The organism is Burkholderia sp. BCC1208 (assembly GCF_902833095.1).
Taxonomy (GTDB): Bacteria; Pseudomonadota; Gammaproteobacteria; order Burkholderiales; family Burkholderiaceae; genus Burkholderia.
The window spans coordinates 341,524-399,194 of record NZ_CADFDY010000001.1; the positions used below are offsets into that span (position 1 = coordinate 341,524).

A 57,671-nucleotide genomic window follows, 5' to 3' on the forward strand; every position below is an offset into this window, starting at 1 on the left:
CGCGCCGCAGGCAATCGGCCATCGTCGCGCCGCGCGCGCGTTCGACGACTTCGAGCGACACGGCCATCGACAGCGGCGACAACTGCTCGCGCATCGCGTGGGTCGCCTTCTCGACCCACCCGTCGACCGCCGCGCAATCCTGCTCGGCGTCGAGCGACGCGAGGATCGCGTTGAGGTCGGGGCGCGCAAAATGCCGGTCGATCCCGGCGCGCGCGTCGGCGAGCGCCGACGTGTCGGGCGTCGGCACGACCTTGTGCGCGGCAGCCGCCTCGGTCACGCAGGCGACGGCGTGCGCACCGCTGTCGATGCGCACGCCGTGCAGCGTGTCGAGCAGCACCGGCAGCGCGGCATCGGGCAGATAGACGTCGGCGAGTTGCGCGTACAGCGCGCCGGCCGCATCGAGCGTCGCGCCGGTCACCGCGAGATAGCGGCCGATCGCGCCGGGCGTACGCGCGAGGAACCAGCTCATTCCGACATCCGGGAACAGGCCGATGCGCGTTTCGGGCATCGCCATCTTCGTCGAGTCGGTCACGACGCGCAGGCCGCCCGTATGCCGCGCCGCCTGTGAAATCCCCATGCCGCCGCCCATCACGACGCCGTGCATCAGCGCGATGTACGGCTTCGGATACGTGAAGATCGCATGGTTGAGCGTGTATTCCTCGATGAAGAACGTGTCGACCGCATCGCGGTCGCCGCGCTGCCACGCGTCGTGGAAGAAGCGCACGTCGCCGCCCGCGCAGAATGCGCGCGGATGCGGGCTGTGCACGACGACCGCGACGACGTCGGGATCGTCGCGCCATGCGTCGAGCGCCTGCTGCATCAGCCGGATCATGCCGACCGACAGCGCGTTCAACGCCTTCGGCCGGTTCAGTTCGAGAAACCCGATGCGGTTCGCGACATACGCACGCACGTCGGGCTGGGCGGATTCGGCGGAAACGGCGGCGGAAGTGGAATCGGTCATGAAGGTCATCCGTCAAACGGCAGTCGCACGCTCAGTGCGCCTGCATCTTCGAGAACAGGTTCAGCACCACGACGCCCGCGATGATCAGCCCCAGGCCGATCACCGCCGGCACGTCCGGCACCTGGCGATAGAGCAGCATCGCGACGAGCGTGATCAGCACGATGCCGGCGCCCGACCAGACCGCATAGATGATGCCGACGGGCATCGTGCGCAACGTGAGCGACAGGCAGTAGAACGCGACGCCGTAACCGGCGACGACGAGCACCGACGGCCAGAAGCGCGTGAAACCGTCCGCCGCGCGCAGCGCCGACGTGCCGATCACTTCCGCGACGATCGCGATCGCGAGCCAGGCGTAACCGGGCAGTTGCATCGCTCAGCTCCTTGCGAGGGCCAGTACCGCATAGTCGTGACCGAGCTCGGCACACAGCGCCTCGACGACGAACTCGTGGTCCATGCGCTGCGGCAGCCCGGACGCGGTGATCGAGCCGATCACGCCGGCGCCGGCGACGGTCAGCGGAAACGAACCGCCGTGCGACGCATACTCGGCGACCGCCAATCCATGCTTGTCCGCGAGCGTCGCGCCGGCCTGCTGCATGCGCAGGCCGATCGCGTACGAGCTGCGGCGAAAATGCGCGACGACGTTGCGCTTGCGGCGCACCCAGTCGGCGTTGTCGGGCGTCGCGCCGGCAAGCGCCGCGTAAAACAGCGGCTGGCCGAACGTGACGATGTCGATCGCGATCGCATGACCGCGTGACGTCGCGAGCGCATGCATCCGGTTGCCGAGCGCCCACGCGCGGGCGGGATCGAAATGGGGAAACACGAGCGCCTGTTCCTGCGCGCCGATCGATTGCAGATCGTGAGCGATGTCCATGAATCCGTCGATGCAGTAGTGAGAGTCGCAACGGCGCCGATGCGATCGCGCAAGGCGCCGTTGCCGAAGAAACGAAACAAACCGTTCGATTCTAGCGCACCCACCCACCGTACCGGCCCCACAAGACACGACACGCGATTGTCAGAAAGTGCTTGCACGCGCTCGGGTAACTCCTTATAATTCATTTCTTCGACGGACGCGGGGTGGAGCAGTCTGGCAGCTCGTCGGGCTCATAACCCGAAGGTCGTAGGTTCAAATCCTACCCCCGCAACCAACCGTCCAGAATTTCGCAAAAAGCCCGGCTTAACGCCGGGCTTTTTGTTTTTGCGCGTCCGGGCGCCGCCCCCTCTTCGCGCACGCGGCCGCCATTTCGGACGACACGCCGCCGCATGCGCGGGCGTTCGAGAATGCCGCGGCCCGGTGATACACTCGCATCACCTCGTCCCTTCCATTCGACATGAAATTCTGCTCCGTCTGCGGTTACGAAGTCCTCGCGCGCATTCCTCCGGGCGACAACCGCGAGCGCTTCGTCTGCGATCACTGCGGCACGATCCACTATCAGAATCCGCGCAACGTCGTCGGCACGGTGCCGGTCTGGGGCGACCAGATCCTGCTGTGCCGCCGCGCGATCGAACCGCGCTACGGATTCTGGACGCTGCCGGCGGGCTTCATGGAAATGGGCGAAACGACCGCGGAAGCCGCCGCGCGCGAAACGCTCGAGGAAGCCGGCGCGCGCGTCGAGGTGCAGAACCTGTTCACGCTGCTCAACGTGCCGCACGTGCACCAGGTCCACCTGTTCTACCTGGCGCGGCTCACCGATCCGGGCTTCGAAGCCGGCGAGGAAAGCCTCGAAGTGAAACTGTTCGACGAAGCCGACATTCCGTGGGACGAGATCGCGTTCCCGACCGTCAGCCAGACGCTGCGCTTCTTCTTCGCCGATCGCGCCGCCGGCGACTACGGCGTGCACACCGGCGATATCTTCCGCTCGCTGCGCAACGGCTGAGCCCCGCACCCATGGTTCCCTGGCTCGGCCCGGACGATCCGTTTCCGTCCATCGAACGCGCGCTCGGCCCCGCGACCGGCGCACCCGGGCTGCTCGCCGCGAGCGCCGACCTGCTGCCGTCGCGCCTCATCGACGCCTACCTGCGCGGCATCTTCCCGTGGTACTCGGACGGCCAGCCGGTGCTGTGGTGGAGCCCCGACCCGCGCATGATCCTCGTGCCGACCGAATTCAAGGTAGCGCCGTCGCTGCGCAAAACGCTCAAGCGCGTGCTGCGCGAGCCGGAATGGGAGGTGCGCGTCGATCACGACTTTCCCGGCGTGATGCGCGCCTGCGCGCAGGCGCCTCGCCGCGGACAGCGCGGCACCTGGATCACCGCCGAGATCATCGACGCCTATACGTCGCTCTACCGCAGCGGCAACGCGCACAGCATCGAGACATGGCACGAGGGGCGCCGCGTCGGCGGCCTCTATGGCGTCTCGTTCGGCCGGATGTTTTTCGGCGAGTCGATGTATGCGGACGTGACCGATGCGTCGAAAATCGCGCTGGCCGCGCTCATCGCGCACCTTCGCGAGCAGGGGCTGGAAATGATAGACTGCCAGCAGAATACGTCGCATCTAGCGTCGCTCGGCGGCCGCGAGATCGCACGCAAGGCCTTTGTCGCTCACGTGCGCCGCGCGGTAGCCGAACCGCCGATTCCGTGGCAGTTCGACAAGCGCGTGCTCGCCGCGCTGACGGGCCCCGCCGAAACGGCGGCGCCCTCCGGGACCGAGCGCTAGCGCGGCACTCCTTCCCTGCATCGAGAGCTGCCCATGACTCACCCGACTGAGCTGCCGCTTTCACCGCTTTCGGCGTTGCAATTCTATGCAACGGCGCCCTATCCGTGCAGCTATCTGGACGGCCGCATCGCGCGCTCGCAAGTCGCGACGCCGAGCCACCTGATCAATTCCGACATCTACACCGAACTCGTGAAGGCCGGCTTCCGCCGCTCGGGCGTCTTCACGTACCGCCCGTACTGCGACGGCTGCCGCGCGTGCGTGCCGGTGCGCGTGCCGGTCGGCGAATTCGTGCCGACGCGCACGCAGCGCAGGATGTGGAAGCGGCACCGCGCGCTGGTCGCGACGGTTTCGCCGCTGCACTACGACGAAGAGCACTACGCGCTCTACATGCGCTACCAGTCCGCGCGCCACGCGGGCGGCGGCATGGATCGCGACAGCCGCGACCAGTACGAGCAGTTCCTGCTGCAAAGCCGGATCAACTCGCGCCTCGTCGAATTCCGCGACCTCGACGCACCAGGCGGCGAACCCGGCAAGCTGCGAATGGTCAGCATGATCGACATCCTCGGCGACGGGCTGTCGTCGGTTTACACGTTCTTCGAGCCCGACGACCGGCACACGAGCTACGGTACCTACAACATCCTGTGGCAGATCGAACAGGCGAAGAGTCTCGGGCTGCCCTACGTGTACCTCGGCTACTGGATCCGCGAGAGCCCGAAGATGGCCTACAAGGCGAACTTCCATCCGCTCGAAGGGCTGATCGACGGCCGCTGGAAGGCGCTCGATCCGGAACGGATCGACCTGCCGCCCGTCGACGCGGCGCTGGCGCGCGCGCCGTTGCCGGGGGGGCATTCCGGCACGAACTGACGCACGTCGCGGCGGCTACGAAGCGAAGCACGCCCGTGCCGCGCAACTCCCGGTAAAATAGCGGGTTGTCATTCATTTCGGCCGTCCGCCCCATTCCCGTGTTCAGTTCCCTCTACCCGCTGGCCCGCGCATCCCTGTTCAAAATGGATGCGGAAGACGCTCACCACCTTACGCTGCGCGCGCTCGGCGCGGCCGGCCGCACGGGCCTCGCCTGCGCGCTGTCGGCCCGCGTGCCCGACGCGCCGCGCACCGTGATGGGGCTCACGTTCCGCAATCCGGTCGGCCTCGCGGCCGGCCTCGACAAGGATGGCGCGGCCATCGACGGCCTCGCGGCGCTCGGCTTCGGCTTCATCGAGGTCGGCACGGTCACGCCGCGCCCGCAGCCCGGCAATCCGCGCCCGCGGATGTTCCGGCTGCCGCAGGCCGAAGCGCTGATCAACCGGATGGGCTTCAACAACCATGGCGTCGACCAGTTCGTGAAGAACGTCCAGGCCGCCCGCTATCGCGGCATCCTCGGCCTGAACATCGGCAAGAATGCCGACACGCCGATCGAGCGCGCGGCCGAGGATTACCTGTACTGCCTCGAGCGCGTGTACCCGTTCGCGAGCTACGTGACGATCAACATCTCGTCGCCGAACACGAAGAACCTGCGCCAGTTGCAGGGCGCCGGCGAGCTCGACGCGCTGCTCGCGGCGCTGAAGGACAAGCAGCAGCGCCTCGCCGACCTGCACGGCAAGCTCGTGCCGCTCGCGCTGAAGATCGCGCCCGATCTCGACGACGAACAGGTCAAGGAAATCGGCGACACGCTGCTGCGCCACAAGATCGAAGCGGTCATCGCCACCAATACGACGCTGTCGCGCGCGGCCGTCCAGGGCCTGCCGCACGCGGACGAAGCCGGCGGCCTCTCGGGCCGCCCCGTGTTCGACGCGTCGAACGAAGTGATCCGCAAGCTGCACGCGCAAGTCGGCAACGACGTGCCGATCATCGGCGTCGGCGGCATTTTCTCGGGCGACGACGCTCGTGCGAAGCTGGCGGCCGGCGCGGCGCTCGTCCAGCTCTACACCGGCTTCATCTATCGCGGCCCGGCACTCGTGTCGGAGTGCGTGAAGGCAATTGCCCGCGAACGCAGCGCGTAATATAGCCATAAGCAAACTATATTTAGATATCGATAGTATTTTTGCTATCCTCGACTTCACTATCAGATCATCGACCCGGACAGGGCAAGGACACACACGATGAAATTTTCGCTGCTGAAGAAGCTGCTGGTTGCCGGCGTGATCGGCACGTCGTTCGCTGCGGCGACCGCGCATGCGGCCGACCTCCTCGACCAGGTCAAACAACGCGGCACGCTGCGGGTCGGCCTCGAAGGCACGTTCCCGCCGTTCAACTCGAAAAGCCCGTCGGGCGAGCTCGTCGGCTTCGACGTCGACATCGCGAAGGCCGTCGCGGCGAAGCTCGGCGTGAAGGCCGAATTCGTGACGACCGAATGGAGCGGCATCATCGCGGGCCTGCAAGCCGGCAAGTTCGACGTGATCGCCAACCAGGTCGGCATCACCGACAAGCGCAAGGAGACGCTCGACTTCTCGCCGGCGTACACGTACTCGTCCGCGCAGCTGATCCAGCGCAAGGACGACACGCGCCAGTTCAAGTCGCTGGAAGACCTGAAGGGCAAGAAGCTCGGCGTCGCGCTCGGCACGAACTACATGGACATGGCGAAATCGGTGCCGGGCATCGACGTGAAGACGTACCCGGGCGCGCCCGAGTACCTGCGCGATCTGGCGGCGGGCCGCCTCGACGCGGCGCTGAACGACCGCCTGATGCTCGCGTACCTGACGAAGAATTCCCAGCTGCCGTTGCGCCCGGGCGCGAACGTCGGCTCGGCGAACCCGTCGGGCATCCCGTTCAAGAAGGGCAACCCGAAGTTCCAGAAGGCGATCGACGACGCGATGGCGCAACTCGAGGCCGACGGCACGTTCACGAAGATCTCCGACAAGTGGTTCGGCATCGACGTGACGAAACCGATCAAGTAAGCACGCCTGCATTTCCCGCCTGACGGCGGGCCGGAAGGGCGGCATCCGCAACGATGCCGCCCTTTGTTTTATCGGTCCGGTTTATGATTGCGCTTTCGCGCACGCATTCGCTCGTATTCCATGTCGACAACGTCCTTGCTCGTCCAATCGCTGCCGGTGCTCGCCCAGGGTGCCGTACTGACCGTCAAGTTCGCCGTGCTGTCGATGGTGTTCGGCCTGCTTGGCGCCGTCATGCTCGCGATGATGGGCATCCGGCAAAGCGAAGCGCTCGACGGTTTCGAACGCATCTGGGTCAACGCGCTCGCGTGGCTGGCGCGCGCGTACGTGAGCCTGATGCGCGGCACGCCGCTGCTCGTGCAGATCTTCGTCATCTATTACGGGCTGCCGAGCCTCGGCATCTCGCTCGACCCGACGCCGGCCGGCGTCATCGCGCTGTCCGCGAACGTCGCGGCTTACATGTCCGAAAGCATGCGCGGCGCGATCAACGGGATCGCGCGCGGCCAATGGCTCGCCGCGTACAGCCTCGGGCTGTCGTGGGGACAGACGCTGCGCTACGTGATCGGCCCGCAGGCGCTGCGCATCGCGGTGCCGAGCCTGTCGAACAGCCTGATCAGCCTGATCAAGGACACGTCGCTCGTGTCCGTGATCACCGTGACCGAGCTGTTGCGCAGCGCGCAGGAAGTGATCGCGGCGACCTATCAGCCGCTGCCGCTCTATCTCGCCGCCGCGGCCGTGTACTGGATCCTGTGCCAGATCCTCGAATGGGTGCAGCGCTGGTACGAAAAGCGTCTGTCGCTGCCGTCGCGGCACTGAGCCGCGCGGTCGCACCGGGCCGCGCTCGCGGGCCCGGCGCCGGTCTTCCCGCTTATTCGCCCGCTTATTCGCCCGAATAACGCACGCCGAGCACGGCGCGCGCCGCGTCGATCATCGCGATCATCCGCCGCGAATGGTCGTGCGTCATGATCGGGCTTTCGGTCTCGCCCGCGCGCAGCAGGTCGCAGAAATGCGCGGTCTCGTAGTTCAGCCCGCCGCCGTCGACCAGCGCATCGAGTTCGACGGTGCGCCCGTCCGCGTAGCGGATCGTCGCACGCGCGGGGTTCCACCACTTCTCGTGAATCGTCACGTGGCCGCCCGCCGCGGCGATCAGCGCGTCGCCGCGCCCCATCACGTCGAGGCCGCAAAAGAGCTGCGCGATCCCGCCGTTCGCATGCACGCTGTTCAGGCTCGCGAACAGGTCGACACCCGTCGCACCGACGCGGCCGAGCGTCTGCACGTCGCGCGCCGCGCCGAGCCAGTCGACGGCAAGAAACGCCTCGTAGATGCCGATGTCGAGCAGCGCGCCGCCCGCGCGATCGAGCCGATAGACGGAATGGTCCCCCGGCACCGACGACGATGCGCAGCCCGCCCGTACGAGCCGGATCTCGCCGATCGGATCGTCACGCAGGTGCGCGCGCAACTGACGGTACAGCGGGAAGAACGGCGGCTTCATCGCCTCCATGAAGAGCAGCCCGGCATCGCGCGCCGCGTGCAGCACCGTGTCGAGTTGCGCGGTGTTCAGCGCCGCGGGTTTCTCGCACAGCACGGCCTTGCCGGCAGCCAATGCGGCCAGTGTGTACTGCGCGTGACTGTCATGGAGCGTCGCGATGTAGACCGCGTCGATATCGCTCGCGAGGAGCGCGTCGAGGCGCGCGGCAGGCGCGCCGCCGTATGTCTCGCAGAAGGCGGCCGCTGCATCGGCGCGGCGGGCCCAGACGCCGGCGAGCGTGGCGCCCGGCACGTGCGCGAGGCTTTGCGCGAAGCGGCGCGCAATGCTGCCCGCACCGACGATGCCGAAGCGCACCGGGCGATGGTCGTTGTCGTTCATCCTGATCTTCCGTGTCGGTCGTATGACGGTTGCCGGCACGCTGCCGGCCGGCCGTCATGATAAACGGCCCGGCGGCACACGGATGAACGATACGCGCAGCGTCAGGCACGCACCGGCACCTCGACCGAGAAATCGCGCGATATCTCGTCCGCGCTGAAATCGATCAGCGCGAGCGAGGCCGCTTCGGCTTCGCGCGGGTCGCGCCGTTCGATCGCATCGACGACGCGCGCATGCGCCTTCACCGCGATGTCGTGCGCGCCTTCCTTCTGCACGACGCGCGGATTCACGAGACGCACTGCTCCGCGCACGATCGCCGCCATCTGCTGGAAGAACTGGTTGCCGCTCGCCTGCACGATCCGCGTATGCAGCAACTCGTCCGCCGTGTCGTAGCCGGGGTCGCCCGGCTGCAGCACCTTGAACGCATCGAACGCTTCGCGAATGCCCGCAATGTCGGCCGCCGTCGCACGCACCGCCGCCTGCGCGGTCGCGCGTGGTTCGATCAGCATCCGGAATTCGATGACGTCGCGCATGAACTGCGGATCGGGCTTTGCCCGAAATCGCCAGCTCACGACGTCTTCGTCGATCATCCGCCAGTCGCGCATCGGCCGCACGCGCGTACCGACTTTCGGACGCACGTCGAGCATGTCGCGCGCAAGCAACATCGACAACGCTTCCCGCATCACCGTGCGGCTCACATCGAACTCTTTCGACAGCACGTCCTGTGGCGGCAAGATGCCGCCGTACTTGTCTTCGACGATACCCGCGACAAGCCCATCCATCACTTTGGCGACCAGTGACCGGTCTTTGCCCTGCTCCATGACACCTCCCCGTGCGTCGATTTGCGAACACCTGCTCCGCAGTTCCGCCGGCCCTGGTTACTACTGTTCTTATGATCTATAAGTTGATGAGTTCGACGATATTTCGCTATCTGGTAAACACCTGACAGGGTTATCCCTCTTTTGAACGAGGTGATTTATACGGCTAAAAAAAAGGCCCGGGAAGCGCGCCGCGCCTGCCGGACCCCGGTTTCCACAAGATTTATATATCCAATCCATGACGGCCGATACCGCGCCGTTACGGACTGCTTCTCATTCAGATTCAGCCAGCCGGATAAACGATCGTTTCAACGCCGTTTTCCGTGCCGAGCAAGCACAGATTCGCGCCGCGCTCGGCGAACAGGCCGACCGTCACGACGCCCGGCCATGCGTTCACCTGCGCTTCGAAACCGCGCGGATCGGCGATCTGCAGGCCCTTGACGTCGATGATCTCGTTGCCGTTGTCGGTGATGGTCGGTGCGCCGTCCTTCGTCACGCGCAGCACGGGCACGCCGCCGAGCGCGGTCACGCGCCGGCCGATCGCCGTGCGCGCCATCGGCACGACCTCGATCGGCAGCGGGAACGCGCCGAGCACCGGCACGCGCTTGCTGGCGTCCGCGATGCAGACGAACGTGTCGGCCACCGACGCGACGATCTTCTCGCGCGTCAGCGCGCCGCCGCCGCCCTTGATCATCGCGCCGCTCGCGTCGATCTCGTCGGCGCCGTCGACATACACCTGCAGCGCGTCGATCTCGTTCAGGTCGAACACCTTGATGCCGTGCGATTTCAGGCGTTCGGTCGTGGCAATCGAGCTCGACACGGCGCCGCGATAGCGCGATTTGACGGCGGCGAGCGCGTCGATGAAGCAGTTGGCGGTCGAGCCGGTGCCGACACCGATCACGGCGCCTTCCGGCACGTTCTGGATCACGTAATCGGCGGCGGCCTGGCCGACGAGGCGTTTGAGTTCGTCTTGAGTCATGGCGTGGTAATGCTGCGGGATTGCGGAAAAACCGCCAGTTTACCGGAGTCGGCGGACGGCCCCGCGTTTTTCGGCGAGCGATGCGCCGTGTATTCAGCGCGTATTCAGCGCGTGTCAGCCGCCGGGGCGGAGTCCGACGCTTGCGTGCCGGGGAAGTACTTGTCGAGCAGCGCCTGCGCGATCGCGTCGCTTTCCGCGTCCGGGTTGCCCGCGTAGTCGGACGGCCGGAAATGCATCTGGAACGCCGCGAACACGCGCCGCGTGCGCGCGTCGAGCACGCCGTCGGTCGGCACGTCGTAGCCGTAGCGCGCGAGCTTGAACTGCAGTTCGCGCACGTCGACCGGCGCGTGCGGGTCGCGGCCGCCGAGCCGTGCGGTGACGGTCGCGTCGTCCGGCCATGCGCCGACGCCGGCTTGCGCGAGCGCATGCCACGGGAACAGCGGCCCCGGATCGATCTTGCGTTGCGGCGCGATGTCGCTGTGCCCGACCACGCGCGTCGGCGGAATCCCGTAGCGCCTGACGATATCCTTCGACAGGCGGATCAGCGCGTCGACCTGTTCGGGGGGATACGGCTGCCAGGTGCGATGTTGCGGATCGAGCGGGCCGCGGTTCACGTTCTCGATGCCGATCGACACCGCGTTCAGCTCGGTCGTGCCCTGCCACTCGCTGATGCCCGCATGCCACGCGCGCCGCGCTTCCGGAACGAGCTGGTAGACGACGGGCATCCCGCGCTCGGTGCGCGGCTGCGGCGGGATGACGTAATGCACGCTGACCGAATCGCCGGTCAGCGTGCGCAGCGATTTCGTCTCGTCGCTTTCGGTGTAGTGCATCACGAGAAAGCGGATCCGCGAATCGGCGCCGCGTGCGTGCAGGCTCGTGTCGGCGTAGTAGGTGCCGCGTTCGACGAGCGTCGGCGACGTACAGGCCGCCAGCAGGCCGAGCACGGCGCAGGAGACGCCGACACGGAACAGGGTCATCGGTCGCGGGTTCCGGAGAGCTTGCATCGGGGCGCGCATCGTTCGGGTCATTCGACGCCCGCGCATCGCGCGCGGGACGGGGCCGCCCCGGGGGGCGGCCGCGGGGATCAGCCTTTCACGCGCCGCTGGCGCACGGCTTCGTACAGGCACACGCCGCTGGCGACCGACACGTTCAGGCTTTCCACGCTGCCGGCCATCGGGATGCTCATCACCTCGTCGCAGGTGTCGCGCGTGAGCCGGCGCATGCCTTCGCCTTCCGCGCCCATCACGAGCGCGACCGGGCCGTCGAGCTTCGTTTCGTAGAGCGTCGCCGACGCCTCGTCCGACGTGCCGATGATCCACACGCCGGCTTCCTTCAGCTCGCGCAGCGCGCGCGCAAGGTTCGTCACCGTGATGTACGGCACCGTATCGGCCGCGCCGCTCGCCACCTTGGCCGCGGTCGCGTTCAGGCCCACCGCCCGGTCGCGCGGCGCGATCACCGCGTGCGCGCCGGCCGAATCGGCGACTCGCAGGCACGCGCCGAGGTTGTGCGGATCGGTGACGCCGTCGAGCACGAGCAGCAGCGCGGGCCCGTTGATGCCGTCGAGCAGCTCGGACAGGTTCTGCGCGAGCGGCATGTCCTCGACGCGCGCGACGACGCCCTGGTGGCGCTCGGTATGCGCGAGGCCCCACAGGCGCGTTTCGTCGGCGGCGATCAGCCGCACGCCCGCTTCCTTCGCGGCATGCAGGAACTCCTGCATGCGGCGGTCGCGGCGCGTCTGGTCGTACAGCACCTCCGCCACCGTCGATGCATCGTGCCGCATACGTGCGGTCACCGCATGAAAACCGTAAAGAACCTTCAGACGTGACATGACTGGAACAACCTTCGATCAAACGTGCGGCCGCGCGACGTGCGCAGCCGCGATCCATGGAAAAGGAAAGCGCCGCGTGGCCGGCCGATGACCGGTGACGCGGCGTCTCTCGATACTGCGGGGCGTGCGCTTGCGCCGCCCCGAACGCTCAATACTTCTTGCGGGCGCGGGCCTTCTTCGCGACCGGCTTCGCCGGCGCGCCGCTGCCACCGCCACCGCCCTTCTTCTTCGCGGCGCCGCGCGCGGCGCGCGCTTCCTTCACCGCGACGCTCGGCGCGCTCGCGGCCGTCTTGCGGCGCGGCACGGTTTCCTCCACCGGCGGCAGCGCGCGCACGCGCGGGCCGTTGCCGTTGCCGTTGCGATCGACGCCGGCAGCCGGCGCGGGCGACGGACGCGGCGCCTTCACCGGCGTATCGCGCACGAGGCGGAAATCGATCTTGCGCGCATCGAGATCGACGCGGCTCACCTGCACGCGCACGCGATCCGACAGGCGATAGCGGATGCCCGTGCGTTCGCCGCGCAGCTCGTTCTTGATCTCGTCGTACTGGAAGTAGTCGGAGCCGAGCTCCGTCACGTGTACGAGCCCTTCGATGAACAGCGTGTCGAGCTGCACGAAGATGCCGAACGACGTCACGCCGTTCACCATCCCGCCGTACTCCTCGCCGAGCTTGTCGCGCATGAAGTAGCACTTGAGCCACGCTTCGACGTCGCGCGACGCTTCGTCCGCACGGCGTTCGTTCGCCGAACAGTGCAGGCCGAGCTCTTCCCAGATCGCCGTGTTCGAACGCGAGCGGCCGCGCGCTTCGTCGTCGGCCTGCTGCATCGCGCGGGCGCGCGGCGACAGCGCCGTGTTCAGCTCGAAGCCTTCCGGCGCCTTCGGCGCGTACTTCTTGCCCGACAGGATCGCGTAGATCGCGCGGTGCGTGAGCAGGTCCGGATAGCGGCGGATCGGGCTCGTGAAGTGCGCGTACGCCTCGTAGGCGAGACCGAAGTGGCCGATGTTGTCCGGGCTGTAGACGGCCTGCTGCATCGAGCGCAGCAGCATCGGCTGCAGCATCTGCGCGTCGGGCCGGTCGCGGATCTGCGCCATCAGCGCCGCGTAGTCGCTCGCATGCGGCTTGTCGCCGCCGCCGAGCGACAGACCCATGCCGCGCAGGAATGCGCGCAGGTTCTCGAGCTTCTCCGGCGTCGGCCCCGCGTGCACGCGGTACAGGCCCGGATGCTTGTTGCGCTTCAGGAAATCGGCCGCGCAGACGTTCGCGGCCAGCATGCATTCCTCGATCAGCTTGTGCGCGTCGTTGCGCTGACGCGGCACGATCTGCTCGATCTTGCCCTGCGAGTTGCAGACGATGTAGGTTTCGGTCGTGTCGAAGTCGATCGCCCCGCGCTTTTGCCGCGCGGCGAACAGCGACTTGTAGACACCGTACAGATCCTGCAGGTGCGGCAGCAGATCGGCGCGGCGCGCAGCCTCCGGCCCCTTCGTGTTCGACAGCACGGCCGCGACTTCGGTGTACGTCAGGCGCGCCGCCGAATGGATCACGGCCGGATAGAACTGGTATGCCTTGATCTCGCCGCGCGCGGTGATCACCATGTCGCATGCGAGCACGCAGCGGTCGACCTGCGGATTCAGCGAACAGAGGCCGTTCGACAGCTTCTCCGGCAGCATCGGGATCACGCGGCGCGGGAAGTAGACCGACGTGCTGCGCTCGAGCGCATCGGCATCGAGCCCGCTACCCGGCTGTACGTAGTGCGACACGTCGGCGATCGCGACGATCAGCCGGAAGCCGTCGCCGCGGCCGACCTTGACCGGCTCGCAGTAGACGGCGTCGTCGAAGTCGCGTGCATCCTCGCCGTCGATCGTCACGAGCGGCACGTCGCGCAGGTCGACGCGAAAACGCAGGTCGGCCGGCAGCACCTTGTCGGGCAGCGCGGCGGCGCCGTCGAGCGCCGGCTGGCTGAATTCGTGCGGCACGCCGTACTTGCGCACCGCGATCTCGATTTCCATGCCCGGATCGTCGATATCGCCGAGCACCTCGACGACACGGCCGAGCGGCTGCGAATGACGGCTCGGGAAATCGGTCAGCTCGACGACGACGACCTGCCCGACCTTCGCCTTCTTCACGTTCTGCGTGATCATGATGTCGTGACCGATGCGCTTGTCTTCCGGCGCGACGATCAATGCACCGTTCTCGTTGAGCAAGCGGCCGATCACGCGCTTGTTCGCGCGCTCGGTGACTTCGACGACATGCCCTTCCGGGCGGCCGCGGCGATCGTAGCCGACGATCCGTGCGAGCACGCGGTCGTTGTGCATCACCTTCTGCATTTCGCCGTTCGGCAAAAACAGATCGTCCTGGCCGTCGTCGCGGATCACGAACCCGTAGCCGTCGCGATGCCCTTGCACGCGCCCCGCGACGAAATTCGACGGATGGGTCAACTGGTAGTGGCCGCGCTTGTCGAGGCGGATCTGGCCGTCGCGCTCCATCGCGGCGACGCGCCGGAAGAACCCCTCGCGCTCCTGACGCTTGATCGACAGGGCTTCGGCGATGTCGTTGGCGGCCAGCGATGCGTCGCTCGTCCGCAGCACGCCGAGAATCTCTTCACGGCTCGGAATGGGATACGGATATTTGCTCAAGGGTTTGTCGATGATTGTTCTCGTTGCGTTGACTGATAGTGCACGGCATCAACATAGAGGTGTCCGTCTGACAGTTCTATATTGACGGCGGCGAGTCATTCTATCACCCGCTTGTGTCGCCAAATGGCGGGAATGCCGCGGCCGCGCACGGTGGCGGCTGGTTTGCGGTGTATCGCAAAAAAACGTTGACAGGAATAATTGGGGCGCTATAATTTCGCTTCTTTGCAGCAGGCAGCTACTGCAAAACGTGCCCAGGTGGCGGAATTGGTAGACGCACTAGGTTCAGGTCCTAGCGGTGGCAACATCGTGGAGGTTCGAGTCCTCTCCTGGGCACCACTTGATTTATGAAAAAAGGCCGGCTTTTAGCCGGCCTTTTTTCATTTCAGCGCTTGCCGCGCGCATGTCGTCCGCCCTTATGTCGGGCGCTCCGATCGATAGCAGAATTTATCGGTTATCAATCACCCTCCCCGTTGTTACGTTAGCCGCCTCGCTTTCAACGCATCCAACGAGGAGCCCCCTTCATGACGTCGATGAACCGCCGCGCATTCACGCGCGCGATGCTGGCCGCGGGCCTCGCTGCCGCCGGTGTCCGCGCGCACGCCGAGAACGCGCCGGCCACGCTGCGCATCGGTTACCAGAAGTCGTCGACGCTGATCACGCTGCTCAAGACGCGCGGCACGCTCGAGCAGGCGCTGACGCCGCTCGGCCTGCGCGTGTCATGGCATGAATTCGCGAGCGGATTGCCATTGACCGAAGCGCTCAATGTCGGCGCCGTCGACTTCAGTGCCGACGTGGCCGATACGGTCCCGGTCTTCGCGCAGGCCGCGCACGCGCGTTTCGTGTACGTCGCGCAGGAAGCGCCTTCGCCGAAGGCTCAGGCAATCGTCGTCAAGCAGGACAGCGCGCTGCGCACGCTCGCCGATCTCAAGGGCCGGCGTATCGCCGTCACGAAGGCGGCCGGCAGTCACTACCTGCTGCTTGCCGCGCTCGCGCGCGCGAAGCTCGCGCCCGCCGACGTGGCGATCCATTACCTGACGCCCGCGGACGGCCGCGCCGCATTCGAGCGCGGCAGCGTGGACGCATGGATCACCTGGGACCCCTATGTCGCGTCGGTCGACCGGAATCCCGACGTGCGGATCCTGGCCGACGGCAACGGACTCGCGTCGTACCAGCGCTACTACCTCGCATCGAGCACTTTTGCCGCCGCGCGCCCCGACGTCGTCCAGATCCTGTTCGACCAACTGTCGCTGGCCGGCGCGTGGCTGCGCGACCATCCGCAGGAGGCCGCGAACACGCTCGCGCCGATCTGGGGGCTCGATGCCGCGACGATCGCACGCGCGAATGCGCGACGCAGCTACCTCGTCCGCGCGGTGGCCGCGCAAAACTTCGGCGAACAACAGAAGATCGCCGATACGTTCCTGGCGGCGGGACTGCTGCCCGCTCGCGTCGATACGAGCCAGGCGCAACGCTGGAATTTCACGGCGAAGCACGCGGAGCCGGTGGGCGCGTGACGATCGCGGCGCATAAGGCGCGCGATATTTTTGCTGTTTCGGATGAGATTGTGTTGACAGACTCCGCCAGCACGCTACAATAGCGGTCTTCGCATCGCAGCAAGCGAAACGTGCCCAGGTGGCGGAATTGGTAGACGCACTAGGTTCAGGTCCTAGCGGTGGCAACATCGTGGAGGTTCGAGTCCTCTCCTGGGCACCACTTGATTCATGAAAAAAGGTCGGCTTCTAGCCGGCCTTTTTTCATTTCAAGCCCTCACGAAGCGCCTGCGCCGGTTGCGTGAGAGCCTGAAAAATCAGCGCCTGCGCGCCGGGTTCACGAACACGGACGCACGCACCCGGCGTAGCGCCTCCCGCCGATTACTCGCGTCCCTGGAGCAGATCGGCCATATCGTCGGCATGTTCTTCCTCTACCGCGAGGATTTCCTCGAATAGCCGGCGCGTCGTGACATCCTTCTCGCCGAGATAGCGAACGATTTCGCGATACGTATCGATCGCGATCCGCTCGGCCACCAGGTTCTCGCGAATCATGCTGGTGAGGTCCGTGCCTTCGTTGTACTCGGAATGGGCGCGCGTCTTCAGGCCGTCCGGCGCGAAATCCGGCTCGCCGCCGAGTTGCACGATGCGCTCGGCAATCCGATCGGCGTGCCCCTGCTCTTCGGTCGCGTGCTGGGCAAACTCTTGCGCTACTGCCTCGGAATTGATGCCCTTGGCCATGAAATAGTGCCGCTTGTAGCGCAACGTGCAGACGATCTCCGTCGCCAGCGCATCATTGAGCAGCTTCAGCACCACGGTGCGGTCCGCGCCATAAGTTTGCGTGACCGGGCCATCCGACATGTGCTTGCGCGCGTCTTCGCGAATTTTTGCGATATCCATCACGAACGGATCGCGGGATTCAGGTGTGGCATCTTTGGCTGCGGGTGACTTCGTCATCGAGTTTCTCCTTTATCCGGTGCGGGAATCCGTTGCTCGCTTTCGCACGGCGGTATTCCGTGCTCCATCGTGGTCGAAGCGACGACGCGTCGAACGCCGAGCGTCTGGTCAAACGCGCGCCGACCGGGAATCCCGCCCCCCTATCAGCGCGAGGACCAATCCGGCGAGCGGCCGCATGCCGATCTGCAACGCATCCAGCTCTTTGCCCGCGCCGAGCAGTATGAGTCGTCGTCACGTCGCCTCGAACCCGAATCGATAACGATCGGCGAGCAAAACCGATGCCCGCCTATGAAGCCGATCTCGGGCGCCGCGCCCTGTCGATGCGACGGTCGTGGGCACGTCGCATGCTGCGTCGCGACCTAAGGTCGTATTCTCGACGGGACCGCCATGGCCGTACTGCACTCGCCCGGAACGACCGTCGGCAGAATGATCGGCAGGGTCGTGGCGTGGCTCGTCGTAGTGCTGATCATTCTGGCCTCAGCGGTCGTGCTGTTCATTTTCACGTTCGACTGGAATCGCGCGCGACCCCTCGTCGACAACAAGGTTAGCGCAGCGATAGGCCGCCCGTTCGTCATCCAGGGCGATCTGACGGTGAGATGGCATCGCGCCGCCGGAGAAACGGGTTGGCGCGCGTGGGTGCTGTGGCCGACCTTTGCCGCGCGAAATATCACGATCGCCAATCCCGACTGGGCGAAACGGCCGCACTTCGCCACGCTCGACGAAATCGAGTTCCAGGTGAAGCTGCTTCCGCTGCTCACGCATGACATCGTCATTCCGACGATCAATCTGACGAATCCTTCCGTCGACCTCGAGCGACTCGCCGATGGACGAAACAACTGGACCTTCAAGCTCAAGTCCTCCGCTCGACCATTGGACTGGAAGCTCGATCTGCACGACATTCGACTCAACAAGGGCATCGTCGCGCTCTCCGACCAGCAAAAAGAGATCGTGATGCAGGCCACGGTCGATACGCTCGGCCAACCGATTCCGATCGGCGAAGCGCTCAGGCAGCAAGAACGAAAGTCACGCAGCGCGTCGGCCGAGGCCGTCGGCAAGCGAGGTGCGCAACAACTGAGCGCACAGGCAAAAGCGACTGCATCGGAAGCGTCGGGCGTGCCGGCGCCGGCGACTACGCGCGGAAGCAGCGCGTCGGCTGGCCAGACCGACGCAAGTGGAACCACTGCCTCCGTCGCGCAGCAGAAGAACGAACCGCAATACGGCATCGGCTGGACAGTAACAGGCAGCTACCGCCGTTCCCCCGTGTCGGGCAGCGGCAAGCTTGGCGGCCTGCTTGCCCTGCAGGACGCCTCGCGGCCCATCCCCGTGCAGGCTGACGTCAAGGCAGGCGACCTGCGTATCTCATTGGTCGGCACCGTCACGAACCTCGCGCATCTGGCTGCCGTCGATTTGCGCCTGTGGCTGCAAGGCTCCAGCATGGATCGCCTGTATCAATTGACGGGCATCACGCTTCCCGCGACACCGCCCTATGCAACGGAAGGTCACCTGACAGGCAACATCCAGTCGGGCAGCAGCGTGTTCCGCTATGAAAAATTTACAAGCCGGGTGGGCGGAAGCGACCTGAATGGCACGTTGATCTATACACAGCGTCAGCCGCGTCCGCTGCTCAAAGGCGAGCTGGTTTCGAATCTGCTGCAGTTCAAGGATCTCGCGCCGGTGGTGGGCGCGGACAGTAACGCGAGCAAGGCGAAGCGCGGCGTCGCCGCACGGCAGCCGCCGAACAAGGCCGTGCCTACCGAAGGCTTCAGGACCGAGCGCTGGAAGGCGATCGACGCCGACGTGAAATTCACGGGCCGCCGCATCGTCAGGAACCCGGCACTGCCCGTTACGGATCTGTACACGCACATCGTGATGACCGACGGCGTGCTGTCGCTGGAGCCTCTGAAGTTCGGCGTCGCGGGCGGCTCGATGGCGTCGAACCTCCATCTCGACGGCAGCGCGAGACCGCTCAAGGCCCGCGCTTCGACGCAAATGCGCCATCTCAGGCTGAAGCAATTGCTGCCGACCGTGAAGACGATGCAGAGCGCGCTCGGCGAAGTCAACGGCGACGCGCAGTTGTCCGCGACAGGCAATACGCCGGCGGCGCTCGCGGCCACCTCCAATGGCGAGGTGAAGCTGCTCGTCACCGACGGCACGCTCAGCCGTCTGCTGCTGGAAGCCGCGGGCCTCAACGTGGCCAATGTCGTATACGAAAAGCTCTATGGCGAACGCGTCGTGCATATCAACTGTGCCGCCGCCGATTTCGTCGTCACGGATGGCATTCTCGATTCGCACGCGTTCGCGCTCGATACGGACGACGCGGTGATCAACGTCGACGGCAAGGTGAACATGAAGGACGAAACGATGGATCTCGGCGTGCACCCGCACACGAAGGGTCTGCGTATTTTCACGCTGCGCTCGCCGCTCTACGTCAAGGGCACCTTCAAGAATCCGCATGTCGGTGTGAATCCGACCGCCCTCGCGTTACGCGGCGGCGCGATGGTCGGCCTCGGTCTTCTTAATCCGTTTGCCGCCCTGATTCCGCTGATTGCACCGAGCAATCACAAACCGCTGCCATGCCAGCAACTGATAACGGCAATGCAGTCTCAACAACCCACCGCTCCGCCGCCAGGGCAGCGCAAAAAGGGAAAAGGACTGCATCTGCCGCCGGGCACGCCGAGCGCGGACACAGCCGATTCATCCGCGCCTGCCGCGGCGTCGCCGAAGAAACAGTGATCGTTCGTATTGCTACTGACGTCGGCACCCGGCGCGAGGATCACGCGTCTCCTTCCCAATCATGCCAGTCGACCGAGTGGGATTTCAGATACGCCGACACGGCTTCGCCGACCGTTGGCATAAAGTGCTCTTCGCCGATCCGCTCGAACAGTCCGTACCGTTTCAGGATGTCCTTGACCGGGCCCTTGAGTTCCGCGAAGCATAGCTGCACATGCAAATCGTCGAGTTCGTCGTCGAGCCTCGCCAGCATGTCGGCCGCTGTGACATCGATATCCGTCACGGGCTCGGCCGCAATGGCGAGCCAGTGTGTGCGGGTTGGCGCAGTGCGTGCAGCAGTCATGACGCGCTCGTAAAAGATTTCTGCATTGGCAAAGAACAGCGGTGCATCCCAGCGCAGAAGAACCAGGCCGGGAATGCGCCGCGCGTCGGGATGACGCGCGACATCGTGATAGCCCTTCACGCCGTCGCGCCGGCCGAGCACCGCTGAATAAGGGCGCCACGCCCGCCAGAGAAAGGTCAGCACGGCAAGCCCGAGGGCGATGCCCACGCCGACCACCACGCCCGACAGCACGACTCCGGCAAAGCATGCGAGCGACTGCACGAATTCCGGACGACGCAACCGGTAGAGCCGTCGCATCCCGCTGATTTCGATCAACGAGAGCGATGCAGCCACGACGACGGCCGCGAGTGTAGCGTGCGGCGTATCACGCAGTGCCTGCGGCGCGAAAAGCAGCAACGCCGCAACGATGAGCGCCGCGATCAGGCCGCAGGCCTGACTCTTCGCGCCCGCTGCCTCGACGACCGGCGTGCGCGATCCGCTGGCCGCGACGGAGAACCCATGAAAGAGTCCGGCCGTGACGTTCGCGATACCGAGTGCCACGAATTCGCGATTGCGGTCGACGTCGCCGCCGCTACGGGCACCATAGATCTGCGACAGCATGCTGATGTCGGTAAACGACACCAACGCGACGGCGGCGGCGCTCGCGGATAGCGCAAGCCACTCGTTCGAGGCTAACGCCGGAAAATCCGGCAGCGGCAACCCCTGAGGCAAGGCGCCCACCACACTCACGCGCGCCCGTGCGACCAGATCGAAATGCGCGCTCCCGACCGTCGCCACCGCCACGGCGACCAGAACACCCGGCACTTTCGGCATCCAGCGTTTGAACGCCAGGATCACGGCCAGCGACAGCACACCGATCGTCAATGCCGCGAAGTTGGTCTTTCCTGAAGCGACGGCGCTTGCGAGCTCGCGCAATTGTTGCGGAATCGGTGCTTCATGCACCGCCAGACCGAGCAGCTTCGGCAACTGACTGACGATGATCGTCACAATGATGCCGTTCAGATAGCCGTAGCGGATCGGCGTGGAGAGCAGATCGGTGATGAAGCCCAGCCGGGTCAGGCCTACCGCCAGACAGATGGCTCCGGAGAGCAATGCCAGCGCACTCGCGAGCGCGGCCGCATGCTGGAGGTTGCCGTGCGCGAGCGGCATGACGCTCGCCGCGATGAGCGCGATGAGCGCGGAGTCTGGTCCGAGCACGAGGATTCGGCTCGGTCCGAACGCAGCATAGGTGACCAGCGCGGCAATCGAGGCATAGAGTCCGGACGCGGGTGAAAGGCCGGACGCAGTCGCGTAGGCCATACCGGCGGGCACCAGCACGGCGCTGAGCGTTACGCCCGCGATTGCGTCGCCCGGCAGCCACGCTATCCGGTACGCCCTGACCCATTCGATGCCCGGCACCCAGCGGGCAAGCACCTTCAATCCGCGTATCACGCCATCACGAGCCACGCATCTCGCCCCGCCAGATATTGGCCTGATAATGAACTTTCGGATCGCGCGGTTCCATGACGAGCCTCCCAGCTAATAGTCCATGCGGAGCACGCTTTCCTTCACGTTGCAAAACCTGTACCCGGCGGATGAACGCGCTTTTGATCGTCTCGATTCCGTACTACCGCACCTCCGTCGATTTGTATGTTTTACCTCGCTGGCGCAAATATCTCTGCCCGCGCGGCGGGGGGCTGGGCGATGGGAACGAAAGTCGACACTCCGAGCCTGCGTGACCGTTCCCATCAAGCCCGCGCGCGGGTGTCAGGGGCGCGAAAAATGCTCGCCGGTTCAGTCGAATCAGTCGCTTCGCCGCACGACGACGTCGGGACTACCCGGACGGTGACGAGCAAGGAGGTGCAATGGAAAGCGAATTGAAGCTGCTGGTCGACCTCAAGGACGTCGGCAAAATCCGCGAGGCGCCCATGTTCTCGGATTGCAAGGACGCCGCCTTGCCGGAAACACTGCTGACCAGCACCTACTACGACACGTCTGACCTGGCATTTCGTCAGTGCAATGCGTCCCTGCGCGTGCGAAATCACAACGACAAGACCATCCAGACGATCAAGCTCGACGGATCCGCAGAGGCTGGCCTGTACGAGCGCGACGAATTCGAAATGCCGGTCGAGGGCGACGCTCCCGATTTGAGATTGTTCTACGATGCGATACCTGCCGATAGCGGCGTGGGAAAGCTCATCCGCGACGAACACACGGCCGCGCAACTCGAAGCGCGCTTCGTCACGAGGATTCGCCGCACCGTTTTGCCATTGCGCTTGCAAGCCGGCGAGGAAATCGAGTTCGCGATCGATGAAGGCACCATCGATACCGACACGGCATCGACTTCCATCGCAGCTGTCGAAATGGAACTGAAGCAGGGTGAGCCCGACCGTCTTTATCGAATCGCGCTCGATCTGCTGGAAACAGTCCCGCTGCGCTTCGACTACATGAGCAAGGCCGACCGCGGCTATGAAATGCTTCTGCAAGGACATCAGACGCCCGTCAAGGCGCGGCCGGTGACGCTTCACAAACGAGACAGCGTCGAGACGGCATTCAGCAAGATTGCACGCAATTGCCTCGAACAGATTCACGCGAACGAACGAGGAGTCGTATCCGGTCACGACCCGTCAAGTGTCCATCAGATGCGCGTCGGTCTCAGGCGCTTGCGCTCCGCGCTCGATCTGTTCGATAAGGTCATTCCCGCTTATCCGGGGCTTCAGGACGAATTGCGCTGGATCGCATCGGAACTTGGGGATGCGCGCGACTGGGAAGTGCTCACCCGCTCGACACTTGGCCAGGCACTTGCAGAGACGGACAAGAAAGAAGAACGTCGTGCCGTGGAACGCGCATGCAAGCAGATTGCAACGAAAAAGCGCGCCCATGCAGCCGCGGCTGCAAATTCCGTCCGTTATACGCGACTGATGCTTCAACTGACGCATTGGCTCAATGGCGCAGGATGGCGTGACGGCATGGCGCAGCAGGCGTGCGAAACCCTGCAAAAGCCGGCGAAGCGGCTTGCATCCGACATCCTGCGCCGCAGGCACGACAAGCTGCTCAAACGAGGCCGAGGGCTGGCCGGTCTCGACGATCGCCGCCGGCATCGGGCTCGTATTGCAGCAAAGAAACTTCGGTATGCCACGGAATTCTTTGCTTCGCTATTTTCGAAATCGGCCGTGAAGCATTACGTCGCGACGTTGAGTACCTTGCAGGACGACCTGGGCTGGCGCAACGACGCAGTGGTGGCCCACCGTCTGCTGGATTCGCTCCCCCTTACCCATTCCGCTACCGCATCGGGCGCAGCGTTCGCGCGAGGGTTCTGGGCTGCACGCGTGGCTGCCGATTATGTTCGGATGAAAAAGCTGTGGAAACGCTTCAGGCAGCTTTCTCCACCCCAACAGTCATTCGGGTAGCGGCAACCGGCATGGCCGCATCGGTGCCCGGCGTCACGGGCGGTCGGAAACGTCGGAACGTAGCGGCCGCCATTCCGCACGCGTCGACATGCAAAGGCTCCGCCCGTCCCGCCGAGGTTTCGGCGCCCCCACTATCGAGAAACCGTCGCTCCACCCATTCGGACCTTACCGATGCCCCTGGTGCGCATGCGCCGCCCGCGTCCGCGCCGCCTTCTTCGCCGCCGCGGAGCGACCCGCCGCGCCCTTGGTCTGCGCGGCCTTCTTGGCCGCCGCGGAGCGGCTGGCGGCCGGACGACGCGCCGCGGCGCTCTTCGCCTGCTTCGACATCGCGCCTGTCGATGCCCCGGCCTTGCTCTCGCGCTTCAACACGGCGGTCGTGGTTCGGGAACGTTTTGCTTTCGATTCCGTGCTTTGGCCCGTCATCTTCCTGCCTTGGCCCGCAGCGGCGTCCTGCGCGGCCTTCTTGCGCGTCGCTTCGCTTGCCTTGCCCTTCGTGGGCGGCTTCAGGTCGACGCCCGCGCGCCGGGCCTTCGACAAGCCGATCGCCACTGCCTGCCGGGCGGAGCGCACACCGTGCTTGCCGCTGCGTACGCGGTCGACCTCCTCCTTGACGAACTCACCTGCTTGCGTGCTCGGTGACTTCCCTGCGCGCTTGTCGGCGCGTGCTCGCTCGATCGTTTTCCGTTCGGGCATGTCGCTCTCCTTGCAAAAGCTTACGTGGTCCTTCGAGCAACCGACGTACCTGGCACGGGGCGAAGCTGGCGCGACGAGGGCGATGATTGTTCAACGCCATCCGACGCCGGCTCCGTTTATCGCCTTCAGCATTCTTCGACTTCACTGCCCGGTGTCCCCGGCAAGCCCGCTAAATTATTTTCGTCCCCAACGTCAAATTATGTTGACAGCCCGGCAAGACACGCTACAATAGTAGTCTTCGCATCGCAGCAAGCGAAACGTGCCCAGGTGGCGGAATTGGTAGACGCACTAGGTTCAGGTCCTAGCGGTGGCAACATCGTGGAGGTTCGAGTCCTCTCCTGGGCACCACTTGATTCATGAAAAAAGGTCGGCTTCTAGCCGGCCTTTTTTCATTTCAAGCCCAAGGAAGCCAGGCGTCTGCGCGCTTTGCGTAAAGGTTCGAAGGCTGCGCTTGCAAGCGCAGCTGGGGGCGCATGCGTGACCGAGTCGTCTCCCGGGCACCATCTGTTTTCTAAAAGGTCGGCTTCCAGCCGGCCTTTTTTCATTTCTGTGCCCATCCTGAAACAGGTCGACTCTTTTTCAAGAGGATGGAGAAGGCATGCGGCAGCTGTTCCGGTAGCAACGAGGAATGCAATAATTGCCACTTGTCGACTACCCGACGCACAGAGACGAAAAATTCGCCGCAATAGGCGAATCCTGCACATCCGGCGCAGTCGGCACCGATTGAACACGATATGACGATGCCCACGATCGAGGCATAAGTGGAAATGACGATAGATCGACCCCCTCGCGACAAACTGCACGCACGCCGACCCACGCAAGCAGAACGAAGCCAAGCGACACGCGAGCGAGTCTTGAACGCCGCGATCGACCTGCTGCACACCGTCGGCTATTCGGGGGCGACCACGCTGGCCATTCGAAAAGCTGCAGCCGTGAGCATGGGTGCCATGCAGCATCAATTTCCGACCAAGGCGGAATTGATGGCGGCCGCGCAGGAACAACTCATCAGCGCACGCCTCATGCGCATCCAGGAGGCGGCGCAAAACGTAGCGGACCCGCTCCAACGCATTGAGCGGTTACTGGATGTGGCTGGAGAATTGATCGGCACACCGTTGTTTGCCGCGAGCATGGAAATCGAACTGGCCAGGCGAAGCGATCCCGAGCTCGATCGCGCAATCGCCGCGGTTCACGGGCGCTTCACCGACGGATTCTCGAATCTGAGCGACGGTGTTATCGAAGCCGTGGGCAGCCCGGCCGGAGAAACCGTCAAGCGGGTCGAATGGCTCACCAGCGCAGTGATCCGTGGGCTCACCGTCAAAGTGGTCACCGGCGGCGATCTCGGCGAGGTCACCGCCGCGTTCCACCTCTGGCGCGAGCTGGCAATCCGGCTGATTACCGAAGGGATGCGCCAGCCGGTACCGAAGCAGAACATCGACAGCAATCGCAACAAGACCGGCAAGCGGCGCTCCGCCGACTGACCAGCCCGGTTTTCCCGTCCGGCGCCGGTTGTCACGAGCGCCCCGCTCCCTTCCGCAACGCCGAGTCGTACCGCCGATTCTCCAGGATCGTAGCGGGCCGCTGACGGCTGTCCAATCCGAGGCTTTGCTCAATTAACAAGCAATACACACTACTTGTAAGTTGCATCCGGACCTGCAATACGACGTGCTCGGTGCGTTACGCCTCGCTCCGCGTGGAACGCCGCCGTTTGCCCGGTGCAAGGTGCCAAGAAGCCGTACACAAAACATACAAACAGGAGACTGCAGTGAAAAAAGCCTTGTCGGCCATATTGCTGGCCGTACTACCAGGACTCGCCCAGGCTCAGTCCAGCGTGACGTTGTTCGGCACGCTGGGCGGCGGGATACGCTGGGTAAACGGCGTCAAAGGCGGCGGCCAGGCCGGTTTCGACGACAACTCGGTCGCCGGCAACCTGTACGGACTGAAAGGTCGGGAGGATCTCGGCGGCGGCATCAAGGCGATATTCGCGCTTGCAGGCCAGTTCAGTATCGGCACGGGAACGCTGCAGCCTGCCGCGGCCCTGTTTGGTCAGACGGCCTATGTTGGCGTGAGCGGCCCCTTCGGCCGCGTCACGCTCGGCAGACAGTTCAACGCGTCCGGCGATCTCGGCGTCCTCCTCGATCCGGCTGGCGGCCTGGGACCATTCGCGACGGAGCCGGGCGTGCTGTTTCTCGGCAACTATTTCACGGTCGATCCGCGGTTCAACAATACGATCAAGTACCTTGGCGAGGCTGGCGGCCTCCGGTTTTCCGCGAGCTATTCGCCCGGTGGCGTAGCCGGCAATCAGCGTGCCGGCACCAACTTCTCCGCAGCGGGGCTGTATCAGTACCAAGGCGCCGCCGTCGGCGTGTCCTACGGCAAGACCTACAGTCCTGACGGCACGCAGGCCGCGCAGACGATCATGGCGGGCGGCATGCTGCAACTCGGGCCGGTGCGCGTGCAAGTGGCTAATGCCAGTTTCGACGTGACCGCGAAGCATGCCGGCGGCGCGACGCGGCGCGACAATCTTTCGCTCGTCGGGCTGATCTGGCAGATGACGCCCTCCCTCCAATTGACCGGCGCGCTCTACGACGATATCGGCCGCAACCTCGGCAACGTCCCGGGAGCGAACGGACACAAGATCACGTCGTATCTGATCGCCGAATATTTCCTGTCGAAGCGAACCGAAATTTATGCGGAAGTGGACCGCAATGGTTTCACGGGAGCCTACAAGCGGGATCCAGTGAACCTCGCGGGGCTGAACCTGCGACCCGGCGCGAGCGCGACGACGGGCGTATCGGTCGGCCTGATGACGCGCTTCTAGACATGCCGCTTGCCTATCCGCCACCACCCGATGCGTGGTTCGACTTGCTCCCCACCTCACCGCACGAGGAAACACCCGATGAAGAACCTTGCTCGAGCGATTCCGCTTCTGGCGTTGATTTCGGCATGTGTCGCCGGTTCCGCTCAGGCCGGCACGCATCCCACCGCGTCGAACGGATCAGAAGTCGACCCGCCGTCGTCCGACGCCGTACAGCAGTCCACGCCCGACGCGGCTGCGGACAAGCAGCGCAAAGCCGAGGACCGGCTTCTCGCGCGGCGCGTCCGAGCCGCACTGGCACGCGCGAAAGGGTTGAACGCAACGCGCATTATCGTTCGCGTTCGCGACGGTATCGCCACATTGCAGGGGAGCGTCGCCGATACGACGCAGGCGGGGCTTGCCCTGGAAGCGACGCGACGGATTCGGGGTGTCACCGCGGTGCAGAACCAGCTTCGCATCACTGGCCAACTGCTTTGAACCCAAGACGACATGAAAGAAAACCACATGCCCCCTCGGCAGCACGACGTCCGCGACTCGAAACCGGAGCGGTGCTTGCCGAAACGGCTCTGCTCGCCCTCGACCGGGGGCACGGCAAGGGGAACGCGGATCGCATCCAAAGAGCCAGCCCTTACGCAAGGATTCAAAGGAATGCGCGATATGTTTCGATCTGGATTACTTATGGTATTGCTCCTGGCTGGCAACACCGGCGCAATGGCCGATACCGTCTCGCCAGGCATGCCAACGCAAGTCACTGCAAAAACAAGCATGCTGCCTCAACCCGCACACATAGCGGTCAATGAAGGCACGCTGCCGATTGCAGGCGCATTTCGCGTAACCACGAACGGTTGCGGCGAAGGCTTCGCCGATCATGCCGTGGCACGTTTTCAGCACGACGTGGAGCGTCTGACCGGCCTCGAATTCCACAAACCCGACGGGCCTGCGCTCACGATCTCCTGCAAGTCGTCGGCAATGCCCGACGCGCTGACCGCCAAAGAAAGCTATCACCTTGCCGTGACAGCGCAAGGCATCATGCTCAGCGCGGAGGAGCCGATCGGCGTTAGCCGGGGCCTCGCAACACTACGACAGCTCGTCGACCTCGGCGAGGGCGCCACCCTTCATTTCGCTACCGTCGACGACAAGCCACGGCTGGCCTGGCGCGGCTTGATGCTTGATGCAGTGACGAACTTCATCTCCGTCTCGACCATCAAGCGCCAGATTGATGCGATGGAACGGGTCAAGCTCAACGTCCTGCATCTGGAGTTGGCCGGGGACAATGCTTTTCGGGTTGAAAGCCTGCGCTATCCGCGTTTGACCAGCATGACATCCGGGTACTACACGCAGCAGCAAATCCGTGAGCTCGTCGCCTATGCCAGCGATCGCGGCATCACGATAGTCCCCACATTCAACATGCCGGGCCATTCGTTCGCGCTGTTGAAAGCCTATCCCGAACTCTCCGCCACGCCGATCGATCCCGACAAACCTGCATTACGGGCGGTCGCGGCGATCAATCCGGTGAACGAAGCGACCTATCAGTTTCTCGATAACCTCTTCGGAGAAATGGCCCAGCTGTTCCCGGGGCCCTGGATTCATACCGGTGGCGATGAAGTAGCGGGCGCCGCCTGGGCCGGGAATGCCGATATCCAGGCATTCATGAAAGCACATGGCATCACTGCCAAGGAGGATCTCCAGGCGCTCTTCGTTCGCCGGATGGATGCGATGTTGGCGCGGCACGGGAAAACGATGATCGGATGGGACGAGATCGCCGATCGACCCTTGCCGAAAGACGTCATCGTGCAAGCGTGGCGCTCGTCGAATTCGACGGCACTCGCCACCGCCGACGGCAATAGAGTCATCGTGTCGGCGGGCTACTATCTCGACTACCTATGGCCCTCCGCCAAGTTCTATGCGCTCGACCCCTTCGATTCAAGCGCCGCGAGCACCGTCACGCCGGGCGTTCTCGCCGAACTTCGCGGTAACCCCGCGCTGAGCTGGCTGGTCAACGAACACCATGTCGCCAAGCCTTTGCCGCCGCTGTCGGCAGGTCAGAAGAAGCGCGTCATCGGCGCGGAAGCAGCACTCTGGGGTGGCGAATTCTCTCCCGACGAAATTGAAGGACGGCTGTGGCCGCGAACAGCGGCACTCGCCGAGCGGTTCTGGTCGCCAGCCTCGGTTCGCGATAGCGCGGATCTCTATCGCCGGTTGATCGTCACCCAGGAAAGATTGCGCATTCTGGGGCTGCAGGACGACGTCAACAGGCGCCGGATTGCAGCGCGGCTGGCGCCGGACGACGTTGCCCCGATTCTCACGTTGCTCGATGTCGTGGAACCCGTACGCGGCCGCGCGCATGCCAAAGTACTGGCGGCACTCATCCTGGGCAAGAAGCCTCGACCCCAGCACTTCAACGAACTGGCTGACGGAGCGTCGGCGGACAGCCTCACCGCCAGGGCCTTCGAACTCGATGTCGACGCTTACCTGTCGGGAGACAAGAGCCGCGTGGCGTCGCTCGTCCGGCACCTGACGCTATGGCGAGACAACGCACCCGCCTTCGCCCAGGCGGCAAAGGGGCGGCCGCTGCTGGAGGCGGCACTGCCCATTTCGGATGATCTTGCACGGCTCGCCAACGCTGGCCTCGCGGCGCTCGACCTCAAGGAGCACGGCAACGCAATGCCGGAAGACCTGCTGGAGAATGCTCGCGCCATCATCCAACGACAAGCCGAGACCGAGCAGCGATTCGCGAAGATGACGAGCGCAATCGATATCGCTCGGCATCCGCAGCCGGCCGACCTCATGCTTGCCGTTACGCCGGCGATCGGTCGATTGCTCGAGGGCACCACCATCGCTCGCTAGTGCACTGCTCCGCCACCGCGCGCCGGCCTCCAATACCAAACGTCTGATGTAATGCACCGGGATTTCCCTAGGCTGACATACGGGCGCTCACGGGGTTAAATAAATCAACGTGATTTATTTAATGCGCCGCCGAGCGGTGCGACATGGAAGGAGACGCCATGAGAAGCCCGCACTTCGGCCAGGGAAGCAATTCGGCCAACGTGCGCCGTTACAACGAGCGCCTGTTGCTGAAGACGCTGCGCCGCGCGGGCAGCGCATCGAAGGCCGATCTCGCCCGTCTCGCGAGCATGACGGGTACGGCGGTCGGCAGCATCATCGCGTCGCTCGCCGACGCGAAGCTGATCGAATTCGCCGGCCGCACCGAAGGCCAGCGTGGCCAGCCGGCTTCGCTGATCCGCCTCGATCCGCGCGGCGCGTTCGGCATCGGCGTCCATCTCGACCGGATGCGCATCGAGACGGCGCTCGTCAATTTCGCGGGCGACGTCCTCGGCCGCCGCTCGCACGACACGCTGCTTCCCCCGCCCGCCGACGTGCTCGAGATCGTGCGTCACGACATCGATGCGATGCAGGCCCTGCTCCCCGACCATGACCGCGCCCGCCTGACCGGCATCGGCGTCGCGCAGCCGTACAACCTCGGCGCGTGGATGCGCGAGCTCGGCCTCGCGCCCGACACGTTCCGCGCGTGGGAAGACGTCGATTTCGCGGCCGACCTCGGCCGCACGCTGTCGCTGCCCGTATTCGGCGAAAACGACGGCAACGCGGCCGCGATCGCCGAACTGTTCTACGGGTACGGCCGGCAGTGCGACGACTTCGTCTACCTGTTCATCGGGCCGGCGATCGGCGGCGGGATCGCAGTCGACGGCGACTGCCTGCGCGGCGTGACCGGCAACGCGGGCGACATCGCGGTGATTCCGGTGCCGCCGAGCCGGCTGGCGTCCGCGCCGCCGCCGCGCGGCCAGTGGGACATCCTGCTCGCGCGCGCCTCGCTGCATGCGCTCGTGCGCCATCTGCGCCATCGCGGCGAGACGGTCGAGAATCGCGCCGATCTCGAAGCGTGCATCGCCCGCAGCCTGCCGGCCGTCGACGAATGGATCGACGATTGCGTCGACGCACTCGCGCCGGCGTTGCGCGCGGTGCTGTGCGTGATCGACGCGCCGGTGGTCGTGATCGATGCCGATACCGACGCGGGCCTGCTCGAAGCGGTCACGACCCGCCTGCGCGCGGCGCTCGTGGCCACCGCGCCCGAGGCGCGCGGTACGCCCGTGCTCGTGCGCGGCACGTTCGGCGCCGACGCCGGCGCGATCGGCGCCGCCACGCTGCCGATGTTTTTCAACTTCTCCCCGCGGGCCGGCATCCTCAAGGGCGCCCGCACCGACTCGCAGGAGGTCAACCATGTCGCGTTCTGAGTCGCCCCGTCCGTTGCTCGAGATGCGCGGGATCAGCAAGACGTTCCCGGCCGTGCGCGCGCTCGACAACGTCAGCCTGACCGTCTATCCGGGCGAGATCCATTCGCTGATGGGCGAGAACGGTGCGGGCAAATCGACGCTGATGAAGATCCTGTCGGGCGCCTATCGCGCCGACGCCGGCGGCGAGATCCTGATCGACGGCGAACGCATCGACATCGACGGCCCGCTCGCCGCGCGCGATGCCGGCGTCGCGGTGATCTACCAGGAGCTGTGCCTGTCGCCGAACCTGACCGTCGCGGAAAACATCTACGTCGGCCGCGAACTGCGCCGCGGCAACCGGCGCTGGGGCACCATCGACCGCGCGGCGATGGCGCGCGGCTGCCAGGACGTGCTCGCGCGCCTGGGCGCCCCGTTCGGGCCCGACGCGCTCGTCGACACGCTGTCGATCGCCGAACAGCAACTCGTCGAAATCGCACGCGCCGTGCACACCCGCGCCCGCATCCTCGTGATGGACGAGCCGACCACGCCGTTGTCGTCGCGCGAAACCGAACACCTGTTCCGTCTGATCCGCCAGTTGCGCGAGGAAGGCCTCGCGATCATCTACATCAGCCACCGGATGGCGGAGATCTACGAACTGTCCGACCGCGTGTCGGTGCTGCGCGACGGCGCGTACGTCGGCACGCTCGAGCGCGCGGCGCTGTCGGCCGAGCGGCTCGTCGCAATGATGGTCGGCCGCGACATCTCCGGCTTCTACAAGAAGGAACACGCACCGTACGACCCGGGCCACCTGCTGCTGTCGGTCCGCGACATCGGCGACGGCGCGCGCGTGCGCGGCTGCAGCCTCGACCTGCACGCCGGCGAGGTGCTCGGCATCGCGGGCCTCGTCGGCGCGGGCCGCACCGAGCTCGCGCGGCTGATCTTCGGGGCCGAGCCGCGCGTGCGCGGCGACGTGAAGCTGGGCGAGCGCACGTTCGGCGCGCACTCGCCGCGCGACGCGATCGACGCGGGCCTCGTCTACCTGACCGAGGACCGCAAGCGCCAGGGCCTGTTCCTCGACATGAGCGTGCGCGACAACATCAACATCTCCGTGTGCAACCGCGATGCCCGGCTCGGCGCGCTCGATCTCGCCCGCGGCGCCGAGCGCGCGCGCGACGCGATCGCCTCGCTGTCGATCCGCGTACCGCACGCGAACGTCAACGTCGGCGCGCTGTCGGGCGGCAACCAGCAGAAAGTGCTGCTGTCGCGCCTGCTCGAGACGAAGCCGCGCGTGCTGATTCTCGACGAACCGACGCGCGGCGTCGACATCGGCGCGAAATCCGAGATCTACCGGATCATCAACGAACTGGCCCGTGCCGGCGTCGGCGTGATCGTGATCTCGAGCGAACTGCCGGAAATCATCGGCGTCGCCGACCGCGTGCTCGTGATGCGCGAAGGCGAGATCGCGGGCGAGCTCGGCGGCCACACGCATACGCCGATCACGCAGGAAGCGATCATCGCGCTCGCCACCGGCTCGCAGGCCGAACTGGCCGACGCGCACTGACCACGGCCCCTTCATTTCCCTCTTCTTTCAAGGTACCGAAATGATCAACCCGACCAAGCAGCGGAACCTCGCTTCCGCGACCGCCCAACCGGTCGCCAACCGCACGCCCCTGATGCGCGGCGCCGACCATCGCGCCCGCATGCAATCGCTGATCCGCACGGCCGGCATGCTGCCGGTGCTGCTGGTCCTGTGCATCGGCTTCGGCTTCCTCACCGACGGCTTCTTCTCGCTGCAGAACCTGTCGATCGTCACGCAGCAGGCATCGATCAACATCGTGCTCGCCGCCGGCATGACCTTCGTGATCCTGACGGGCGGCATCGATCTGTCGGTCGGCTCGGTGCTCGCCGCCGCGGCCGTCGCGGCGCTGCTCGCGTCGACCATTCCCGGCTGGGGCTGGCTCGGCGTGCCGTTCGCGCTCGCCGTCGGCCTCGTGTTCGGCGCGATCAACGGCGGGCTGATCTCGTTCCTGCGCCTGCCGCCGTTCATCGTCACGCTCGGCGCGATGACGGCCGTGCGCGGCGTCGCACGCCTGATCGGCAACGACACGACCGTGTTCAATCCGCAACTGCCGTTCGCCTTCATCGGCAACGGCTCGATCCTCGGCGTGCCGTGGCTCGTCGTGATCGCATGCGCGGTGATCGCGATCTCGTGGTTCATCCTGCGCCGCACGGTGCTCGGGATGCGGATCTATTCGGTCGGCGGCAACCCGGAAGCCGCGCGCCTGTCCGGCATCAACGTGCGGGCGATCCAGATGTTCGTGTATGCGGCGTCGGGCCTGCTCGCGGGCCTCGGCGCGGTGATGTCGGCCGCGCGCCTGTATGCGGCCAACGGCCTGCAGCTCGGCCAGTCGTACGAGCTCGATGCGATCGCCGCGGTGATCCTCGGCGGCACGAGCTTCGTCGGCGGCGTCGGTTCGATCGTCGGCACGCTGATCGGCGCGCTGATCATCGCGGTGCTGACCAACGGGCTCGTGCTGCTGGGCGTGTCCGACATCTGGCAGTACATCATCAAGGGGCTGGTGATCATCGGCGCGGTCGCGCTCGACCGCTATCGCCAGCGCGACTCGGCCCGGACCTGACACCCTTTCCTCACAGCTCAACCATCGGCGCGCGGGCAGGTCCGCCTGCGCCCGTTCGCCAACAGACCTCACGGAGACACAACGACATGTTCAAGCACACCGCCGCCCTGACCGCCGTCGCCTGCGCACTCGCCTTCGGCGCCGCCGCCGCCCATGCGGCCGACAAGCCGCTGAAATCGATCGGCGTCACGGTCGGGTCCCTCGGCAATCCGTACTTCGTCACGATCGTGAAAGGCGCCGAAGCGCGCGCGAAGCAGCTCAACCCGAATGCGAAGGTCACGGCCGTGTCGGCCGACTACGACCTGAACAAGCAGTTCACGCAGATCGACAACTTCATCTCCGCGCACGTCGACATGATCCTGCTCAACGCAACCGATCCGAAGGCGATCGAGCCGGCGGTGAAGAAGGCGCAGGCGGCCGGCATCACGGTCGTCGCGGTGGACGTCGCGGCGGCCGGCGCGAACGCGACCGTGCAGACCAACAACGTGAAGGCCGGCGAACTCGCGTGCGACTACCTCGCGAAGAAGCTGAACGGCAAGGGTAACGTGCTCATCGAGAATGGCCCGCAAGTGTCGGCCGTGATCGATCGCGTGAACGGCTGCAAGGCCGTGCTCGCGAAGAACGCCGGCATCAAGCTGCTGTCGAGCGACCAGGACGGCAAGGGCTCGCGCGAAGGCGGGATGAACGCGATGCAGGGCTACCTGACGCGCTTTCCGAAGCTCGACGGCGTGTTCACGATCAACGACCCGCAGGCGATCGGCACCGATCTCGCGGCGAAACAGCTGAACCGCCCGAACATCGTGATCACGTCGGTCGACGGCGCACCCGACATCGAGGTGGCGCTGAAGTCGAACACGCTCGTGCAGGCGTCGTCGAGCCAGGATCCGTGGGCGATGGCGCAGCAGGCCGTCAACGTCGGCTACGGGATCATGAACGGCCAGAAGCCGGCCAACCCGATGATCCTGATCGAGCCGACGCTCATCACGCGCGACAACGTGAAGACCTACAAGGGCTGGAGTTCCCCGCGCTGATCGCGGCGACGCGCCCGCGAGGCCGGGCGGTGCCGGCGCGCGTCGCCACGCGCGACGGCCGGCACTACCCGTCCGTTCAGATCAACCGCCGTACGGCCGCGCACGATACCGCGGCACAAGGTTTACACATGACGACGACGTTTCCCCGCCTGATCGTTTTCGGCGAAGCGCTGACCGATTTCATCCGCGACGACGCACGGCACTGGCACAGCGTCGCCGGCGGCTCGTGCTGGAACGTCGCGCGCGTCGGGGCGCGACTCGGCGCGCCGACGGCCTTCGCCGGCACGGTGAGCCGCGACACCTTCGGCGACGAGCTGATGCGCAAGAGCGCCGACGCGGGCCTCGACATGCGTTTCATCCGGCAGGTCGACCGCGCACCGCTGCTCGCGATGGTCGTATCAAAACAGCCGCCCCACTATTTCTTCATCGGCGAAAACAGCGCCGATCTCGCCTTCGATCCGGCCGACTTGCCCGCCGGCGCCTTCGACGCGGCCGACATCGTGCACGTCGGCTCGCTCGGCGTCGTGCGCGAGCCGCTCGCGTCGCGCCTGATCGCGCTCGCGCAGGCCGCGCGCGCGGCCGGCAAGCGAATCTCGTTCGACCCGAACTTCCGCGCCCCGATGGCCGCGCCGTCGTATCGCGACACGCTACGCCGGCTGACCGCGATCGCCGACTGGATCAAGGTATCCGACGAGGATCTGCACGGGCTGTTTCCGGAGCTCGACGAAGCGGCCGCGCTCGCGCAACTGCGCACGTGGGCGCCCGACGCGACGCTCCTCGTCACGCGCGGCGCAGCCGGCATGCAGCTGCTGCATCGCGATACCGTGCTGTTTCAGCCCGCGTTCCCGACCGAGGTTGCCGACACGGTCGGCTGCGGCGACGCGAGCATCGGCGGCTGGCTCGCGAGCCAGCTTGCCCGGCCCGAAGCGTCGGCCGCCGAGCATCTGCGCTACGCGGCCGCGTGCGCGGCGGTCGCCTGTGCCCATGCGGGCGCCTATGCGCCGACGGCCGCGGAAGTGGTCGACATGATCGAGCGCACCGCCGCCAGCGCCGCGCTTTCGCAATAGACGGCGCCGAGGCGCCGCGCCCTCACGCGGCGCTCGGGCCGTCGCTGCCGGCCGGCGGACGGCCAGCCTGCAAGAGTTGCAGGCTCTCGTCGACGCTCAGTTCCGACATCGCGTCGTCGTGCAGCGTGTCGTCCGCCGCGCGGCGCAGCGCATGCAGCGCGTGCATCTTGAGCCGGACGAGCGCGAGCCGCAGCCCGCGCGCCGCGCATTCGGCCGCGAACGTGCGCAACGATTCGATCGTCGTGCCGTCGACGTCCGGCGTTTCCTCGAGACTCAACATCACGGTATGCGTGTCCGGTGCGGCCTTCATCAGCGCCCGCACGCGATTGAGCATCCGGTCCGCATTCGCGAAGAACAACTGCGCCTCGGGCCGCACGATCAGCACGCCCGACACCGGCTTCGCGTCGGCATGGCTCGCGACGTCGACGAAATCGTGGCTGTCGCGCAGCCGGCCGAGCACGCTGACATTCGGCTCGGACAGCTTGCGCAGCGTCAGCAGCAGGCTCACGCCGATGGCCGCGAGCAGCCCGTGCAGCACGCCGAGCACGAGCACCGCGAGCAGCGCCGCGATCACGACGAGCCGGTCGCGGTGCCACGCCCAGTACGGCCGGAACACGGACGGATGCAGCGAGTGGCTGACCGCGAAGATCACGATCGCCGCGAGCACCGGCTCGGGCGTGCGCGCGAGCTGCGGCAGCAGCAGCCAGACGATCAGCGCGACCACGCCCGCCGCCCACAGGCCCGCGAAGCGCGACTGCGCACCGGCCGCTTCGTTCGCCGACGTCGCCGAATAGCCGGCGCCGACCGGCATCCCGTGCAGCAGGCCCGACACGAGGTTCGCACAGCCGAGCGCGACGAGGTCGCGGTTCGGCGACACGGTATCGCCGTGCTTCAACGCGAAATTGCGGATCGATCCGTACGACTCCGCATACAGGATCAGCATCAGCGCGAAGGCGAGCTCGACCGTCTGCATCCATGCGTTGCGATCGAGATGCGGCAAGCCGAATTCGAGGTGCCGGAAGTCGATATGGCCGACGACCGCGATTCCGTACCGCTGCCAGTCGACCGCGTACCCCGCCGCGATCGACAGCACGATCACGACGAGCGTCGCGGGCACGCGCGAGCCGCGGCCGAGCACGAACAGGAGCGCGAGTGCGATCGCGCCGAGCACGGCACTCGCGAGGTCCGCATGCGGCGCGCCGGTTATCAGATCGAGCGCCACACGCGGCGCATCGCTGTGCTGCACGTGAATCGCGAGAATCTTCGGCAGCTGCTTGATGACGATCGTCAGTGCGAGGCCGAACGTGAAGCCGCGCAGCACGGGCCGCGCGACGAAATCCGACATGCCGCCGAGCCGCGCGACGCCCGCCAGGATGAACAGCACGCCCGTCATCGCGACGAGCGCCGCCGCGAGCGCGAGCTGCGCGGCCACCGCCATCCCCGATTCGGCGAGCACGGTCGCCGCGAGCACGGCAGCAGACGACGACGTCGACGACACGATCGCGAAGCGGCTGCTGCCCGTCAGCGCATAGACGACGAGCCCCGACAGCAGCGCGATCAGGCCGGCCTGCGGCGGCAGGTTGGCGAGGCCCGCATACGCGACCGCCTCGGGAATCAGCAGGCCGGCAATCGACAGGCCGGCCAGCGCATCGAGGCCGATACGTCGCGTGCGCGGCGCCGGCGGCGTGTCGAGCGCCGCGAAATGGTCAGGATGCTGCGGCCCCGCGTCAGGGCGGATCGGAGTGGTCGTCATGAGGCGGTACGCGCCGGGAGCCGGTCAGGGTTTGACGGCAATCACGCCCGACCAGCCGGGCAGATAGCGCGCATCCTGGTCGTGCGCGCGATGCAGCGCGATGTCGAGCGCCTTCGCGAAGTTCTTGCGGATCTGGTCGAGCGACACGTGCTCGCGCAGATAGTCGGCCCACAGGAATTCGCTGAACGGCGTCGCGTCCTTCGCATAGCCGCCCGCCGTGCGCAGCTCGCCGGCGAGGCTGCGGTACGGATCGTCCTCGAGCCCCGTCAGCACCTTCGGCAAATGCGCATAGTCGCGCCGCGAGCCGTCCGGGCCGAACGGGTGCACCCACTGGTTGTGTTCCATCATCCGCCAGAAGATCGTGTCGTCGAGCCACGACAGATCCTTCAGCAGCATCGCGTTCACGCGCGCCTCGCCCTCCTCGATCAGCGCGAGGCCGAGATGGTGGTGATCGGTGATGTAGTGCAGCCCGTCCGGGCCGAGGACGGCCGGGAACCAGTGCGATTCGATCGCGGCCTTGCGGGCGCGCTTGTTCAGCGCCTTCCAGTGCTTGCGCTTCGCCTTGACTTCGCGATAGCCGACCGTCATCTGAGTCGGACGCAGCGCGTCGAGCCTGACGGGGATGAGGTGAACGTCGTTGCCAAGTGCCATGGTCGTACCCATGTTGTGAATTTCCGGCAACGATACTCCTGATCGCGCAAGCCGTTAATCCGTCATGACCTCGATGCGCGTCCGGTTGACGATCTCTGACACCTGTCGCGCGCACGATGCCGCACTACGCGCGCAAATCGTTGCGTTCGAGACGATGACGAACGTAAGGAATGCCGTCGTGCACGACGCTCACGCGCCGCATGCCGAGCTTGCGCGCCACGTTCAGCGAGCCACGGTTGGCCTCCGCGATATCGGCGATCACGCGCGGCAGGCGCACGGTGTCGAACGCATGCCGCACGACGGCCGCCGCGGCTTCGCTCGCGATGCCGCGCCCCCACGTCGCACGCACGAGCCGCCAGCCGATCTCGACGTCGCGCGAGCCGCCCTCATAGTCGGGAATCAGCAGGATCCAGCCGATGAACACCTCGGGCGCGGCCTTCTCGAAGATCGACCAGTAGCCGAGGCCCGGCGGATAGTCGCGCGTGATGCGGTGCGTGACGAAGCGCCGATGCTCGACGGGGTCATGCCACGGCCCAGCGATGTGACGCGTGACCTCGGGATCGCGATCCATCTCGATGCACGCATCGAGATCGGCCAGCACGCGCGGACGCAGCCACAGCCGCGCGGTTTCCAGCACGGGCAATGTGTCGTCACAACGGTCGTTCATCCGGACTCCTGATTCGGTGGCATGGCGCATCGAGCGCATTACAGAATTGATACAAAAAGCCTTCCGAAATGATACAGATACCTGTCGCGTGTCGCGCGCGGTCCCGTTTCCGTTTCCGAAACAGTGCATTTCGTAGGGATTATTCCCGATTCGCGGCTATCGCGCCCCACATCGCGCAGCGCGGAAGCCTACACTCGATCAGTGCCCGCAGCGCGCGCGAGCCGGGCCGGTATCCGCATGCATATCGCGAGCGCGCAAGCCAACGAGGAGACCCGGACATGAGCTGGACCCGCGAGCAACGCAACGTCACGATCGCCGCCTACCTGGGCTGGACGCTCGATGCGTTCGATTTTTTCCTGATGGTTTTCGTGCTGAAGGACATCGCCGCGGAATTCGCGTCGACGATCCCCGCCGTCGCGTTCGCGCTCACGCTGACGCTCGCGATGCGCCCGCTCGGCGCATTGATCTTCGGCCGACTCGCCGACCGCTTCGGCCGCCGCCCCACGCTGATGGTCAACATCGCGTGCTATTCGCTGCTCGAACTTGCGTCGGGTTTCGCGCCGAGCCTCACCGCGCTGCTCGTGCTGCGCGCGCTGTTCGGCATCGCGATGGGCGGCGAATGGGGCGTCGGCTCCGCGCTGACGATGGAAACCGTGCCGACCCACGCGCGCGGCTTCGTGTCCGGGCTGCTGCAGGCCGGCTATCCGAGCGGCTATCTGCTCGCGTCCATCGTGTTCGGGCTGTTCTATCAATACATCGGCTGGCGCGGGATGTTCATGGTCGGCGTGCTGCCTGCGCTGCTCGTGTTGTACGTGCGTGCGCACGTGCCCGAATCGCCGGCATGGAAACAGATGGAGAAGCGTCAGCGTCCGAGCCTCGGCGCCACGCTGAAGCAGAACTGGAAACTCACGATCTACGCGATCGTGCTGATGACCGCGTTCAACTTCTTCTCGCACGGCACGCAGGATCTCTATCCGACGTTCCTGCGCGAACAGCATCATTTCGATCCGCATACCGTGTCGTGGATCACGATCGTGCTGAATATCGGCGCGATCGTCGGCGGTCTGTCGTTCGGCGCGATCTCGGAGCGCATCGGCCGACGCCGCGCGATCTTCATCGCCGCGCTGATCGCCCTGCCCGTGCTGCCGCTCTGGGCGTTCTCGAGCGGCGCGGTCGCGCTCGCCGCCGGCGCGTTCCTGATGCAGATCTCGGTACAGGGCGCGTGGGGCGTGATACCGGTTCACCTGAACGAGATCTCGCCCGACGAAATCCGCGCGACCTTCCCCGGCGTCGTCTATCAGCTCGGCAACCTGCTCGCCTCGGGCAACGCGACGATACAGGCGTCGCTCGCCGTGTCGAACCACAACAATTACAGCTTCGCGCTCGCGCTCGTGGCCGGCATCGTCGCCGTCGCGATCGCCGTGCTGATCCTGTTCAGCCGCGAGCGGCGCGGCATCGACATGACGCAATCGGTCAATACGCGTACCACCGCCGGGTGAACCCGCGCGTTGCGGCGCCGCATCATCGCGCGCGCCCCGCCCAGCAGGCGGTGCGCGTCGCGCTTTCCGCACTTGCACATCGAACTAGAGGAATTGGTCCAGATTCCCCGCTTGCCCGCCCCGCCCGCATTTTTTTATCTTAATGAAAACGATCGTTTGAATCAGGTAATCAAATCACCTGTTCGCGGCCGGGCAACCGGCATGGGAGGCGGAACATGGCAGTAAGTCAGGAGGGGCGGCCATCTGCGGGACGGCCGTCCGGGGCGCGATCATCGGGCACGCGGCAGACCGGCGGGACGAAGGCGCGCATTCTCGATGCGGCCGAGGATCTGTTCATCGAACATGGCTTCGAAGCGATGTCGATGCGGCAGATCACCTCGCGCGCGGCGGTCAATCTCGCCGCGGTCAACTACCACTTCGGCAGCAAGGAAGCGCTGATCCACGCGATGCTGTCGCGCCGGCTCGACCAGCTGAACCAGGAGCGCCTCGGCATCCTCGACCGCTTCGACGCGCAACTCGGCACGCACATCACCTGCGAGCATGTGCTCGGCGCGATGTTCATTCCGGCGCTGAAGGCATCGCGCAATCCCGAACGCGGCGGGCCGGGGTTCCTGCGGCTGATCGGCCGCGCATACACCGATCCCTCGCCGTTCGTGCGCAACTTCCTGACCGCGCACTACGCGAGCGTCGCGGGCCGCTTCTTCGACGCCTTCCAGCGCGCGCTGCCGCACCTGCCGCGCACCGAGCTCGGCTGGCGGCTGCACTTCGCGATCGGCGCGCTGTCCGGCGCGCTCGCGGGCGCCGAAACGGAAAGCCTGATCGACGAATTCTCGCAAGGCCGCACGATGAACGACGTGCAGATGATCGCGCGGCTGTCGTCGCTGATCGTCGCCGCGCTGAAGGCGCCGATGCCTGATAGCGCGCAACTGTCGATCTTCGCGGCGGTGCTCGACGACGCGGGCGCGAGCGAAGCGTTCGGGCTGCCGCAGTCGGCCCCGACGAGCGCCGAGACGGCGACGCTGCATTCCACGAACTGAGCGCGCGAGGCCACGCGCAGCTTCCTGTTCACGATTTGATCGATACGCGCGGTCGTGCGCGGCGCCGAGATGCCCGCGCCGGCCGGCCGCGAAGCACGGGGCATGGGCAGGCGCTTGCGCGCGAGCCCTCCGCCGAGAGCCAAGACCGGAGACACGTCATGTCATCTTCCGCAGCACCCACCTCGGCCCACCTTCCGCCGAACACCGACGCCGTCTGGTACGCGTCGTACCCGCCCGGCGTCCCGCACGAGATCGACGTCACGCAATATGCGTCGCTCGTGCAGTTCTTCGACGAATGCACGACCCGCTTCGCCGACCGCGTCGCCTACGTGAGCGCCGGCGCGTCGATGACCTACCGCACGCTCGCGCGGAAAGTCGACGCGTTCGCGTCGTATCTGCAAAGCCTCGGCGTGAAGCCCGGCGACCGCGTCGCGATCATGCTGCCGAACACGTTCCAGTATCCGGTCGCGCTGTTCGGCACGCTGAAGGCCGGCGCGATCGTCGTCAACGTGAATCCGCTCTATACCGCGCGCGAACTCGCGCACCAGTTGAAGGACAGCGGCGCGCAGACGATCGTCGTGTTCGAGAACTTCGCGCGCACGCTGCAGGACGCGCTGCCGGAAACGCAGGTGAAGCACATCGTCGTCACCGCGCTCGGCGATCTGCTCGCCGACGGTTTCAACGCGAAAGGACGCCTGATCAATTTCGTGCTGAAGCACGTGAAGAAGCTCGTGCCGGCCTATCACCTGCCGCAGGCGACCCGGCTGCGCTCCGCCCTCGCGCTCGGCGCGCGCGGCAAGCCGCAACCGGTGCGGATCACGCGCGACGACCTCGCGTTCCTGCAGTACACGGGCGGCACCACCGGCGTCGCGAAAGGCGCGATGCTCACGCACGGCAACCTGATCGCGAACCTGCTGCAGGCGAAGGCCTGGATCGCCGACCAGGTATCGGGCGACGTCGAAACCGTGCTCACGCCGCTGCCGCTCTATCACATCTATTCGCTGACGGTGAATGCGTTCATCTTCATGGGGCTCGGCGGGCGCAACATCCTGATCGCGAACCCGCGCGACATGAAGATGGTGATGAAGATCATCCGCAACGAAACCTTCACGGGGATCACCGGCATCAACACGCTGTACAACGCGTTCCTCGACAACGAGGAATTCCGCAAGCGCGATTTCTCGAAGCTCAAGCTCGCGATGGCGGGCGGGATGGCGATGCAGCGCGCGGTCGCCGAGCGCTTCCAGCAGGTGACGGGCCGGCCGGTGGTCGAAGGCTATGGCCTCACGGAGTGTTCGCCGATCGTCACGATGAATCCCGTGGACCTGAACGACATGGCCGCGTTCAGCGGTTCGATCGGCCTGCCCGCGCCGTCGACCCTCGTGCGCTTTCGTCGCGAGGACGGCACCTGGGCCGCGATCGGCGAGCCGGGCGAGCTGTGCGTGCACGGCCCGCAGGTGATGCGCGGCTACTGGCAGCGCCCCGACGAGACGGCCAAGGTGATCGACGCCGACGGCTGGCTCGCCACCGGCGACATCGGCGTGATGGACGAGCACGGCTTCATCCGCCTCATCGACCGCAAGAAGGACATGATCCTCGTGTCGGGCTTCAACGTGTATCCGAACGAGATCGAGGAAGTGCTCGTGATGCATCCCGGCATCAGCGAAGCCGCGGCGATCGGCATTCCGGACGAGGTACAGGGCGAACGGATCAAGGTGTTCGTCGTGCGCCGCGACCCGTCGCTGACGGCCGAGGACGTACTCGCGCACTGCCGCAAGAACCTGACCGGCTACAAGATGCCGAAATTCGTCGAGTTCCGCGACGCGCTGCCGCAGACGAACGTCGGCAAGATCCTGCGGCGCGCGCTGCGCGACGAGGAACTCGCCAAAATTCAGGCCGCGAAGCAAGGCTGAACGATCCATTGCTCCGGGAGACGCCGTCGATGAACGAAGGAATGAAGCGCCGCGCGCGGCATGCCGCCGCGGCGGCCGTCGCGTGCGTGCTGTCGCTCGCGCAGGCGGCCCTGCATGCACAGGAAACGGCCGGCGCCGCGAGCGCGGCGCCGGCAGCCGCGCTATCCGCGGATCTCGCGAAAGTCACGCACGAGCCGCCCGCGCAACAAGCGCGCTGGCTGCGCACGGCGGCCCAGCGCGGCACGCTCGCGCAACTCGACGACGCGACGCTCACGGCGCTCTTCAAGGCGCTCGATCCGCTGGCCGTGCCGCTCTATATCCGTAACGGCCCCAACGGCTATCCGTCTTACCAGTTCACGATGGTGCGCCAGGAGCGCATCAGCGGAAAATGGTCCGACACGCCCGACCGCATGCTCGTGAAGACGACCCGCGGCCCGCTGCGCGTGTATGCGAAATGGCTGCCGGGCGGCGCGCATGCCGGACAGGAGACGATCTACGACACGACGCAGCGCAAGGACGAGATGTACGGCCATCTCGGTGGCCTGCTCGGCAAGATTCCGTTATGGACGGCGATCGACGGCGCGCTGGCGCGCGCCCAGTCGAATCATCAGGTGAAGGATCTCGGCACCGAGTTCATCGCGAACCTGTACCTGACCGAAGGGAAGAAATACCTGGAAGCCGGCGTAGAGCGGCCGACCGACGTGGAAGCCAGGACGATCGGCGGCGTGCGCGTCGTGGCGCTCACCTACGAAACGCCGACCGGCCGGCCGCAGTTCTATGCGAAAAAGGAAGTGCTGGGGCTCGACCTGCACGCGCCCTATTTCCGGACCGTCGAGTCCTATGACAACGACGGCAGGATCTTCGAGCGGATCGTCATCGAGAAAATCGCGCCGACGCCCCTCGACGACACCGCATTCGACCCGAAAAACCCCGACTACGCGTTCTGACGCGCGCCGGCGGGGGCCGCTGCGGGCTCAATCGTCATCGTCGTCGCCGTGATGCCGATGCCAGTGCTTGTAATAGTGCTTGCGCCACTTGCGGTAGCGATCGTCGTCGTCATCGCCGTAATAGTCGTATCCATAGCCCGGATAGGCGACGACGGCGGGCTGCGGCGCGACATAGACCGGCGCCGGCTGGACATATACCGGTGCGACCGGTACGCCGATGCCGACCGACAGGTCCACATGCCCCGCCATTGCACTACCCGAAACGAGCAACGCCATGCTCCCGATCACTCCTGCCACTTGCTTCTTGTTCATGCTCCGGATCCCAGATAAGCCGGCCCGCCCGGCTCGCGCGACCAATGTAAGCGCGGCGCGCGCACCGAGGTGATACGGGGCTGCGAGACTCGTAACGCGACGTAACGAAATGACTTAGGCCGTTTGGCCTAATCGCGAAAATGCGCCGGAACGTCTATAGTGGGTTACGGTTCGACACAATCACGACTGCGCGCTTCCCTATCGAACAGGGTAGAATTCCGCCAAACGCCTTGTGGACGAACACGCCACACACACGCACAACATATTCTCTGACGCAGGCTCCTGCCGCACCTCAATGGCCAATCCCGCAGAATCCCATCCGCAAAACGACTTCATCAATTCGGCGCGCAAGGAACGTAAGCGTGTCGAAATCTATCTCGTCAACGGCATTCGTCTGACGGGGTGTATCGAGTCGTTCGACCAGTATCTGGTGATGCTGCGCACCCCCGTGGGTCTGCAAGGCATCTACAAGCGTGCGATTTCCACGATCCAGCTCGACACGGGCGGTTCGCGCCCCGGCGGCGGCCCCCGCGGCCCGCGCACCGGTGGTCGCCCCGGCGGCCGTGAAGGCGGCGGTCACAGCCCGTACGGCTCGCATGGCGGCCCGCGCGAATCGCGCGGCGACGGCGGCGGTTACGGCTCCCGCGAGCCGCGTGAAGGCTACGGTTCGCGTGAACCGCGCGAAGGTTACGCCCCGCGTGAGCCGCGCGAAGGCTACGGCGCACCGCGCGAGCCGCGTGAACCCCGTGAAAGCTACGGCGCGCCGCGCGACACCGGCGACGCAGCCGGCAACGCCGCGCCGTCGGATTCCCGCGGCGGCACCGGGCCGGTCATCGTGACACGCCGCCGGCGAATCGTGCCGGACGGCCAGTAAAACAGAAAGGGCAAGCCAACCGGCTTGCCCTTTTCACTTTTTCACTGGTACGGTCGACGCGGCACGTCGCCGCACCGCCGTTACCGCGTTCAGCGGGCCGTCGTCGGGAGGCCTGCGTCGGCCTCGCGCTGCAGCGAACGCACCTGCTGCTGCAACGCCCGCAGTTGCGACTGGAGCTGGGCCTGTTGCGCCTGCAGCGCCGCCGTTTCGCTCCGCACGCTCTTCTGGCGATCCGTCACCGCCGCCTGCTGCTGACGGGCGATCGAGATGTCCGCCTGCAGACGCCGCGCGCGGTCCTGCGTGACTTCGATCTGCTTGTCCATCTGCGCCTTCTGCGATTCGAGCTTCGCCGCGCGTAGTTCGTTGACGGCCAGCCGCTCGGCCTGGTGCGAGAAATCGCGATAGATCGCTTCCGCACGAGTTTCGTCGTAAGTCTTGATCACGCGCCAGAACGCCTTCTGCTGGAACAGCGCGACGAAATACGCACCGTCCTTGACGTTGAACAGCAAGCTGGCGCCGTAGCTGCCGTTGTAGCTCGTGCGCATTTCCGTCAGCGAATGCGCCTGGATCTGGCGCTGCAAGTCGTCGACCGTGCTCGGCCCCGTCGTCTCGCCGGCCTGCGGCTGCACCGACGTCTGCGCCGGCGAATCGATCACCGGAATCGCGGCCACCGGCGCCGACGCCTGCTGCACCGCCGGAGAATCGCTGCCTGCCAGCCCCTGTGCGAACGCGCCTTGAATGCCTCCCATCATCGCGAGCAATACGCCCACCCGCCCCCACCCCGTCATATGGCTCATGAAGTTTTATTCCCCGCCCGAGTCGTTGTAATTCACCGCGATTTTATCTCATTAATTACTCACTTTCGCGGGTCTCGGGTTCTTCGTCGAAGATCTGATATTTGCGCATTTTTTCCCACAATACCTTGCGGCTGATGCCGAGCTGCAGGGCCGTGTCCTGACGCCGCCAACCGTTTGCGTCGAGCGCAGCGATCACGCGATTGCGCTCGTTCATGTCCCACTTGCTGCGATCGACGAACACCTCGGCCGCACTCTCCGCCGGCACCGGCTGGGCCGAGTTGCGTGCATGCGCGATCAGCCGCTGCAGCCGCGCGGCATCCCAGCCGCCCGTCTGCCGCACCGTCACGCCGACGCGCTCGGCGAGGTTGCGCAGTTCGCGCACGTTGCCGGGGAAATAGCTGTCCGCGACCGAATCCGTGAGCCAGTACGGCAGATCGGACAACTCGGCGAGCCGCTCCTCGCCGACCACCTGCGCGACGAACGACTTGAACAGCGCGATCTTGTCCACCGCGCCACGCTCTTCCAGCGACGGGATGCTCAGCTCGATCACCGCGAGCCGGTAGTAGAGATCGGCGCGGAACAGCCCGTCCTTCACGAGCTGCGGCAGCTTCTTGTTGCTCGCCGCGACCAGACGGAAATCGACCTTGACCGGCGCCGTCGCGCCGACCCGCAGCACCGCGCCGTCCTCGAGCACGCGCAGCAGCTTGACCTGCTGATACAGCGGCAGATCGCCGACTTCGTCGAGGAACAGCGTGCCGCCGGCCGCCTGCTCGAAATAGCCTTTATGCGCAACAACCGCGCCCGTGAACGATCCTTTCGCATGCCCGAAGAATAGCGATTCGAACAGGCCGTCCGGAATCGCGCCGCAGTTCACCGGCACGAATTCGCCGTGTCGATAGCGCGAATGCTTTTCGTGCAGCAGTTGTGCGATGCGCTCCTTGCCGACGCCGGTTTCGCCGTGCAGCAGCACGTTGGTGTCGCAGTCGGCGAACGTATCGACTTCGTGCAGCAGCGCCTGCATCGATTCGGAGTGCGCGACGAGTTCGGACGGCTGCAACGTTTCGGCTGCGTGCGCGCGCAGTTGCGTGACGAGCTTGCCGATCATGCCGCGCAGTTCCGCGCACGTGAAGTCGAGCGGCAGGATGTGCGAATACTCGGGCGGATACTGCGACGCGTCGTGGTCGCGCGCCGCGCCGACCCAGACCACCGGCATGCCGATGTTGGCCTGCCAGTCGCGCAGGAATGCCGCGCCGCCTTCGATCATCGTCACGCTGATGATCGCCAGCGACCGCCGCATCGCGGCGCGCTCGGGCGAGACCGTCGCGTTGTCGGCGCGGATCACTTCGACGTCGAAGCTCGCCATGCATCGGGCAACGCGGTCGACGATGTCCGCCTTGCCTTCCCAGACGTACAGGTCGAGCTCTTCGATTGCGGGCGTATTTCTCATCTGATCTGCTTCTTCAGTAAACCGTTTGGGCGACCCCGCAATTGAGCGAGATCTGATGGACCGTCGCTGCGCCGACCTGGACGCCGAGCAGATTCAGCAGTGGGACAAGAACTGCGTCAAGACCCGACAGAAGCGGGCCGAGCAGGCCGGTCAAAAACGTGAGCAAGGTGGGCACGAAGGTTGACGGCAACGACAGAAGGTTCACGCCCCCGAGTCCGATGTTGGCCGTGATCGTCGCGGCCGCGAGTTGGCTCAGTGCGGAGCTCAGCGCTGACCCGAGCGCATTCGAGTCGACCGTCCAGTAGTTCGCATCGATTCCCGATACGCCGTTGAAGGTGTGCGATTGAGCGGCACCCTGCACCTGAACCGATATATTGGACAGGCTGGCCGTCAACTGTGCAAGCCCGAGCACATTGACGTTGATGATCTGGGCAGGTGATTTGCAACTGTAAGTCGAGGACAGGCTGATCTTGCCTGACGCATCAAGCGGAGGCTGGCCGATGCACAAATTGGCCACCCCGGGTTGCGCAGTAATGACGACGGTGCTGGTTGCCTGTGTCGACGTGCATTGTGTCGAGTCCAGCCGCGCCGTGCCGGTACCGGCCTGCAGGTAGATCGGCAGGTTCACGTCGACACCGACCTTGAGCGCACCAAGCAACGCCCCGACGATGGGCAACTGTGTCGTGCCAAGATCGACATTCAGATACACACCCACCGCAGCCGTCGACGCCATCGTGCGCCACGTTCCCGTCGCCGGATCCTTCCCGCCCTCGCCGATACCGATCGACGGCGGGCTGATAATCTGCACCTGCAGTTGCGTCCCCGTCAGCCCGCCGAGATTCAGCGACGGCACGTTGACCGTAACCGCGGGCTTGCCCGTTGCCGCGATCTCCGCGCCGACCATCAGCAGGTCGAGCAGATCGACCTGCGCGTTGAGCGCCGCCTGCGTATCCGCGAGCGCGACGTTCAGCAAGCCGCCCGCACCACCAAGGCCGATCGACGTCCCCGGGACGTTGGCGTTCAGGATCGCCTGCAGCGTGGCAAGGCTTGCCTGCAGGCTTGCGTTAGCGACGGTCGTCTTCGTGGCCGCGTTCACCATCAACTGGATCAGTTGCGGCAATGTGAGCTTCAGCGCAAGCAGTTGATCGACCGTGCCGACGCCCGCCGCCACGACGAGGTCACCGACCGTTACGTTCGTGCAGGCAAGCGCTTGATACGATCCGACGTTCAGGTTCAGGTTGGCGCCGAGCAGCGCGCCAATCAGCCCGTTGACGAGCCCCGGATTGCCCGACGTCGGCGCCGATCCGCCCGCGCAGCCGACCCCGCCGAGCGCGGCTAGGGTCGCGCCGACCGAGAACGTATCGATGTTCGTCGAACGCGCGGTCGATACCGCGGACACCGCCTGCGGCGGTCCGACGAAGAAGAACGGCACCTGACGCGTGACGACCACCTTGGCGGCGTTCAACTGCGTGGTCCCGGATGTCGCGGCAGCATAGTAGCTGGGTGCCGGGTTGGCGGACGTATCCCAGCGGCCACACTCGATGTTGATCGTGTCGCCGTTCGACGAGTTGAGCCCGTTCGACTGGGCGTTGCTGGTCGCGGTGGCAGTCGGCTGCGAACAGGCATCGTCCATCCGCTGCACCGCCGCGAGCGCGGCCATGTCGGCAATCCGCTGCACGTCCCGACGCTGGTAAAAAAGATTACCGACGCCAATGGCGCCAAGCGTCGTGATGGCGATCAGCATCGCGATGATCGCCATCACCGAGAACGCGCCGCGCTGCTGTGACGCGCGGCGGATCGTGCCGCCACTGGGCCGGGTAGTCACCGTTTTGCTCCGTCAGCGCGCGAGACCGCCGCCGGACAGTCCGCCGCTGCCGCTGCCGCTACTGCCGCCGCCCGACGCCGACATCGTGCCGAACCACTGTGGGATCGGCGTCTTGAACGAGTCGATATAGCGTTGATAGGCATACGTGCCGGCCGCGCCGTCGATTGGCTGCGGCGTGGCGGCCGCGCGATTCGAACGCTGCAGATCGAGCAGCGCGCTGGTCGCATGACCGATTTCGGACGCCGGCGTGTCGCCTTGCGCATGCGCGACGCTCGCACCCAGCGAGCATGCGAACGCGATGCCCACGGCCCGCACGCGGATTGAGGAAAGGTGAAACATGATGGCCTCCGTGAATATCGTCGTTATCGCGAGAAACGCTGCAGCAGCGGCACGGCAAGATCGAAATTGTCGCTGCTTGCCACCGGCGGCACCGACACATTGGCCGGCGTATAGGCGATAGCGCGTTGCTTCGCGCGCATCGCGGCCGCGACCTTCGTCTCGTCGTCGCGAAGCTGGCTGCGCACCGCAGGCGACAGCTTCTGCTGATCCATCAGCCGCCGCGCGTCCTTCGCATGACCGGTCGCGAGGAGGTAAAGCACGAAATTGCTGAGGATTTTCGGGTTCTTCTGCTCGAGTTCCGCAGCCTTCAACAACGGCACGCGTGCACCTGCCAGATCACCTTCGCGCATCTTCGAATACGCGAGGTCGGACAACGTCGCCGCATCGGTCGGCGCAAGCGCCGTCGCCTGTTCGAGCTGCTGCGCGGCCAGCGCGAAATCGCCGCGGGCGCCGGCGGTCAGGCCCAGCCCGCGATAGCCGCGCGCGGCGAGAGGCGTCGTCAGCAATTTGGTATAAGCGGCCACGCCGGCGTCGTACTGGCCGGTCGCCCGCAATGCGTCGGCGCGCAGCAGGATCGTGTCCGGCGATGCGCCATATTGCTTTTCGTACTGATCGATGTGCGCAAGCGACGCAAAATACAGCCCCTGCGCCTGCATCCGTTCGATCAGACCCAGATACATGCCCGGCGTATCGGGTGCCGCGTTCTTGTCGGCGGCGGCCTGCATCAGCGCGCCGCGTTCGGCCTGCGCACCGATTCCGTATCCGGACTCCTTGAACATCGCGCACCCGCTGGCCAGCAACGCGCACGCCGTCGCGCCTGCAATCGTTCGAACCCACCCCAATCGATTCATCTTGTGTCGCTCCTTCCCCTCATGCCGCATCAGCGCTGAAACGCAGCGAGCGCGGACAGCACGGTCATGATCCCGGGCCCCGCGGTCACGATCAACAGTGCCGGCAACAGCGTGATGATCATCACGCCGGTCATCTTCACCGTCAGGCGGCCGATCTGTTCGCGCAGCGTCGCGCGACGCCCTTCGCGCAGACGGTCGCCGAATTGTTTCAGCGGCTCTTGCACCGCGCCGCCATGCTTGTCGACCTGAATCAGCAAGCGCACGATCGCGCGCAAATCCTCGTTGTCGAAACTGTTCGTGAGACGTTGCAACGATTGCTCGCGCGTGCGCCCAGCCGCGAACTGCCGTTGCGCGACGCCAAGTTCCCACGACAGCACCGGCAACATCGTCTGAAAATCTTGCGTGACGACCTGGATGCTCTGGTCGAGCGACAGGCCGACGCCCTGCAGCAGCCGCAACATGTCGACGAGCAGCGGCAGTTCGGCCGCAATGCTCTGCCGGCGCGCGGTGGCACGCCGGCGCACGTAGATCTTCGGCAGCATGTAGCCGGTCACGAGCGCGACGGCGATCCACAACGGCCAGCGCGTCTGCTGTCCGCGGCCAACCAGTACCAGCACGGCGAGTGCAGGCAGCAGGATCGCGCAGACGATGCGCGCGCCAACGAACAGCGCTCTGGCGCGCACGTCGACGAAACCGCACTGCTCGAGCAACTGGCGATCTTCGTCGGCGATCAGATACCGGCTGAAGCCGGTCTCGAGCCACCGCATCCCGACGTCTTCGAAGCGTTCGCGCAGCCCCGCGAAACGAACGCGCGGCGCGGCAGGCGTCGCCGCGTCGCGCGTGGGCTCCGCGGCACCGGCGCGCGCGGCGGCCGCCTCGACCGCCGCGGCCCGCCGATCGAGCGCATCCACCAGCACGCGCTCGGCACGCTGCACGAGCACGATGCGAACGATCGCGAGCGCGGCGAGCAGCAGCACCCCGACCGATCCGAGCACCAGCGCAAGTGCGCCTAAACGGTTTGCATCCATCGATTCACCTCAGCCGCGCGAGCCGGTACAGCCAGAAACCGCCGATCGCCTGCAGCACGAACGCCAGATAAATCATCTGACGCCCGTTATCGTCGCTCCACATCGTCGTGAAGTAGCGCGGGCTCGTGGCGATGACGAAGCTACCGACCGCGATCGGCAACAGCGCCAGCACCCATGCGGACAGCCGGGTTTCAGCCGACATCGCTGACAGTTCGCGCTCCGCCTGCTCAAGATCGCGCATGAACGTCGACATCCGGTCGAGCATCACGTCCGCCCGCCCGCCGTAGCGGACCGACAGACGCAGCACCGCACCGACCAGTTCGAATTCGCGGATACGATAGGTGTGCGCGATGTGCAGCATCGCGCGATCGATCTCGACACCGGAGCGCAGCATCCGCGACACATCGTCGAGGCAGCGGCGCAGCGGCATCTCGGCAGTCTGAAGCGCCGACTGGAACGCCGCCGGCACGCTGTTCCCGAGCGTCACGAGCCGCACGATCCCGTCGAGAAGCGACGGCAACTGACGGACGATCTTCAGGCGTCGCCGGCTGATGCGCGACGTGACCCACAGCACGATGAGCACACTGCCCGCCACGATCGCGGCCGCCGCGGCTAGCACGCCGCCAGCCATGCCAGCCCACAACGCGAGCAGCACGACGACCGCAAGCGCCATCACCAGGCCGGTGCGCACTTCATCGAGGCCTGCACGGTCGGACAACACGGTCCACGCGTCGAACGCCGACGCGCGCCAGCGTGCGAACCCTTGTTCGGGCTCCTGCGCATTCGCCGTGCTGGCCGCTGAGGCGCGCGCGGTGCGCGTATCGCCTGCCGAGGCGGGCGGGCGGGCGCCCTGTCCCACCCGGCTGTCGAAGAACCGCTGCGTATGCGCACGCCCTTCCCGCACCTGGCTTCCGCGCCACAGTAGCAATCCTGCCGCCGCGCAGATCAGCGCGAACATCAGCGCGAGCAAGGTGGCGCTAGACATTGAAGCCTCCGCCTCGCCCGAAGTTGCCACCGAATCCGCCGCCGGCCGACACCAGCGTGCTGCGGAAACGCGCCAGCTTTGGCGAATGCGGATGAATGCCGAGCGACTCCCAATGATCTATCTCTTCGCCCTCCGGCGTGACGCGCGCCTCGTAGCGATACAACTCTTGCGTCGATACGATGTTGTCCGACATGCCGGTGACTTCGGTGATCGACAGGATGCGGCGGCGACCGTTGGACAGCCGCCCGATCTGCACGATGAAGTCGATCGCGTTGGCGATCTGCCGCCGCAGGCTTGCTTCGGTTCCCTGAAAACCGGCGAAACCCGCCAGCATCTCGAGCCGGTACAGACATTCGCGAGGCGAGCTGGCGTGCACGGTACCCATCGATCCGTCGTGGCCGGTATTCATCGCCTGCAGCATTTCGAGCACTTCGCCGCCGCGCACTTCGCCGACGATGATCCGGTCCGGCCGCATCCGCAGCGTGTTTCGCAGCAGGTCGCGAATCGTCACGATGCCGCTGCCGTCGAACCCGCCGGGACGACTCTCGAGCCGCACGACGTGCGGGTGATTCAACGACAGTTCGGCCGTATCCTCGATCGTCACGACGCGTTCCGCCATCGGGATGTGGAACGCCAGCGCATTCAACAGCGACGTCTTGCCCGAACTGGTGCCGCCCGACACGAGGACGTTGCAGCGCGCGTCGACCGCGGCTTCGAGCAGCCGGCCGATTTCCTCGTTGTAGGTGCCGTTAGCCAGCAGGTCCTCAGGCTTCAGCGGATCCTTGCGGAACTTCCGGATCGATACGACCGGCCCGTCGATTGACAGCGGTTCGATCACGACGTTGACCCGCCCACCGTCGGGCAGCCGCGCATCGACCATCGGGTTCGATTCGTCGAGCCGCCGCCCGACCGGCGCGAGAATCCGTCGCACGATCCGCAGCAGATGCGCGTTGTCGGTAAAGCGGATCGGCAGCTTCGACAGGAGCCCGTGGCGCGACACGTAGATGTCGTTGTAGCCGTTGATCAGGATGTCCTCGACATGCGGGTCCGCCAACAGGTCTTCAATCGGCCCGAAGCCGGCGAGCTCCTTCGTCAGCGCCTCGGCCACCGCGCGCACCTCGCTCTCGTTGAGCGGGATGCGCCGCAGCCGCACGAAGCTGTCGATCTCGAGATCGACGAACTGGTTGATCGCCTGTCGCGACCAACGGCCGAATTCGGCACCCAATTCCTCGATCCGCGTGAGCAGATGCTCGTGCGCAGCATTCTTGATGTCGTGGAACTGTTGCGTTTGCGAGAACGGCGCTGCGCCGTCGGCAAATTGAATGTCGTGTGCCATCGCTTACGACCGCTTCGTTGAGGATTGAATGATGCGCCTGAGCGCCGAAAGGCCGCCGGAAGCACGCTGTGTCGCTCCGGGAGCCGGCGCGCCCGCGAGGCGCTCGACCAGCGGCCCGAGCGCACGGACGTACGGATCGCGTTCCGCGACTTCGGCGATCAACTTGCCCTGGTTCGCCGCATGCCCGATCGACACGCGCCGCGACGGCAGCGTCGCGACTAGCGACAGTTCGAGCCGTTCTGCGATCTGCGCGGGCATCAACCCGAGCTCGGCGTCAAACTGGTTGACGACGAGCCGGATCCTGTCGGTCGCGGCGCCTGCCTCGCGCAACCCGTCCAGCATCTCGACGGCCGACACGACCGACGCCACTCCCTGGTCGCAAACCAGCCATGCTTCGTCCGCCAGGTTCACGACCTGCGCGATGAATTCGCGATTCGGGAAGCCGCCTAGATCGACGATCTGGTGATCGAAGAACGCGCGCAGCCGGTTCAGCAACGCCGCGCACGACGCCGTCGCCACGTCGCGCAGCTCGGCGAGATTCGGCGGCAGCGTCGTCAGGGCGACGCCGCTCGAGTGGCGCGCGAGCGCAGTCGTCACGAACGTGCGGTCGATCCGGCGCAGGTTGCGCACCGCCTCGACGAAATGGAATTCGCAGCGCGTGTTCAGGAACAACGCGCCGTCGCCGGCCGGCAGCCCGAGATCGAGGAGCGCCGCCGTGTGCGCGGGGTCGGCCGGCCGGCGCTGCATCAGCACCGACAGGTTCGCGGCGAGCGTGCTCACGCCCATCCCGGCGCGCGCGCCGAGCAATGCGGTGACCTTCCCGTGGCGATTCGCCGGCTCACCGACGTTGTCGAGCAACACCCGCGTGATCCGCAGCGCCTCGTCGGCCGGAGCGGAAAAATCGACGAAATCGCGCACCCCCGCGCGCAGCGCGGCGAGTGCTCCTTCCGGTTGCGCGAGCGAGCCCAGTGCGACGACCGGCACGCCCGGATGCGCCGCGCGTATTGCAGCTACCACCATACTTGCAGCCGCGCAATCACCGGAAAAATCGATGAATACCAGTGCCGGATTCAACACGCCGATACGCTGCGACAGCGCGGCGCCGTCGAGCGGTACCCCTTCGACCGCGCCGGCGGACACCAACGATTGCGACAGCCAATGCACATGCGCCGCAAGCGAGGATGCGCAGACGAAGTGGTCGGTGACGGCGGGCTCAGCCAAAGAATAGGTTCTCGCATTCATTTTGGATACTCCCAATGAAGCAAGGCATCGCGCCATGCGCGACGGCCTGCGCGGTCCGGTAACGATTCGGCGCGCTCATTTCGAGAACCCCGGCCCTGCATCCGGCGATGCCATGCCGCCCAGGTACGAACGCCACACCGGACCGTCGCGTTGCTCGGACAGCTCGCCCGGCGTCGCGGGCAGCGGTGCGCCCTGCGCGATCGGTGCAACGAGATGCGGCGTAACGATGATCACGAGTTCCTTGTCGTTCTGCTGGTAGCTCAGATTCTTGAAAAACGCACCGATGATGGGCAGATCGCCCAGGAACGGCACCTTGTTGACGTTGGACGTGGTCTCGCGGTCGATCAGGCCGCCGATCACGAAGCTTTCGCCGTCGCCGAGCTCGACCGTCGTGTCCGCGCGCCGCGTCGTCAGCGCGGGCACCTGCACGCCGTTGATCGTGATCGAATGTACGAAGTCGAGCTGGCTCGACTCGGGCGCGACCTTCAGCGCGATTCGCCGCGGGTTCAGCACGGTCGGCGTGACCGTGAGCCCGACGCCATAGGGTTTCCAATCGATCGAGATCGTGCCGAGCGATTGCGGCACCGGCACCGGAATCTCGCCGCCCGCGAGGAAGTTCGCGCTCTGACCGGACAACGCGACGAGCGTCGGCTGCGCGAGTACTCGGGCCAGGTTGTTCGCCTCGAGAATCGACAGGTCGGCGAACAACCCGCGGGACATAGAATGGATGACGAGGTTGAACGCCGACGAAATCGGCACGTTCGTGTTGTAGGTAAGCGAGCTGTTCGGAGAGCCGGTAATCGATGTCAGCCCCGTCGGCGCGAAGGCCCCGAACGCAAAGCCGTTACTTTGCTTGAAGAAGTTGAGCCCGGCCTGCTTCAGCACCGAGCGGCTGAATTCGACGACCCGCACGTCGACCTGCACGACATTCTTGCCGGAGATCGTCGACGCATCGAGCGTCGTCCCGTCCTTGCCTCCGACTGTCTTCGCCGCATGGACTGCCCGCTGATGCCCGTCGAGCGTTCCGGACGCACCGCCGATCACCGTCGTGCCGCCGTACGTGTTCACGCTCGGCGACGCACCGTCGAGGAGTGCCCGCGCCGCGCCGCTCGTGACGTTCACGTTATAGACTGTCGGCTCGTCGCGGCCGCGTTCCCAGATCATCACGTTCGTCGCGCCGGCACTCTTCGCCACCAGCAGCACACCGCCGCGCCCACCCTTCACGACGAGCACGTCGGCCACCGACGGATCGCCGACCGCGACCCGCTGCAGTGCACGCCCCGTCGCAAGCTGCCGTTGCGCGCCGACTGCAAGGCTGATCGTCCCGCTCGTGTCGGCCGCGTCCGACAGCGGCGGCATCGCCAGCGCGCTCAGCGCAATAGCCAAACCAATCAGTTTCTTTTTCATTGTTTGCCGTCTTCGTCCCGCTCAATAAGCGACCGTTTCGGTACGCCCACCCCGAATCACTTCGATGCTGCCACCGCTCGGATGCCGCGCGACCACCCGTGGCGCCACATGCGGAGCCGGCGCCGTCGCACTCTTCGACAACTCGCCCAGCATCATGCCGGCGGCGGCAAGCGCCGACGGGCTCTTGTCGTCGCCGACGCGAATCGCGACGGTTTGCGCCGCGACATCGTCGTCGCGCGGGTTACGCAGCGCGAGCAGGAGCCGACCGCTCTGCTCGGCGAGCGTCAGTGCGTCGACCTGTGCAGTGGGCACGGCCAGCACCGCGGTCCGCATCCCGACCACCGAGCCGTTCGAACTGTCTCGCTCGGTCGTTGCATCGCCAAACGACAGCACGCGGACCTTCGACATCAGCAGCCGCGCCTGAGTATTCACGATCTCCGCCGTCGACGTCCCGCCGATCGCCACGCCGGTCCCGTCGCGCTTCAGATTCACGAACACGTCGACATAGTTGCCGGGGCGCACGCGGTTGCCGACCGCGTTGGTCTCGTCAACCTTGATCGCGACGGCGCGCTCTCCCGGTGCGATCTGCTCGGCGAGGCCGGACGACAATGCGCTCGCGACGACGGCCGCATGTGCGGGAATGTCGGCTGCCGGGGTGCGACCGACCAGTTGCAGCGGATCGGCGAACGCCCCCTGCGGCGCAGCGGTCGACTGCTGGACCTTCAGCGCATCGGCCGGAATCGGTTGGCCGGCTTGCA

Annotated in this window: 50 protein-coding genes and 4 tRNA genes (2 of these 54 only partly in view); 27 read left to right on the top strand and 27 right to left on the bottom strand. The window is 65.8% G+C overall.

Annotation, left to right across the window (positions count from 1 at the left end):
* The 3 genes in view from HWX09_RS01550 to HWX09_RS01560 are tightly spaced (at most 31 nt apart) and all read right to left on the bottom strand, a layout consistent with a single transcriptional unit that may run on beyond the window.
* A protein-coding gene (locus HWX09_RS01550; RefSeq protein WP_027784338.1) for an enoyl-CoA hydratase/isomerase family protein crosses the window boundary here: on the bottom strand, nt 1-961 show its 5' portion. Its footprint begins 194 nt before the window's first position; only the first 961 of its 1,155 coding nucleotides appear in the window; the start codon lies at nt 959-961; its stop codon lies off the left edge, out of view.
* Between the two features lie 31 nt (nt 962-992).
* Nucleotides 993-1,331 (bottom strand): multidrug efflux SMR transporter, encoded by a 339-nt coding sequence (locus tag HWX09_RS01555; protein WP_006484181.1) that lies wholly within the window; start codon nt 1,329-1,331, stop codon nt 993-995.
* A 3-nt stretch (nt 1,332-1,334) separates the two neighbouring features.
* Nucleotides 1,335-1,832 (bottom strand): heme-degrading domain-containing protein, encoded by a 498-nt coding sequence (locus HWX09_RS01560; protein WP_027784337.1) that lies wholly within the window; start codon nt 1,830-1,832, stop codon nt 1,335-1,337.
* 197 nt (nt 1,833-2,029) lie between these two features.
* Between HWX09_RS01560 and HWX09_RS01565 the strand changes: the two genes are divergently transcribed.
* The 7 genes from HWX09_RS01565 to HWX09_RS01595 all read left to right on the top strand — a co-directional run bounded on the left by HWX09_RS01565 (nt 2,030) and on the right by HWX09_RS01595 (nt 7,318).
* A tRNA-Met gene (locus HWX09_RS01565) sits at nt 2,030-2,106 on the top strand.
* Between the two features lie 183 nt (nt 2,107-2,289).
* Entirely contained in the window at nt 2,290-2,835 is a 546-nt protein-coding gene (locus HWX09_RS01570) for an NUDIX hydrolase (protein ID WP_027784336.1), read from the top strand.
* 11 nt (nt 2,836-2,846) lie between these two features.
* On the top strand, nt 2,847-3,611 hold the full coding sequence (gene aat, locus HWX09_RS01575) for a leucyl/phenylalanyl-tRNA--protein transferase (RefSeq protein WP_027784335.1): 765 nt from the start codon (nt 2,847-2,849) through the stop codon (nt 3,609-3,611).
* Nucleotides 3,612-3,644: 33 nt separating this feature from the next.
* The gene (locus HWX09_RS01580; RefSeq protein WP_027784334.1) at nt 3,645-4,475 is read left to right on the top strand and encodes an arginyltransferase; all 831 of its coding nucleotides are present in this window, start codon (nt 3,645-3,647) and stop codon (nt 4,473-4,475) included.
* 98 nt (nt 4,476-4,573) lie between these two features.
* Nucleotides 4,574-5,611 (top strand): quinone-dependent dihydroorotate dehydrogenase, encoded by a 1,038-nt coding sequence (locus HWX09_RS01585; RefSeq protein ID WP_027784333.1) that lies wholly within the window; start codon nt 4,574-4,576, stop codon nt 5,609-5,611.
* Nucleotides 5,612-5,710: 99 nt separating this feature from the next.
* Complete coding sequence (locus HWX09_RS01590; RefSeq protein ID WP_027784332.1) at nt 5,711-6,505, top strand: cystine ABC transporter substrate-binding protein; 795 nt, start codon at nt 5,711-5,713, stop codon at nt 6,503-6,505.
* A gap of 120 nt (nt 6,506-6,625) precedes the next feature.
* Nucleotides 6,626-7,318, top strand: coding sequence for an amino acid ABC transporter permease (locus HWX09_RS01595; RefSeq protein WP_027784331.1), 693 nt, complete (start codon nt 6,626-6,628; stop codon nt 7,316-7,318).
* Nucleotides 7,319-7,382: 64 nt separating this feature from the next.
* Here the strand turns inward: HWX09_RS01595 and HWX09_RS01600 are convergent, their stop codons facing one another.
* The 6 genes from HWX09_RS01600 to rnr all read right to left on the bottom strand — a co-directional run bounded on the left by HWX09_RS01600 (nt 7,383) and on the right by rnr (nt 14,623).
* Nucleotides 7,383-8,369, bottom strand: a complete 987-nt coding sequence (locus tag HWX09_RS01600; protein ID WP_027784330.1) for a Gfo/Idh/MocA family oxidoreductase — start codon at nt 8,367-8,369, stop codon at nt 7,383-7,385.
* A gap of 101 nt (nt 8,370-8,470) precedes the next feature.
* Nucleotides 8,471-9,187 (bottom strand): FCD domain-containing protein, encoded by a 717-nt coding sequence (locus tag HWX09_RS01605; RefSeq protein ID WP_027784329.1) that lies wholly within the window; start codon nt 9,185-9,187, stop codon nt 8,471-8,473.
* 280 nt (nt 9,188-9,467) lie between these two features.
* On the bottom strand, nt 9,468-10,163 hold the full coding sequence (gene rpiA, locus HWX09_RS01610) for a ribose-5-phosphate isomerase RpiA (RefSeq protein WP_027784328.1): 696 nt from the start codon (nt 10,161-10,163) through the stop codon (nt 9,468-9,470).
* A 104-nt stretch (nt 10,164-10,267) separates the two neighbouring features.
* On the bottom strand, nt 10,268-11,140 hold the full coding sequence (locus HWX09_RS01615) for an N-acetylmuramoyl-L-alanine amidase (RefSeq protein WP_027784327.1): 873 nt from the start codon (nt 11,138-11,140) through the stop codon (nt 10,268-10,270).
* Between the two features lie 107 nt (nt 11,141-11,247).
* Nucleotides 11,248-11,991, bottom strand: coding sequence for a 23S rRNA (guanosine(2251)-2'-O)-methyltransferase RlmB (gene rlmB, locus HWX09_RS01620; RefSeq protein WP_027784326.1), 744 nt, complete (start codon nt 11,989-11,991; stop codon nt 11,248-11,250).
* Between the two features lie 148 nt (nt 11,992-12,139).
* A complete protein-coding gene (rnr, locus tag HWX09_RS01625) occupies nt 12,140-14,623 on the bottom strand; it encodes a ribonuclease R (protein ID WP_027784325.1) in 2,484 nt (827 codons plus the stop codon).
* Nucleotides 14,624-14,872: 249 nt separating this feature from the next.
* Between rnr and HWX09_RS01630 the strand changes: the two genes are divergently transcribed.
* The 3 genes from HWX09_RS01630 (at nt 14,873) to HWX09_RS01640 (ending at nt 16,333) form a co-directional block, all read left to right on the top strand.
* Nucleotides 14,873-14,959, top strand: a tRNA-Leu gene (locus tag HWX09_RS01630).
* Nucleotides 14,960-15,144: 185 nt separating this feature from the next.
* On the top strand, nt 15,145-16,134 hold the full coding sequence (locus HWX09_RS01635; protein ID WP_027784324.1) for an aliphatic sulfonate ABC transporter substrate-binding protein: 990 nt from the start codon (nt 15,145-15,147) through the stop codon (nt 16,132-16,134).
* A 112-nt stretch (nt 16,135-16,246) separates the two neighbouring features.
* Nucleotides 16,247-16,333 (top strand) — tRNA-Leu (locus tag HWX09_RS01640).
* A 158-nt stretch (nt 16,334-16,491) separates the two neighbouring features.
* Here the strand turns inward: HWX09_RS01640 and HWX09_RS01645 are convergent.
* A complete protein-coding gene (locus HWX09_RS01645) occupies nt 16,492-17,064 on the bottom strand; it encodes a ferritin-like domain-containing protein (RefSeq protein ID WP_027784323.1) in 573 nt (190 codons plus the stop codon).
* Nucleotides 17,065-17,451: 387 nt separating this feature from the next.
* Between HWX09_RS01645 and HWX09_RS01650 the strand changes: the two genes are divergently transcribed.
* On the top strand, nt 17,452-19,797 hold the full coding sequence (locus HWX09_RS01650) for an AsmA family protein (protein ID WP_027784322.1): 2,346 nt from the start codon (nt 17,452-17,454) through the stop codon (nt 19,795-19,797).
* 40 nt (nt 19,798-19,837) lie between these two features.
* On the opposite strand, the gene sulP is transcribed toward HWX09_RS01650, so the two are convergent.
* Nucleotides 19,838-21,583 (bottom strand): sulfate permease, encoded by a 1,746-nt coding sequence (gene sulP / locus HWX09_RS01655; protein ID WP_027784321.1) that lies wholly within the window; start codon nt 21,581-21,583, stop codon nt 19,838-19,840.
* A 398-nt stretch (nt 21,584-21,981) separates the two neighbouring features.
* On the opposite strand from sulP, the gene HWX09_RS01660 reads away from it, so the two are divergent.
* The gene (locus HWX09_RS01660; protein WP_027784320.1) at nt 21,982-23,526 is read left to right on the top strand and encodes a CYTH and CHAD domain-containing protein; all 1,545 of its coding nucleotides are present in this window, start codon (nt 21,982-21,984) and stop codon (nt 23,524-23,526) included.
* Nucleotides 23,527-23,691: 165 nt separating this feature from the next.
* On the opposite strand, the gene HWX09_RS01665 is transcribed toward HWX09_RS01660, so the two are convergent.
* A complete protein-coding gene (locus HWX09_RS01665) occupies nt 23,692-24,219 on the bottom strand; it encodes a DUF6496 domain-containing protein (protein WP_027784319.1) in 528 nt (175 codons plus the stop codon).
* A 261-nt stretch (nt 24,220-24,480) separates the two neighbouring features.
* Between HWX09_RS01665 and HWX09_RS01670 the strand changes: the two genes are divergently transcribed.
* The 10 genes from HWX09_RS01670 (at nt 24,481) to HWX09_RS01715 (ending at nt 36,003) form a co-directional block, all read left to right on the top strand.
* Nucleotides 24,481-24,567: transfer RNA gene (locus HWX09_RS01670), tRNA-Leu, on the top strand.
* Between the two features lie 506 nt (nt 24,568-25,073).
* On the top strand, nt 25,074-25,697 hold the full coding sequence (locus HWX09_RS01675; protein ID WP_230469128.1) for a TetR/AcrR family transcriptional regulator: 624 nt from the start codon (nt 25,074-25,076) through the stop codon (nt 25,695-25,697).
* 284 nt (nt 25,698-25,981) lie between these two features.
* The gene (locus HWX09_RS01680) at nt 25,982-27,037 is read left to right on the top strand and encodes a porin (RefSeq protein WP_027784317.1); all 1,056 of its coding nucleotides are present in this window, start codon (nt 25,982-25,984) and stop codon (nt 27,035-27,037) included.
* Between the two features lie 78 nt (nt 27,038-27,115).
* Entirely contained in the window at nt 27,116-27,511 is a 396-nt protein-coding gene (locus HWX09_RS01685) for a BON domain-containing protein (protein WP_051421390.1), read from the top strand.
* A 201-nt stretch (nt 27,512-27,712) separates the two neighbouring features.
* Nucleotides 27,713-29,881 carry a family 20 glycosylhydrolase gene (locus HWX09_RS01690; protein ID WP_051421389.1) on the top strand — a complete coding sequence of 723 codons (2,169 nt, stop codon included), beginning with the start codon at nt 27,713-27,715 and terminating at the stop codon, nt 29,879-29,881.
* A 158-nt stretch (nt 29,882-30,039) separates the two neighbouring features.
* Nucleotides 30,040-31,287 carry an ROK family protein gene (locus HWX09_RS01695; protein ID WP_027784315.1) on the top strand — a complete coding sequence of 416 codons (1,248 nt, stop codon included), beginning with the start codon at nt 30,040-30,042 and terminating at the stop codon, nt 31,285-31,287.
* The gene (locus tag HWX09_RS01700) at nt 31,274-32,827 is read left to right on the top strand and encodes a sugar ABC transporter ATP-binding protein (protein WP_027784314.1); all 1,554 of its coding nucleotides are present in this window, start codon (nt 31,274-31,276) and stop codon (nt 32,825-32,827) included. The genes HWX09_RS01695 and HWX09_RS01700 overlap by 14 nt, the downstream gene beginning before the upstream one ends.
* A gap of 40 nt (nt 32,828-32,867) precedes the next feature.
* Nucleotides 32,868-33,905: a ribose ABC transporter permease gene (locus HWX09_RS01705; protein ID WP_027784313.1), complete on the top strand. Its 1,038-nt coding sequence runs from the start codon at nt 32,868-32,870 to the stop codon at nt 33,903-33,905.
* 86 nt (nt 33,906-33,991) lie between these two features.
* Nucleotides 33,992-34,936 carry an ABC transporter substrate-binding protein gene (locus HWX09_RS01710; protein WP_027784312.1) on the top strand — a complete coding sequence of 315 codons (945 nt, stop codon included), beginning with the start codon at nt 33,992-33,994 and terminating at the stop codon, nt 34,934-34,936.
* A gap of 128 nt (nt 34,937-35,064) precedes the next feature.
* Nucleotides 35,065-36,003, top strand: coding sequence for a carbohydrate kinase (locus tag HWX09_RS01715; RefSeq protein ID WP_027784311.1), 939 nt, complete (start codon nt 35,065-35,067; stop codon nt 36,001-36,003).
* Nucleotides 36,004-36,025: 22 nt separating this feature from the next.
* On the opposite strand, the gene HWX09_RS01720 is transcribed toward HWX09_RS01715, so the two are convergent.
* The 3 genes from HWX09_RS01720 to HWX09_RS01730 form a co-directional block, all read right to left on the bottom strand.
* A complete protein-coding gene (locus tag HWX09_RS01720) occupies nt 36,026-37,756 on the bottom strand; it encodes a SulP family inorganic anion transporter (protein ID WP_027784310.1) in 1,731 nt (576 codons plus the stop codon).
* Between the two features lie 24 nt (nt 37,757-37,780).
* Nucleotides 37,781-38,407 carry a ParB-like protein gene (locus HWX09_RS01725; protein ID WP_027784309.1) on the bottom strand — a complete coding sequence of 209 codons (627 nt, stop codon included), beginning with the start codon at nt 38,405-38,407 and terminating at the stop codon, nt 37,781-37,783.
* A gap of 124 nt (nt 38,408-38,531) precedes the next feature.
* Complete coding sequence (locus HWX09_RS01730; protein WP_027784308.1) at nt 38,532-39,074, bottom strand: GNAT family N-acetyltransferase; 543 nt, start codon at nt 39,072-39,074, stop codon at nt 38,532-38,534.
* A 278-nt stretch (nt 39,075-39,352) separates the two neighbouring features.
* On the opposite strand from HWX09_RS01730, the gene HWX09_RS01735 reads away from it, so the two are divergent.
* The 4 genes from HWX09_RS01735 to HWX09_RS01750 all read left to right on the top strand — a co-directional run bounded on the left by HWX09_RS01735 (nt 39,353) and on the right by HWX09_RS01750 (nt 44,470).
* Complete coding sequence (locus tag HWX09_RS01735; protein ID WP_027784307.1) at nt 39,353-40,573, top strand: MFS transporter; 1,221 nt, start codon at nt 39,353-39,355, stop codon at nt 40,571-40,573.
* 215 nt (nt 40,574-40,788) lie between these two features.
* Nucleotides 40,789-41,610, top strand: coding sequence for a TetR/AcrR family transcriptional regulator (locus tag HWX09_RS01740; protein WP_027784306.1), 822 nt, complete (start codon nt 40,789-40,791; stop codon nt 41,608-41,610).
* Between the two features lie 158 nt (nt 41,611-41,768).
* Nucleotides 41,769-43,523: an AMP-binding protein gene (locus HWX09_RS01745; RefSeq protein WP_027784305.1), complete on the top strand. Its 1,755-nt coding sequence runs from the start codon at nt 41,769-41,771 to the stop codon at nt 43,521-43,523.
* Between the two features lie 29 nt (nt 43,524-43,552).
* Nucleotides 43,553-44,470, top strand: a complete 918-nt coding sequence (locus HWX09_RS01750) for a DUF1571 domain-containing protein (RefSeq protein ID WP_027784304.1) — start codon at nt 43,553-43,555, stop codon at nt 44,468-44,470.
* Between the two features lie 27 nt (nt 44,471-44,497).
* Here the strand turns inward: HWX09_RS01750 and HWX09_RS01755 are convergent, their stop codons facing one another.
* On the bottom strand, nt 44,498-44,782 hold the full coding sequence (locus HWX09_RS01755; protein WP_027784303.1) for a hypothetical protein: 285 nt from the start codon (nt 44,780-44,782) through the stop codon (nt 44,498-44,500).
* A 295-nt stretch (nt 44,783-45,077) separates the two neighbouring features.
* Between HWX09_RS01755 and hfq the strand changes: the two genes are divergently transcribed.
* Nucleotides 45,078-45,656: an RNA chaperone Hfq gene (hfq, locus tag HWX09_RS01760; protein WP_027784302.1), complete on the top strand. Its 579-nt coding sequence runs from the start codon at nt 45,078-45,080 to the stop codon at nt 45,654-45,656.
* A gap of 89 nt (nt 45,657-45,745) precedes the next feature.
* Here hfq and HWX09_RS01765 read toward each other — a convergent pair whose 3' ends face one another.
* The 11 genes from HWX09_RS01765 to cpaB all read right to left on the bottom strand — a co-directional run.
* Entirely contained in the window at nt 45,746-46,453 is a 708-nt protein-coding gene (locus HWX09_RS01765; protein WP_027784301.1) for a DUF2968 domain-containing protein, read from the bottom strand.
* A 55-nt stretch (nt 46,454-46,508) separates the two neighbouring features.
* Nucleotides 46,509-47,900 carry a sigma-54 dependent transcriptional regulator gene (locus tag HWX09_RS01770; protein ID WP_027784300.1) on the bottom strand — a complete coding sequence of 464 codons (1,392 nt, stop codon included), beginning with the start codon at nt 47,898-47,900 and terminating at the stop codon, nt 46,509-46,511.
* Between the two features lie 13 nt (nt 47,901-47,913).
* Nucleotides 47,914-49,725 carry a TadG family pilus assembly protein gene (locus tag HWX09_RS01775; RefSeq protein WP_027784299.1) on the bottom strand — a complete coding sequence of 604 codons (1,812 nt, stop codon included), beginning with the start codon at nt 49,723-49,725 and terminating at the stop codon, nt 47,914-47,916.
* 12 nt (nt 49,726-49,737) lie between these two features.
* Nucleotides 49,738-50,064 carry a DUF3613 domain-containing protein gene (locus HWX09_RS01780; protein ID WP_027784298.1) on the bottom strand — a complete coding sequence of 109 codons (327 nt, stop codon included), beginning with the start codon at nt 50,062-50,064 and terminating at the stop codon, nt 49,738-49,740.
* A gap of 23 nt (nt 50,065-50,087) precedes the next feature.
* On the bottom strand, nt 50,088-50,915 hold the full coding sequence (locus HWX09_RS01785) for a pilus assembly protein (protein ID WP_027784297.1): 828 nt from the start codon (nt 50,913-50,915) through the stop codon (nt 50,088-50,090).
* Nucleotides 50,916-50,944: 29 nt separating this feature from the next.
* On the bottom strand, nt 50,945-51,943 hold the full coding sequence (locus HWX09_RS01790; RefSeq protein ID WP_027784296.1) for a type II secretion system F family protein: 999 nt from the start codon (nt 51,941-51,943) through the stop codon (nt 50,945-50,947).
* Between the two features lie 4 nt (nt 51,944-51,947).
* Nucleotides 51,948-52,928: a type II secretion system F family protein gene (locus HWX09_RS01795; RefSeq protein WP_027784295.1), complete on the bottom strand. Its 981-nt coding sequence runs from the start codon at nt 52,926-52,928 to the stop codon at nt 51,948-51,950.
* Nucleotides 52,921-54,264: a CpaF family protein gene (locus HWX09_RS01800; RefSeq protein WP_027784294.1), complete on the bottom strand. Its 1,344-nt coding sequence runs from the start codon at nt 54,262-54,264 to the stop codon at nt 52,921-52,923. The genes HWX09_RS01795 and HWX09_RS01800 overlap by 8 nt, the downstream gene beginning before the upstream one ends.
* 3 nt (nt 54,265-54,267) lie before the next feature.
* Nucleotides 54,268-55,506 carry a fimbrial protein gene (locus HWX09_RS01805; RefSeq protein WP_027784293.1) on the bottom strand — a complete coding sequence of 413 codons (1,239 nt, stop codon included), beginning with the start codon at nt 55,504-55,506 and terminating at the stop codon, nt 54,268-54,270.
* Between the two features lie 75 nt (nt 55,507-55,581).
* A complete protein-coding gene (locus HWX09_RS01810; RefSeq protein WP_027784292.1) occupies nt 55,582-56,913 on the bottom strand; it encodes a type II and III secretion system protein family protein in 1,332 nt (443 codons plus the stop codon).
* Between the two features lie 21 nt (nt 56,914-56,934).
* On the bottom strand, nt 56,935-57,671 hold the 3' portion of the coding sequence (gene cpaB, locus HWX09_RS01815) for a Flp pilus assembly protein CpaB (protein ID WP_027784291.1). It continues 163 nt past the right edge of the window; only the last 737 of its 900 coding nucleotides appear in the window; its start codon lies off the right edge, out of view; its stop codon occupies nt 56,935-56,937.

Bases quoted from the DNA above. Each gene is read 5' to 3' on its own strand.
- HWX09_RS01770 (WP_027784300.1), bottom strand. From the start codon at position 47,900: ATGAGAAATACGCCCGCAATCGAAGAGCTCGACCTGTACGTCTGGGAA.
- HWX09_RS01695 (WP_027784315.1), top strand. From the start codon at position 30,040: ATGAGAAGCCCGCACTTCGGCCAGGGAAGCAATTCGGCCAACGTGCGC.
- HWX09_RS01790 (WP_027784296.1), bottom strand. From the start codon at position 51,943: ATGGATGCAAACCGTTTAGGCGCACTTGCGCTGGTGCTCGGATCGGTC.
- HWX09_RS01615 (WP_027784327.1), bottom strand. From the start codon at position 11,140: ATGACCCTGTTCCGTGTCGGCGTCTCCTGCGCCGTGCTCGGCCTGCTG.
- HWX09_RS01735 (WP_027784307.1), top strand. From the start codon at position 39,353: ATGAGCTGGACCCGCGAGCAACGCAACGTCACGATCGCCGCCTACCTG.
- HWX09_RS01660 (WP_027784320.1), top strand. From the start codon at position 21,982: ATGGAAAGCGAATTGAAGCTGCTGGTCGACCTCAAGGACGTCGGCAAA.
- HWX09_RS01800 (WP_027784294.1), bottom strand. From the start codon at position 54,264: ATGGCACACGACATTCAATTTGCCGACGGCGCAGCGCCGTTCTCGCAA.
- HWX09_RS01795 (WP_027784295.1), bottom strand. From the start codon at position 52,928: ATGTCTAGCGCCACCTTGCTCGCGCTGATGTTCGCGCTGATCTGCGCG.
- HWX09_RS01690 (WP_051421389.1), top strand. From the start codon at position 27,713: ATGGTATTGCTCCTGGCTGGCAACACCGGCGCAATGGCCGATACCGTC.
- HWX09_RS01720 (WP_027784310.1), bottom strand. From the start codon at position 37,756: ATGACGACCACTCCGATCCGCCCTGACGCGGGGCCGCAGCATCCTGAC.
- HWX09_RS01700 (WP_027784314.1), top strand. From the start codon at position 31,274: ATGTCGCGTTCTGAGTCGCCCCGTCCGTTGCTCGAGATGCGCGGGATC.
- HWX09_RS01710 (WP_027784312.1), top strand. From the start codon at position 33,992: ATGTTCAAGCACACCGCCGCCCTGACCGCCGTCGCCTGCGCACTCGCC.
- HWX09_RS01605 (WP_027784329.1), bottom strand. From the start codon at position 9,187: ATGGAGCAGGGCAAAGACCGGTCACTGGTCGCCAAAGTGATGGATGGG.
- rpiA (WP_027784328.1), bottom strand. From the start codon at position 10,163: ATGACTCAAGACGAACTCAAACGCCTCGTCGGCCAGGCCGCCGCCGAT.
- HWX09_RS01745 (WP_027784305.1), top strand. From the start codon at position 41,769: ATGTCATCTTCCGCAGCACCCACCTCGGCCCACCTTCCGCCGAACACC.
- HWX09_RS01645 (WP_027784323.1), bottom strand. From the start codon at position 17,064: ATGACGAAGTCACCCGCAGCCAAAGATGCCACACCTGAATCCCGCGAT.
- HWX09_RS01595 (WP_027784331.1), top strand. From the start codon at position 6,626: ATGTCGACAACGTCCTTGCTCGTCCAATCGCTGCCGGTGCTCGCCCAG.
- HWX09_RS01705 (WP_027784313.1), top strand. From the start codon at position 32,868: ATGATCAACCCGACCAAGCAGCGGAACCTCGCTTCCGCGACCGCCCAA.
- HWX09_RS01730 (WP_027784308.1), bottom strand. From the start codon at position 39,074: ATGAACGACCGTTGTGACGACACATTGCCCGTGCTGGAAACCGCGCGG.
- HWX09_RS01755 (WP_027784303.1), bottom strand. From the start codon at position 44,782: ATGAACAAGAAGCAAGTGGCAGGAGTGATCGGGAGCATGGCGTTGCTC.
- HWX09_RS01650 (WP_027784322.1), top strand. From the start codon at position 17,452: ATGGCCGTACTGCACTCGCCCGGAACGACCGTCGGCAGAATGATCGGC.
- rlmB (WP_027784326.1), bottom strand. From the start codon at position 11,991: ATGTCACGTCTGAAGGTTCTTTACGGTTTTCATGCGGTGACCGCACGT.
- HWX09_RS01580 (WP_027784334.1), top strand. From the start codon at position 3,645: ATGACTCACCCGACTGAGCTGCCGCTTTCACCGCTTTCGGCGTTGCAA.
- HWX09_RS01665 (WP_027784319.1), bottom strand. From the start codon at position 24,219: ATGCCCGAACGGAAAACGATCGAGCGAGCACGCGCCGACAAGCGCGCA.
- HWX09_RS01715 (WP_027784311.1), top strand. From the start codon at position 35,065: ATGACGACGACGTTTCCCCGCCTGATCGTTTTCGGCGAAGCGCTGACC.
- HWX09_RS01750 (WP_027784304.1), top strand. From the start codon at position 43,553: ATGAACGAAGGAATGAAGCGCCGCGCGCGGCATGCCGCCGCGGCGGCC.
- hfq (WP_027784302.1), top strand. From the start codon at position 45,078: ATGGCCAATCCCGCAGAATCCCATCCGCAAAACGACTTCATCAATTCG.
- aat (WP_027784335.1), top strand. From the start codon at position 2,847: ATGGTTCCCTGGCTCGGCCCGGACGATCCGTTTCCGTCCATCGAACGC.
- HWX09_RS01600 (WP_027784330.1), bottom strand. From the start codon at position 8,369: ATGAACGACAACGACCATCGCCCGGTGCGCTTCGGCATCGTCGGTGCG.
- HWX09_RS01590 (WP_027784332.1), top strand. From the start codon at position 5,711: ATGAAATTTTCGCTGCTGAAGAAGCTGCTGGTTGCCGGCGTGATCGGC.
- HWX09_RS01780 (WP_027784298.1), bottom strand. From the start codon at position 50,064: ATGTTTCACCTTTCCTCAATCCGCGTGCGGGCCGTGGGCATCGCGTTC.
- HWX09_RS01805 (WP_027784293.1), bottom strand. From the start codon at position 55,506: ATGAATGCGAGAACCTATTCTTTGGCTGAGCCCGCCGTCACCGACCAC.
- HWX09_RS01635 (WP_027784324.1), top strand. From the start codon at position 15,145: ATGACGTCGATGAACCGCCGCGCATTCACGCGCGCGATGCTGGCCGCG.
- HWX09_RS01570 (WP_027784336.1), top strand. From the start codon at position 2,290: ATGAAATTCTGCTCCGTCTGCGGTTACGAAGTCCTCGCGCGCATTCCT.
- HWX09_RS01740 (WP_027784306.1), top strand. From the start codon at position 40,789: ATGGCAGTAAGTCAGGAGGGGCGGCCATCTGCGGGACGGCCGTCCGGG.
- HWX09_RS01560 (WP_027784337.1), bottom strand. From the start codon at position 1,832: ATGGACATCGCTCACGATCTGCAATCGATCGGCGCGCAGGAACAGGCG.
- HWX09_RS01725 (WP_027784309.1), bottom strand. From the start codon at position 38,407: ATGGCACTTGGCAACGACGTTCACCTCATCCCCGTCAGGCTCGACGCG.
- HWX09_RS01765 (WP_027784301.1), bottom strand. From the start codon at position 46,453: ATGAGCCATATGACGGGGTGGGGGCGGGTGGGCGTATTGCTCGCGATG.
- HWX09_RS01685 (WP_051421390.1), top strand. From the start codon at position 27,116: ATGAAGAACCTTGCTCGAGCGATTCCGCTTCTGGCGTTGATTTCGGCA.
- HWX09_RS01785 (WP_027784297.1), bottom strand. From the start codon at position 50,915: ATGAATCGATTGGGGTGGGTTCGAACGATTGCAGGCGCGACGGCGTGC.
- HWX09_RS01810 (WP_027784292.1), bottom strand. From the start codon at position 56,913: ATGAAAAAGAAACTGATTGGTTTGGCTATTGCGCTGAGCGCGCTGGCG.
- HWX09_RS01555 (WP_006484181.1), bottom strand. From the start codon at position 1,331: ATGCAACTGCCCGGTTACGCCTGGCTCGCGATCGCGATCGTCGCGGAA.